The sequence below is a fragment of the Streptomyces luteolifulvus genome, from assembly GCF_008806595.1.
Lineage (GTDB): Bacteria > Actinomycetota > Actinomycetes > Streptomycetales > Streptomycetaceae > Streptomyces > Streptomyces luteolifulvus.
Map to the genome: position 1 here is coordinate 1 of NZ_VZRB01000047.1, position 42,089 is coordinate 42,089.

General features: G+C 69.3%; 29 protein-coding genes and 2 pseudogenes. 16 read left to right on the forward strand and 15 right to left on the reverse strand.

Features of this window, described 5'->3' with window-relative positions; all coding sequences use genetic code 11:
* Positions 1 to 798: 798 nt before the first annotated feature.
* The 3 genes from F7R91_RS37430 (at position 799) to F7R91_RS37440 (ending at position 5,152) form a co-directional block, all read left to right on the forward strand.
* Positions 799 to 2,946, forward strand: a complete 2,148-nt coding sequence (locus F7R91_RS37430) for a M4 family metallopeptidase (protein WP_150957702.1) — start codon at positions 799 to 801, stop codon at positions 2,944 to 2,946.
* 183 nt (positions 2,947 to 3,129) lie between these two features.
* Positions 3,130 to 4,560 carry a sensor histidine kinase gene (locus tag F7R91_RS37435; RefSeq protein ID WP_191971813.1) on the forward strand — a complete coding sequence of 477 codons (1,431 nt, stop codon included), beginning with the start codon at positions 3,130 to 3,132 and terminating at the stop codon, positions 4,558 to 4,560.
* Positions 4,487 to 5,152, forward strand: coding sequence for a response regulator (locus tag F7R91_RS37440; protein ID WP_150957706.1), 666 nt, complete (start codon positions 4,487 to 4,489; stop codon positions 5,150 to 5,152). Before F7R91_RS37435 ends, F7R91_RS37440 begins: the two co-directional genes overlap by 74 nt.
* A 73-nt stretch (positions 5,153 to 5,225) precedes the next feature.
* Here the strand turns inward: F7R91_RS37440 and F7R91_RS37445 are convergent, their stop codons facing one another.
* The gene (locus tag F7R91_RS37445) at positions 5,226 to 6,023 is read right to left on the reverse strand and encodes a maleylpyruvate isomerase family mycothiol-dependent enzyme (protein ID WP_150957708.1); all 798 of its coding nucleotides are present in this window, start codon (positions 6,021 to 6,023) and stop codon (positions 5,226 to 5,228) included.
* A 454-nt stretch (positions 6,024 to 6,477) separates the two neighbouring features.
* Between F7R91_RS37445 and F7R91_RS37450 the strand changes: the two genes are divergently transcribed.
* Genes F7R91_RS37450 through F7R91_RS37470 form a run of 5 tightly spaced genes read left to right on the forward strand, consistent with a single transcriptional unit; the run spans position 6,478 to position 12,032 of the window.
* Positions 6,478 to 7,494 (forward strand): GlxA family transcriptional regulator, encoded by a 1,017-nt coding sequence (locus F7R91_RS37450; RefSeq protein ID WP_225321015.1) that lies wholly within the window; start codon positions 6,478 to 6,480, stop codon positions 7,492 to 7,494.
* Positions 7,491 to 9,302 carry a thiamine pyrophosphate-binding protein gene (locus tag F7R91_RS37455; protein WP_150957710.1) on the forward strand — a complete coding sequence of 604 codons (1,812 nt, stop codon included), beginning with the start codon at positions 7,491 to 7,493 and terminating at the stop codon, positions 9,300 to 9,302. The genes F7R91_RS37450 and F7R91_RS37455 overlap by 4 nt, the downstream gene beginning before the upstream one ends.
* Positions 9,274 to 9,927, forward strand: coding sequence for an SRPBCC family protein (locus F7R91_RS37460; protein ID WP_150957713.1), 654 nt, complete (start codon positions 9,274 to 9,276; stop codon positions 9,925 to 9,927). Before F7R91_RS37455 ends, F7R91_RS37460 begins: the two co-directional genes overlap by 29 nt.
* Positions 9,924 to 10,943 (forward strand): 3-oxoacyl-ACP synthase III family protein, encoded by a 1,020-nt coding sequence (locus F7R91_RS37465; protein WP_150957714.1) that lies wholly within the window; start codon positions 9,924 to 9,926, stop codon positions 10,941 to 10,943. Before F7R91_RS37460 ends, F7R91_RS37465 begins: the two co-directional genes overlap by 4 nt.
* 3 nt (positions 10,944 to 10,946) lie before the next feature.
* Positions 10,947 to 12,032 (forward strand): histidinol-phosphate transaminase, encoded by a 1,086-nt coding sequence (locus tag F7R91_RS37470; protein ID WP_150957716.1) that lies wholly within the window; start codon positions 10,947 to 10,949, stop codon positions 12,030 to 12,032.
* Positions 12,033 to 12,607: 575 nt separating this feature from the next.
* On the opposite strand, the gene F7R91_RS37475 is transcribed toward F7R91_RS37470, so the two are convergent.
* Positions 12,608 to 13,270, reverse strand: a complete 663-nt coding sequence (locus F7R91_RS37475) for a response regulator (RefSeq protein WP_150957718.1) — start codon at positions 13,268 to 13,270, stop codon at positions 12,608 to 12,610.
* The gene (locus F7R91_RS37480) at positions 13,245 to 14,417 is read right to left on the reverse strand and encodes a sensor histidine kinase (RefSeq protein WP_150957720.1); all 1,173 of its coding nucleotides are present in this window, start codon (positions 14,415 to 14,417) and stop codon (positions 13,245 to 13,247) included. The genes F7R91_RS37475 and F7R91_RS37480 overlap by 26 nt, the downstream gene beginning before the upstream one ends.
* A gap of 175 nt (positions 14,418 to 14,592) precedes the next feature.
* Between F7R91_RS37480 and F7R91_RS37485 the strand changes: the two genes are divergently transcribed.
* Positions 14,593 to 16,863 (forward strand): MMPL family transporter, encoded by a 2,271-nt coding sequence (locus tag F7R91_RS37485; protein WP_150957722.1) that lies wholly within the window; start codon positions 14,593 to 14,595, stop codon positions 16,861 to 16,863.
* Between the two features lie 67 nt (positions 16,864 to 16,930).
* Here the strand turns inward: F7R91_RS37485 and F7R91_RS37490 are convergent.
* A pseudogene (locus F7R91_RS37490) lies at positions 16,931 to 17,476 on the reverse strand (IS5 family transposase); the annotation flags it as partial.
* Between the two features lie 272 nt (positions 17,477 to 17,748).
* Here F7R91_RS37490 and F7R91_RS43340 point away from each other — a divergent pair.
* Both F7R91_RS43340 and F7R91_RS37500 read left to right on the forward strand, forming a co-directional pair.
* On the forward strand, positions 17,749 to 18,159 hold the full coding sequence (locus tag F7R91_RS43340) for an LppP/LprE family lipoprotein (RefSeq protein ID WP_225321016.1): 411 nt from the start codon (positions 17,749 to 17,751) through the stop codon (positions 18,157 to 18,159).
* Between the two features lie 190 nt (positions 18,160 to 18,349).
* Positions 18,350 to 18,871 (forward strand): protein kinase domain-containing protein, encoded by a 522-nt coding sequence (locus F7R91_RS37500; protein WP_150957726.1) that lies wholly within the window; start codon positions 18,350 to 18,352, stop codon positions 18,869 to 18,871.
* Here F7R91_RS37500 and F7R91_RS37505 read toward each other — a convergent pair.
* From F7R91_RS37505 to F7R91_RS37520, 4 genes are all read right to left on the reverse strand, one after another.
* Positions 18,831 to 19,658: a class I SAM-dependent methyltransferase gene (locus F7R91_RS37505; RefSeq protein WP_150957728.1), complete on the reverse strand. Its 828-nt coding sequence runs from the start codon at positions 19,656 to 19,658 to the stop codon at positions 18,831 to 18,833. The genes F7R91_RS37500 and F7R91_RS37505 overlap by 41 nt on opposite strands.
* 309 nt (positions 19,659 to 19,967) lie before the next feature.
* Complete coding sequence (locus F7R91_RS37510; protein WP_150957730.1) at positions 19,968 to 20,507, reverse strand: hypothetical protein; 540 nt, start codon at positions 20,505 to 20,507, stop codon at positions 19,968 to 19,970.
* Between the two features lie 26 nt (positions 20,508 to 20,533).
* Entirely contained in the window at positions 20,534 to 21,502 is a 969-nt protein-coding gene (locus tag F7R91_RS37515; protein ID WP_191971814.1) for a hypothetical protein, read from the reverse strand.
* Between the two features lie 282 nt (positions 21,503 to 21,784).
* A complete protein-coding gene (locus F7R91_RS37520; RefSeq protein ID WP_150957734.1) occupies positions 21,785 to 22,393 on the reverse strand; it encodes a TetR/AcrR family transcriptional regulator in 609 nt (202 codons plus the stop codon).
* A 103-nt stretch (positions 22,394 to 22,496) separates the two neighbouring features.
* Between F7R91_RS37520 and F7R91_RS37525 the strand changes: the two genes are divergently transcribed.
* A complete protein-coding gene (locus tag F7R91_RS37525; RefSeq protein ID WP_150957736.1) occupies positions 22,497 to 25,292 on the forward strand; it encodes an AAA family ATPase in 2,796 nt (931 codons plus the stop codon).
* 109 nt (positions 25,293 to 25,401) lie between these two features.
* Here the strand turns inward: F7R91_RS37525 and F7R91_RS37530 are convergent, their stop codons facing one another.
* Complete coding sequence (locus F7R91_RS37530; RefSeq protein WP_150957737.1) at positions 25,402 to 26,172, reverse strand: calcium-binding protein; 771 nt, start codon at positions 26,170 to 26,172, stop codon at positions 25,402 to 25,404.
* A gap of 64 nt (positions 26,173 to 26,236) precedes the next feature.
* Entirely contained in the window at positions 26,237 to 26,989 is a 753-nt protein-coding gene (locus F7R91_RS37535; RefSeq protein ID WP_191971815.1) for a calcium-binding protein, read from the reverse strand.
* 905 nt (positions 26,990 to 27,894) lie between these two features.
* Between F7R91_RS37535 and F7R91_RS37540 the strand changes: the two genes are divergently transcribed.
* Positions 27,895 to 29,076 carry a PP2C family protein-serine/threonine phosphatase gene (locus F7R91_RS37540; protein WP_150957741.1) on the forward strand — a complete coding sequence of 394 codons (1,182 nt, stop codon included), beginning with the start codon at positions 27,895 to 27,897 and terminating at the stop codon, positions 29,074 to 29,076.
* Between the two features lie 152 nt (positions 29,077 to 29,228).
* Here F7R91_RS37540 and F7R91_RS37545 read toward each other — a convergent pair whose 3' ends face one another.
* Positions 29,229 to 31,772 (reverse strand): SpoIIE family protein phosphatase, encoded by a 2,544-nt coding sequence (locus F7R91_RS37545; RefSeq protein WP_150957743.1) that lies wholly within the window; start codon positions 31,770 to 31,772, stop codon positions 29,229 to 29,231.
* Positions 31,773 to 32,069: 297 nt separating this feature from the next.
* Here F7R91_RS37545 and F7R91_RS37550 point away from each other — a divergent pair, with 297 nt between their 5' ends.
* Positions 32,070 to 34,184, forward strand: a complete 2,115-nt coding sequence (locus tag F7R91_RS37550) for a SpoIIE family protein phosphatase (RefSeq protein ID WP_150957745.1) — start codon at positions 32,070 to 32,072, stop codon at positions 34,182 to 34,184.
* A gap of 123 nt (positions 34,185 to 34,307) precedes the next feature.
* A complete protein-coding gene (gene phoU, locus F7R91_RS37555; RefSeq protein WP_150957756.1) occupies positions 34,308 to 34,976 on the forward strand; it encodes a phosphate signaling complex protein PhoU in 669 nt (222 codons plus the stop codon).
* A 202-nt stretch (positions 34,977 to 35,178) separates the two neighbouring features.
* On the opposite strand, the gene F7R91_RS37560 is transcribed toward phoU, so the two are convergent.
* Together F7R91_RS37560 and F7R91_RS37565 are read right to left on the reverse strand one after the other, a co-directional pair.
* Positions 35,179 to 35,745: a hypothetical protein gene (locus F7R91_RS37560; RefSeq protein WP_150957746.1), complete on the reverse strand. Its 567-nt coding sequence runs from the start codon at positions 35,743 to 35,745 to the stop codon at positions 35,179 to 35,181.
* Between the two features lie 206 nt (positions 35,746 to 35,951).
* Positions 35,952 to 37,877, reverse strand: a complete 1,926-nt coding sequence (locus tag F7R91_RS37565) for a trypsin-like serine peptidase (protein WP_191971816.1) — start codon at positions 37,875 to 37,877, stop codon at positions 35,952 to 35,954.
* A gap of 852 nt (positions 37,878 to 38,729) precedes the next feature.
* Between F7R91_RS37565 and F7R91_RS37570 the strand changes: the two genes are divergently transcribed.
* Positions 38,730 to 40,346: a phospholipase D family protein gene (locus F7R91_RS37570; RefSeq protein ID WP_150957750.1), complete on the forward strand. Its 1,617-nt coding sequence runs from the start codon at positions 38,730 to 38,732 to the stop codon at positions 40,344 to 40,346.
* Between the two features lie 69 nt (positions 40,347 to 40,415).
* On the opposite strand, the gene F7R91_RS37575 is transcribed toward F7R91_RS37570, so the two are convergent.
* Complete coding sequence (locus F7R91_RS37575; protein WP_150957752.1) at positions 40,416 to 41,744, reverse strand: cytochrome P450; 1,329 nt, start codon at positions 41,742 to 41,744, stop codon at positions 40,416 to 40,418.
* Between the two features lie 224 nt (positions 41,745 to 41,968).
* Positions 41,969 to 42,089: pseudogene (locus F7R91_RS37580) on the reverse strand (ectoine/hydroxyectoine ABC transporter ATP-binding protein EhuA); the annotation flags it as partial.

The following is a 42,089-nucleotide window of genomic DNA, read 5'->3' on the forward strand; positions in this document are numbered from 1 at the left end:
TTCCACTGCATCTCGTGCGGCCACCACGCGCACGCTGACACGGTAGGCGCTCTCAACGTTCTACGGGCCGGGCTGGTCCTTCGCGACGCCAACCCGGCGTAACGAGAAGCCCCCGGCTTCAGCCGGGAGAGGAGTCACCTCAACCGGACGAGCACAGTGGCCGTTTGCCGGGCACCCGGCGGTGCATCTCCCGGCGGAGCTTGGCCATCTCGGCTTTCTCGGCTCGGCGGTCAGCCGGTCCCGGCCGAAGTACCACCGGGCCTGCCCCTCCCCCAACGCTGCCAGGCCCGGGTAGGGGCACTCACCGCCGGAGGTGTCCGACGCAGTGTGCCGGGCCCGGCGGACGCCGTCCTCGTAGTGCAGGTGCAGATCCCGCTCGGCGATGTGCACTGCGACCATCCTTCTCTCGGGGAGTTGCCGACGAGCGCCGCAAGGGCCGCGGGCAGGTCAGAGCTGGGCGCAGGATTCGGTGAACTCCACCGTACGTCCGGTCCGTTCGGCCTGCAGTGACAGCGGCCCACAGTCGGCCGGTCGGTGCCCGTCCAGGCTGGAGGCTCTGGGGGTGCCGCACGGCCTCGGGCTGAGGCCGTCCCTGTCTTTCGGTTCCTCCTTCAGGCTGATCCCCGAGACGTTCGTCGGTCCTTGAATTCCTCACATCCGGCAGGGGGCCACCAGCGGTGGTGAAACGCCACCCGTTGTGGCTCCCCACTGCAGGCCACGCCGCTTTTGACGCAGCGGCAGATCGCGGTCATCACGACCAACCCCCGACCAACCCACCGATCAACCCGAGGACTTCACATGACCAGACGACGACGGCCTCCCCTGTTCGAGCGGCCGGCCTCTCTCATAGCGGCCGCAGGACTCGTGGGCTCCTGCATCACCGTCATAGCGTTCAACGCGTCGGCCAACCCGCCGGACGCGAGGGCAACGGACATCCGCACTCTGGCCTACGAAGCGCTCAAGAGTGATCCGGCCACGTCGCACTACGCGCGGGGCCAGACATTCCGTACGCGGGCAGTACAACAGGAGAAAAATGGAGACCGGCACATACGGATGGACCGGTACTACAAGGGTTTGCCGGTCATCGGCGGCGACCTGGTTCTCCATATGACCGGTGACGGCGGGCTCAAGGGCATCAGCCAGATGCTCACGTCGGCGCCCGACTTCGGCACTCGGCCTGCGCTCTCCGTCGAAGACGCGTGGACGAGCGCGTTCAAGCACGCCTCCTTCCGGGAGTCGGCGCCGGGCGGGAAGGGCAAGAAGGGAGTTGCCCGCTCGGGCAAGGATGCGGCCCGGGAGGCCCGGGCGGGATCACGGCTTGTCGTGTGGGCGGGGAAGAAGCAACCCCGGCTCGCCTACGAGAACGTGATCCGCGGCGTCCACGCCGACGGCACACCCGCCGAGGTGCACACCTACGTCGACGCGGAGAACGGGAAGGTCCTTGGTACCCGCGACCGGTACCTGCAGGAGCAGGGTGCAGGCAACACCCTCTACAGCGGGCAGGTGACGCTGGAGACGAATCCCAGCAGTCGGGGTGGGTTCGAGCTCACGGACTCCACCCGGGGCGGGATGACCACCCTCGACGCCAACAACCAGTGCGCACCGCAGGATCCGGACCCGAACTGCCGCAACGGTGGTGACGGCGGGCCAGGTGGTGACGGTGGCGGCGGACCCGCCGACCCTGGTGGTCCGCAGGACCCCCAGGGCGATGGGAGCGGTCCCGGGAACGGCGGGCAACGCAGCGGACCCGGCGAAGGCGCAGTCGCAGCCGCAGCCACAGCCACAGGGGACGGAACCGCCTTCGGGGTGGGGCCTCTTCCGGTGCTGCCAAGGGATGCCGAGGGATACTGCCTGAACCGAGTGCCGGTCTGTTACGGGGCGGGCCAGCAAGGCAGGCAGCCTGAGGAAATCCCCCCGCCGGGGGGCGACAACGGTCAGGACGGTGATCGCGGTCAGGACGCCAACGGGGGCAGCCAGAGCGCTGACGGCGGCCAGGACGGCAACGGAGGCGGTCAAGAGGGCAACGGGGGCGGTGACGGGGGCGGCAACGGCGGTGACGGCGGTGGCCAGGGCGGCGACAACGGCAACCCGCTGGGAGTGCCTGGAGCCGCGCCCGTGGTCAGCGAGGACAACACCTTCGGGACGGGAGACGCCGTCGATCGTGCAACGGTCGCGGCGGACGTGCACTTCGGAGCCTCCCAGGCGTGGGACTACTTCCAGGAGACGTTCGGTCGCAACGGCTTCGGCGGTGACGGGCGAGGCCCGACCCTTTACCCGCACTACGGCAGCGGGATCGTCAACGCCTTCGCCGACCCGCAGACCTTCACTGCGGTCTTCGGGGATGGGGACGGCCAGAACGTCAAGCCGCTCACCGAACTCGACGTCGTCGCCCACGAAATGGGCCACCTGGTGACTCTGTCGAACAACGCCTTGTCCGAACAGGGCGAGCCGGCGGCGCTCAACGAGTCCACGAGTGACATCTTCGGCGCGATGGCGGAGTTCTTCACCAACAACCCGAACGACCCGCCGGATTTCCTCCTCGGTGAGGATCTGGAGGGCAATGCCCAGCAGAAGCAGTTGCAGCGCTTCATGGACCGGCCCTCCAGGGACGGAAGGTCGCCCGACTGCTTCTCCCCCGATGTCGGCCGGCTTGACCCGCACGATGGAGGCGGAGTGTCGAACCACTTCTTCTTCCTCCTGGTCAACGGCAGCGGGGAGTCCGAGTTCGGCAACAGCCCCACGTGTGACAACTCCCAGGTGAGGGGCATCGGGACGGCGGCGGCCGAGCAGATCTGGTTCCGGGCTGTGACGACGTACTTCACCTCGAACACCGGTTTCCTCAATGCACGGGAGGGCACTTTGCAGGCTGCGACCGACCTGTTCGGCCAGGACAGCATCGAGGCACAGACCGTCGCCCAGGCATGGGACGCGGTGAACGTGAGGTAGCCGAGCCGGTGGGCTGCAGATCCCGTCGCGCAGGAGACCCGGGGCTTACCATTCGCCACATGCCACTGCCGGGTGGGGCGAGCGGGCCGCCAACCGGGAGGCCCAACCCTCGGGCTCCGGCGCGACGGGAAGTCGGCAGGGAGGACGGCGATGGCATTCGGTGTCAGGAGGATGCGAGGATCCGTGGAGCAGCGGGGCGAACCGCTGCTGGTGCGAGAGAAGCTGCCCGCGAGGCGCTCCAAGCACCGGCCGCACCGAAACCAGAAGCGGCTGACGATCAGTCGGGCCCTCGTGATCGATGCCGTGCTCGCGGTGGCCGCGCTCGCCTACGGCCTGCTGCAAGCCCTGGTGTTCCAGCCGCTCTGGCGTATGGAGTCCTCTCCCGGGAGCGGGACATCCTCCGGTGCCCTTTTCGTGGCGATCACCGTCGCGGAAATCCTCGCCGCTCTCTCCCTTCTGACCAGGCGTCGGCTGCCGTTGGTCCTGGCTGCGACCTCGCTCGCCGATCTATGGCTGGGAGGTTCCGGGATCACCTATCCCATTGCGCTCTACACCCTGGTCGTGCGGGGGCGTAATCGCTGGGCGGTGGCGGTCGCGCTTGCCGGGGCGGGGGTTCCCGTCCTGGACTTCCTGCTGTTCACCGGGGAACGTCCTCCAGTGCTGCTGTTCGTTCAGGACGCCGCGGTGGGTTATCTGGTGCCGATGCTCCTCGCCCCGGCGCTGGCAGCCACCACGGTTCGCACGCATCGGGCCCTTATTCGCAGCCTGCAGCACAGGGCGGAACAACTTCAGCGGGAACGAGACCTGGCCGCGCGGAACGCGCGGCTGGAGGAACGCGCACGGATCGCCCGGGACATCCACGACGTAGTCGCCCACTACGTGGGGCTCATCGTCATCCAGTCAGGAGCTCTGGAAATCAGTGAGCCCAAGGAGTCCCCTGCGCACCAAAGCGCCCGTCTCCTCGGCGATCTGGGACGACGTGCGATGGGCGAACTCCGCGACCTGCTCGACGCGTTGAGGTGCGAGGACGGGGACGGGGAGGGAGCGGCGTCTGCCGGTTCGCAGGTGGTCGGCGCCGCATCGTGGCAGCGGGACGTTCAGGCTTTGGTGAACGAAGTACGCCGCGTCGGCGTACTAGCTACGTGTCAGGTCAGCGGAGAGCCCCAGAAAGCCGGCGAAGCGGCGCAGCAGGCCGCGTACCGGGTGATCCAGGAGGGAATCGCGAACGCGGTCCGGCACGCCCCCGGAGCCGAGATCCGCGTGCTGGTGGCGGTGTCCGCAGAGAGCATGGACGTCTGCATCCGCAACGGACGTCCGCCGGAGCCGGTGACGGCGTCGACGCTCGGGGGCGGCCACGGACTCATCGGAATACGCGAGCGGGTGTCCGCGCTGGGGGGAACCATGCGGGCCTCTGCGACACCGCAAGGCGGGTTCACCCTCGTTGCCCGCATACCAGCCGATGCTGCCGCCGATTCCACCGCGGTCGGCACGCCGTGGGGTGCGCGGGAGTTCGCGGAGCCGTGTCCTCCTGGGGGCTTCGATGATCCGGGTACTGCTGGCGGACGACGAGGCACTGGTACGACAGGGCATCCGCCTCGTACTCGAATCGGATGACCAGATCACCGTGGTCGCCGAGGCCACCGACGGTGCGCAGGCCCTCGACTCTGCTCGTCGGCATCAACCGGACGTCGCCATCGTGGATGTCCGTATGCCCGTCATGGACGGACTCGCCGTGGCTCGCGAAATGGCGCTCCTTCCGCAGCCGCCACGCACGATCATGCTCACGTCCTATGCCCTGGATGAATACCTTTTCGCGGCCCTGAAAAGCGGGGCCGACGGCTTCCTGGTCAAGGACGTCTCGCCGTACGACCTGATGAACGCCGTCAAAGCGGTATCGAGCGGCGACGCCATCATCTCCCCGTCGATGACTCGCTCGCTCATCCAGAGGTTGACCCCTCCCGAGGTCTCACCGGTCTCCAGCGCGCAGGAGCGCCTGCGTGCCCTGCCGGAGGAGCAGCGCACGATCCTCGCCCTGATCGCCGAGGGCTTGTCCAACGCCGAGATCGCCACATGCCGCGGCCTGACGGAGTCTCAAGTAAAGGCACAAGTCAGCCGGATCCTGCGGATGCTCCGCCTGAGCAACCGGGTCCAGGCGGCGATCCTCGCCTACTCTGCCGGCCTCTCACATGACAGGTCGCGTACTTGATTCCGGGACCGGCAGGCGGACGCGTCGGGCTCGCGTCAGGTGGGAGGCCCGACTCGGATCCCATGTGCCGTATTCAGAAGGCGGAGTTGGCGAACCAGTGGGCCAGCAGGGCCTCGTCGCCCTCGTGCGCAAGGGCCGCCGCGTCATGGCGGAGGCGGCCGTAGACGAGCAGGAGCAAGTCGGCCGCAGATCCCCGGACAGTCGCATCGGCCGTGTCCCGGGAGGGGTGGGCGGTATCGACTCCGAAGCCGTCGGGCCGCAGGCGGACGAGCCAGTCGCCGTCGCCGTCAGTGGCTCGGAAGCGGATGGTCTTGTCGGGGCCGCGCAGGTTGGCGACCTTGGGGGCGAAGAAGGTGGCGAACGGCAGATTGACGAGGAACTCATCGACGCCGTCGACCGCGACCGGGCGGTCGATCGTGCGCCGGAGGCCGAGCGCCAACTCGGCGTCGGTGCGGTGCAGCAGGGTCTCGAACAGCATGCGGCGCGCCCAGAAGCGTGCGTGCTGGTCCACGCCCCACGCCCACATCGGCAGGTTCGGGTCGGTGGTTGCGAAAGCGTCCGCGGCCACGGTCGCGCTCTCGGCCAGCCAGTCGATGTAACCGTCCTCCTGGTCCGGGAGCCGCAGGTCCACATCGCGCTTCCGTGGAGGTTCCTGGATGCGCGCCCGCAACAGAACCGAGAACCAGCGCTGCACGCTGCCTGTGTGTTTGATCAAGTCGGCCAGCGTCCAGCCGGGGCAGCTGGGCACCGCTGTCGCCAGGTCGGCGCTCGTGACCGCCGCGACGAATCGGGCGGTCTCCGCCAGGACCGCCGTGCGGTGGTCGACCGCGGTCACAACGGACGCGTGGTCGCTGGGGTCGGAGGTCTTCACCGTGACATGCCTTTCGCCAGAAGCTGCGGGTTCAGCCGGTCGGTTGATTGAGGATGGCCGGAGTGCCGAAGTGGTCGATGGAGTCGGTGAACTACTTAAGAACCTCGAAGCTGGCCAACCTCAAGCAATGCGCCCGACTGTAGCCAGCAATATTTGAGATAGTCAAGTTTTCCGGAGAGGCCGCGCTCGGCAGATGGGCCCAGCGCCATCGGCTTGAGCAAGCGGACTCATCCGACAGCCACTTGGCCCACGGGCGCCACCCGACGCGACCGCGAGAACCAGCGGCCGCGCCCCCGCACCAACGCCCTGTGAGCTGCCTCACGCAGCACTGCTCGGTCGGACAGGCGAACTGCCTGGCCAGCACCCCTCTTCCCCGTCCACAGACCGCTTGTTGGCCGGATCCGTCAGTAATCTGTCATTGCAGCCAGTGCGACGGTCGATACAGGCTGTGACCGTGTTGGAGCGACGCGTTGTTGTGGTGGTGTACGCGGGTGCGATGGCCCTGGACATCACCGGACCGATTGAAGTGTTCGATACCGCCAACCGGCTCCTCGACCCCTCGGGCGTCCCTTATCGCATCGACTTCGTCTCCGCCGACGCACCGCTGGTGCGCATGAGTTCAGGAGTGGTGGTGGAAGCCTCACCCCTGGAGGCGGGGCACGGGCCGATCGACACGCTTCTCGTGCCGGGCGGCTGGAGTCTGCACGAGGCGCTCGGGGACCGGGAGCTGGTCTCCTGGATCGGCGGGGCAGCAGCCCGGTCGCGCAGAATCGCCTCCGTATGCGGCGGATCTTTTCTGCTGGCCGAGGCGGGCCTTCTCGACGGCAGACGCGCCACCACCCACTGGGCGTACAGCGAGGCCATGGCGTGCCGCTATCCGCATGTGACGGTGGACGCCGAGCCGATCTTCGTCTGGGACGGTCCCTATGTGACCTCCGCGGGCGTGTCGACGGGCATCGACATGGCGCTGGCCCTGGTGGAGGCCGATCACGGTGCGGCGCTCGCGCTGGAGACGGCACGGTTTCTGGTGCTGTTCCTCAAGCGGCACGGGGGACAGTCCCAGTACAGCGCTGTCCTCGACGCCCAGTTGGCCGACCATCCGCCGATCCGGGCAGCACAGGAGTGGATCCTGGGCAACCTGGACCACCCGCTTCCCGTGGCCGAGATCGCGCGGCAGGCGAATATGAGTCTGCGCAACTTTGCCCGGGTCTTCCGTCGCGAGGTGGGCACGACACCCGGCCAGTACGTGGAGCGGACGCGTATCGCCCGCGCACGCGAGCTGCTGGAAACCACCGACCTGACGATCAGCCAGATAGCCGGCCGTTGCGGATTCACCGCGACCGAGACGTTCTTCCGCTCGTTCGGGCGAACCCTGGGACTCACCCCCAAGGAATACCGGCACCGCTTTCAGATCATCTCGCCATCCGGCCTCATCGACCGGCACCACGAGGGGGAGAGGAGCCCCGCATGACCAGCACGACTCCGAACTTGCGCGAGGGTGAACGCGAGGGTGAAACGGTACGCCTGGTCGACCATCTGGTCACAGAACTCGCCAGGGCCGGCGTCAGTCACGTGTTCGGCGTCGGCGGCGCGAACATCGAGGACCTGTACGACGCCGTGCACCGCTGCAGTGCCGTACGCGGCATCGTCGCCAAGCACGAGTTCTCCGCCGTCACCATGGCCGACGGATACGCACGTACCACCCAGCGTCTCGGCGTGGTTGCCGCTACGTCGGGCGGTGGGGCGATGAATCTCTTACCGGGTCTGGCGGAAGCCCATGCCTCGCGGGTGCCCGTGCTGGCTCTGGTGGGCCAGCCGCCGACCGGCCAGGAAGGCCTCGGGGCGTTCCAGGACTCCAGCGGCAAGGCCGGCTCCTTCGATGCCCGGGAGGTTTTCGCGCCGGTCTCCCGGTTCTGCGCCCGGGTGGATGACGCGGACTCGCTCACGCAGTTGCTGCCCCGGGCCGTGGCAGCCGCCCAGGCCGATCCACCCGGGCCGGCCGTGTTGTTGCTGCCCAAGGACGTGCAGCAGGCACAGATCCAGGTGCCCGGCCGCGGCGCGGGCTCGACACCGTGCACGCCGACACCGACGCCCACGCACACGCCGACGGCACCGGCGGCGCGGCTCGACGAAGCCGCCCTCACCTCCGTGTCGGACAGCCTTCGCGCGGCTGGCCGCGTCCTCGTCATCGCCGGTGAAGGTCTCGCTGCCGCCGACGCGCGGACGGAGCTGGCCGAACTGGCCCGGCGCCTTGGGGCATGGGTGGCGGTCACTCCGGACGCCAAGGACGTCTTCGACAACCGTGATCCCCGATTCGCAGGCGTAGCCGGAGTGATGGGCCACGCCAACGTCGAAGACTGTCTGCGGCGAGCCGACGTATGCCTGCTGGTCGGTACCCGCCTGCCGCTCCTGGCACGCGGCGGCCTCGAGCGGGCCCTGGCCACCACTGACGTCGTCTGCCTCGGAACGGAACCGCCGTTCGTGGCAGCTACGGCGCTGGGCGGGAACCTGCGGGACACGCTGCGCGCGGTGACTGCCCGCCTGCCGCCCGGCCCTCGTCCCTGTCCGCCCCACTCCGGTCCCCTTCCCACCCGCATGCCGAGGCCGCCTTCTCAGTCCCGCGGGCAGAACATCCCGTATATCCAATATGTTCAGGCGGTCACCGCGGTGGAGGCGGCACTCCCCCAGGACGCACATGTTTTCGTGGACGCCGGTAACGCAGGGGCCAGCGCCGTCCATCTGCTCCCGGCACCGCGCCACGGCCGCTTCGTGGTGGCGGTCGGCATGGGCGGGATGGGCTACACCTTCGGTGCCGGCATCGGCGCCGCGCTCGCCACCGGTCGACGCACCTACGTCCTCGCCGGAGACGGGGCCTTCTTCATGCACGGGATGGAAGTGCACACCGCCGTGGAGTACGCCGCACCCGTCACCTTCGTGATCTTCAACAACAACGCCCACGCCATGTGCGCGCTGCGTGAGGAGTTCCTCCAGGGCGGGGTCCGCAACGACGACCTGTTCGCCCGGACCGACCTCGCCGCCGCGGTGGCCGCCGCCTTCCCGTCCCTCGACGCCACAGGGGCCCGTGACGCGTCGCAGCTACATACGGCATTGCTGCGCGGCAACACATCCGGCGGTCCGGCGTTCGTCGCGGTGAACTGCGACCCGCGGGAGATCCCGCCGTTCCTTCCCTTCCAATCCTTCACCGACACCACCGAGAGCACCAACGGCACCGAGAACAAGGAGGGTTCAGATGAACGAGGAATCGTCCACGTTGGCTGACATCCCCGGTCTGATGCGGATCGAGAACTCCGGCAAGGAGGAACTGACCGCCCACTGCATGGAGCTCACCCACGCCGTGTACCCCCACCATCAGGTCTACGGGCAGTACTGCACCATCCACGAGTACGTCGACTGCCCCCCTGAAGCGGCCTACGACTACCTGCGCCAGGGGCACCACCTGGAGGAGTGGACCTGCAGTCTGCGGGACTTCGCGCCCTCCGGCACACCGGGGCTGTGGATCGGCCACGACCGGCTCGAGGACGACACCAGGATCTACTGCAAGGTGGTCGCCAACCCGGAAGCCATGACCGTGGACTACCACTGCTCCTGGGACCAGGGCGAGAAGCTGTGGATGATCTACCTGATGCGCGTCGTCCCGGCCCCTCTGGTGCTCGACAGGCCGGGTTCAGTGATCACCTGGACCAACTGCCAGCACCCCTACTACGACGCCAACCCGCATCCCGAGAAGGCGCCCCGCCCGGACCGGCCCTGGGTCGGCGACTACTGGGACCTCTTCTACGCCGGACACACGGTGGAGATGAACAACCTCAAGGCGATCCTGGAACACCGCCACCGCAACGGCCTGCCGGTGAGCGTGGCTCCGGCGCGGGCGGTGGCGCGATGACAACGGTCAGCCTCACCGACGTCGCGAGCTACCTTCCCGGCGAGCCGGTCCCCGCGGAGTTCTACACCGAGTACCCCGGAGCCGAGGACAAGCTCCGCAACCACCCCATGTTCAAGGTCCCGCCGTCACGGCACCACGTGGCCGTGGACGAGACCAACGCGGACATGGTCGAACGCGCAGTGCAGCCTCTGATCGAACGGCACGGCAGGGAAGAGATCCGAGGCGTCGACGTGCTGTTGGTGCACAGCCAGTTGCCGGACCTGCCGTTCGTGGGCGCCGGCACCGAGGTGGCACGCCGACTGGGCCTCAACCCGGAGTGGCTCGTGGACGTGGCGAACGCGGGCTGCGCCTCCTTCGTGTACATGCTGAAGCTGGCCCGGCAGATCCTCACCACCACCGATGCGAAGACCGCCCTGATCTGCAACGCCCAAAGCGCCGCGGGTCAGTGCTTCACCCAGTCCGAGGTGCGCAGGCTCGCCCAGGCCGCGATCCCGGGCGACGGCTGCGGTGTGGGGTATGTGACGACGTCGTCCGACGCACCGGTCCTCGACGTGGAGACCCGGCACATCGGCGAGTACGCCGGGGACATGACCGTAGCCGTCGACGACGGCCGTAAGTACTGGGAACCGGGAGAGTCCCAGCTGCGGATCGGGTTCACCGACGCCAGCGTCGCCAAGGTCCTTGCCCGCGGGAACCGCCTCGTCCCCGAGGTGGTCGCGGACCTGTGCCGGCGGCTCGGCGTGGCGACCACCGACATCGACGTCCTCATCACCAACCAGCCCAACCGCACCTTTCTCCGGAACTGGCGGGAGGCGCTGCAGCTGCCGGCCGAACGGCACCTGAACACCTTTGACACGTGCGGGAATCTGTTCGGCGCGGCGATCCCGATCACCCTGGACCACGCGATCGGCTCCCGGCAGGTCGAGGACGGCAACCTGGTGGTGCTCGGAGGATTCGCCCACGCCGGCGACTTCGCCGGTGCCGTCGCGGTGCGCTGGCACGGTGGACGGTGCTGAGCGATGGACATCCCCGTACTGCACCGACTTGCCCTGAACGAGAGCCCGTATCCCCCACTGCCCTCGGTACGCGAGGCCATGCACCGGGCTGTCGCACAGGCCCACCGCTACCCGCCGTTCCATCCCGACGAACTCACCGAGCGGATCGCCGCATGGTGCCGGGTGACCTCCGACCGCGTCGTCGTCGGAAACGGATCGGTGGGCGTGGCCCTGCAGTTGCTCCAGGCAGTGGTCCACCCCGGCGACACGGTGGCCTACGGCTGGCGCACGTTCGACGCCTATCCCCTGCTGGCCACGATGGTCGGCGCGCATCCCCTCCCCGTGCCCCTGTCGCCGGACGGTCACCAGGACCTGGGCGCCCTGCTCGCGGCGCTCGACCGACGCACCGGCGTCGTGGTGCTGTGCAATCCCCACAACCCCACCGGAAGCCTCATCACCGCGGACGCACTGTCGGCATTCCTGCGGCAGGTGCCCCGACACATCTCCGTGCTGCTCGACGAGGCATACGTGGAGTTCGCCCGCCACACCGCCCTGCCGGACGCGCCTGCTCTGTTGGACACGTTTCCCAACCTGCTCGTCCTACGCACCTTCTCCAAGGCCTACGGCCTCGCCGCGCTCCGGGTCGGCTACGGACTCGGCGCCCCAGACCTGGTTGCGCGCATCCGCGGACAACAACTGCCCTTCGGGATCAACGCGGTGGCAACTGAAGCGGTCAAGGCCTCCCTACGGGCCGGCAGCGAGCTGCGCCGGCGCGTGGACACCGTCGTCGCCGAGCGCGAACGGCTGCGGCACGCACTCGCCGGCCTCGGCTGGCGCGTACGCCCGAGCCACGCCAACTCACTCTGGCTGCCCGCACCCGATCCGGTCGACGAGGGCGCCACCGCACTCACCGCGGCCGGGGTTCAGGTCCGCCACTACCCCGGCGAGGGACTCCGGATCACCATCGGCCCCCGCGAGGCCAACGACGCCGTGGTCGCCGCGCTGGCGGGAGTGGGACACCCCGAGGCCTCAGGCAGACATGCGCCGAACGCACCGGCGGACTGGGGCGGTCGCCACGTATCGCCGCGATCAGCAGCTGCAAGCACTTGAGTGACGTTCGCCAGGCATCTTGCGGCCCAGCCCGCGCGTCCCGGACGGCAGCCGGCCCCGCACCCGGCGGCGGACGTCCAGGTAGCGCTGACCGCGCTCAACACCGAGCATGCGCCGCTCTATTCCGCCAGCGTCCTGGCAGGCGCCTCAGGCGCAGGCGCCTTCCTGGGCTGAGCATGCCTCGAGTTGCAGCCGTCTGTGCGGGGCACGACTGACCGCGGCCCGCCTACGGACCAGCCCATGAACAGCCTTGCGATTCGGGGCCGCACGGTCGCCGACGGAACTCTCTGACGCACCAGGTGCTCGCATCGGCGGTGGCTTTCCTCTAGGGCGCGTATCGAGTCGTGATCATCGGGTGGTCCTGGTGAGGTCTTTGATCCAGATCATCGAGGCGTGCAGGTGGAGACTGGCGAGGTAGCTGTCGGGAGTCTTGTCGTATCGGGTGTCTCACCGTCCCGGTTCCGGCCTCCTGGTACGTCACGCTCTGGGGCGGGTGAGGCACGTGGAGCCGACGTGAGTCGACCGGTGCGCTGATGTCCGGGCGGGGACTCATGGGACATGGCCCGGCACCCGGCTCAGGTTCCGGGGAGGATACGGCGCGTTTCGTAGGCCCACATCGCGATCTCGACCCGGTTGCGGGCGCCGAGTTTGGCCATCAGGCTGGCCAGATGCGTCTTCACCGTGCTGAGGCTGATGTGCAGTGCATCGGCGATCTCGGTGTTGGTCAGCCCGCGAGCGACGGCGAGGAGCACCTGCTCCTCGCGGGCGGTGACGGGGGAGACCGGCTGGGCCACGGGCCGGCCGGCGGGCAGATCCGCGAATGCCTGGAGCAGACGGACGGTGACGCTGGGCGCGATGAGCGCCTCACCGTCGGACGCCGACCGTACGGCCTGCGCCAGAAGGTCCGGTCCCGTGTCCTTGAGGAGGAATCCGCGGGCGCCGGCTCGCAGTGAGCCGTAGACGTACTCGTCGAGGTCGAACGTGGTGATGACGACCACGGTCAGCGGGTCGGCGACGCCCGGGCCGGCGACCAGCCGGGTGGCCTCGAGCCCGTCGAGTACGGGCATGCGGATGTCGAACAGGCAGACGTCGGGGCGTAGTTCGCGGGCCAGACGTACCGCTTCCCGCCCGTCGGCGGCCTCGCCGACCACCTCGATGCCGGGCTGGGCGTTCAGTATGATCCGCAACCCGGTGCGGATGATCGTCTGGTCGTCAGCGACGAGGACGCGAATGGACACCGCTCTCGCTCCTCGCTCTCGGCAGTTCGGCTTCGACATGCCAGCCCCGGTCGGTACCCGGGCCGGCTCGTAGTGTGCCGCCGAGCAGGGTCGCGCGCTCGCGCAGTCCGGTAAGTCCGTATCCGTCGCGACCCCGGCCGGTGCGCCGGCCGTTGTCGCGCACGCTCACCCGTACCGTGTGCCGTTCCGCGGCGACCCGAACGACGAGCTCAGTCGCGTCGACCGCATGGCGCAGCGCGTTGGTCACCGACTCCTGCACGATCCGGTAGACGGCCGCGTCCACGGCCGGGGGCAGCGCGTCCAGTTCGTCGTCGAGCCCCAGATCGACCCTGAGGCGACCACCCGGGGTGCGCACCAGGCGCTCCAGATCCGCGACTCCGGCAGGGGGCGCCAGCTCGGCGCCGACCCCGCGGTCGCGCAGCGCGGCGACCATGGCGCGCATTTCCTCCAGCGTGCGCGCCCCTTCCTCCTCGACCCCCTCCAGCGCCTCGACGGCGGCGGACGGGTCGGTGCCCGCGAGCACCCGGCCCGCCTGGGCGATGATCACCATGGCCGACACGTGGTGGGCCACCGTGTCGTGCAGTTCCCGGGCGAGCTGCTCGCGCTCCCGGGAGCGCACCTGCTCCAACTGCCGCTCGCGAGCGGTCACCCGGAACCGCACGGCAGCCCCGACCACGCCGGGCAGCAGCAGGAAGACGAGGCCCACGACCTTTTCGACGACCGGGGTCTCGTCCGTGACGACACACAGCGCGCCGACCGCGAGGATCACCGCGCCGCCCAGCACGATCTCGCGTCCCGATCCCCACCGGGTCAGCGCGTACACCAGCACGAGCACGACCGCGCCGGTGTACAGGCCGACGGGCTCGCGCGGTGCGGCGACGAGCGAGGCCACCGGAAGCAGGGTCACCGAGCCGAACGCGAGCGTCACCATCGCCAGCGGGCGGGTCCGGCGCCACAGGGGCAGCAGGCACAGCCATACGGCGAACACCACCGCCACCGGCCGCCACACGACGTTCTCGCGCAGGGTGGCCTCCAGCGCCACACCGGCAAGGCCCGCGGCGAGCAGCGCCCAGTCCCGCCACACCCGGGCGGGCGCGTCGGGCGGCCGGGGTTCGGTCCACAGGGTTCGCAGGTCGTCTCGGAGCACGGTTCTCAGCCTAGTGAGCGCGGCGTGCCGCGCATCGGCCGAAAGGACGGGTCGTCACTCCGCCCCGGGGCCGACGGATCCGCGGCCCGCAGGCCGATGCCGCGGAGCGCCGTGGCGACGAGCCTCGGCATCGGCGGCCGTACAAGGACGGCCGACGAGGTGGTTGGAGGACCCGATGCTCTCGAAAGCCCTGTTGCGCCTGGGCGCAAGCGCCGCCCGCCATCCCTGGCGGGTGATCGCGGCATGGCTGATCACCGCCACGCTTGCCGTCCTCGCCGCCGTCGCCTTCGGCGGGCGGAATGCGGATTCGATGACCGCTCCGGGACTGGACTCCCAGCGGGCCGCGGAACTGATCGAGCGGGCCGGCACCGGCCAGGAGGGGATGACCGCCCAAGTGGTCGTCACCCCCCTCGACGACGGTGCGACGTTCTTCGACGACGACGGCGCGCGCACCGCTCTCACGCGGCTGCGGGCCGAGGTGAAGCGGCTGCCGCACGTGCTCGGCACGAGTGACCCGGCGGGGGCGCTCGACGCGGGCGGGGACACCGCCGTGCGCGGCGGCCTCGTCTCGGCCGACGGGCGGATCGCGGTCGTCCGGGTGCAGTACCCCGACCAGAGCCGGCTGTCGGCCGAAGACCTCGACGCCCTCGTCGATCTCGGCGACCGGCTGCGCGCCGAGCTGCCGCTGCGCATCGAGATGGGCGGGAACCTCTTCTACGCCTTCTCCGACCCCGACGGCGGCGTTAGCGAGTTGATCGGCCTCCTCGCCGCGGCCGCGATCCTGTTCCTGGCGTTCGGTTCCCTCGTCGCCGCCGCGCTGCCGATCGGCATGGCGGTCTTCGGACTGACTGTCGGGGTCGCCACGATGACGGTACTGGCGGGGGTGACGGACGTCCCGACCTTCGCGCCGGTCCTGGGCAGCATGGTCGGGCTCGGAGTGGGCATCGACTACGCGCTGTTCGTGCTCGCCAGGCACCGGGAGTACCTCGCTCGCGGGCTCGATCCGCACGAGGCGGCCGGACGAGCGGTGGCAACGGCGGGGCGGCCGGTGGTCTTCGCCGGCGGCACCGTCGTCGTGTCGATCCTCGGCCTGGCGGTCGCGAACGTGCCGTTCATGACGGTGGGCGGCCTTGCCGTCTCGATCGTCGTCCTGACGATGGTGCTCGCGTCGGTGACGCTGCTGCCGGCCTTCCTCGGCGCGGCGGGCCCGCGCCTGGCCCGGGCCGGCCGGATCGGCCGGGCTCTGCAGACCAGGAAGCTGGGCCGACTCGCACGGTGGCGGGACACGGCGGCAGGCGCCGCCCACGCCGCCGGGTGGCGGCGCTGGATCGGGCACGTCAGCCGGCACCCGGTGCCGTACGCGGTCGGCGCGGCGGGGCTGCTGCTGACGGCGACGCTGCCCGTGCTCGGCCTGCGCGTCGGCCTGCCCGACGACGGCTCACTGCCCCACAGCCGTACCGAGCGCCGGGCCTACGACCTCGTCGCCGAGGGGTTCGGCCCGGGCACCAACGGTCCCCTCGTCATCGCCGCGGACCCCACCGGTGATCCGGGAGTGCTGGACCGACTCGTCGGGGCGGTCGCGGCGGATCCGGGCATCGCATCCGTCGCGCCGACGCACATCGATCGGGCCACCGGCATCGCGACCCTCGTGGTGTTCCCGACCACCAGCCCTCAGGACAAGGCCACGGCCGACACCATCGCCCGGCTGCGCACCGACGTGCTGCCCACGGCGATCGGGCACGGCACGGCCAGGGCCCACATCGGCGGCGCCGCCGCGAGCCTGTCCGATGTGGGCCAACGCACCAGCCAACGCCTGCCGGTGTTCGTCGCCGCCGTGCTGGCGATGTCGTTCCTGCTGCTGATGCTGGTCTTCCGCTCGATACTCGTACCGCTCAAGGCGGTACTGCTGAATCTGCTGAGCATCGGCGCGGCCTACGGCATCATGGTCGCGGTCTTCCAGTGGGGCTGGGGAGGCGCACTCATCGGGCTGGAAGCGACGGTTCCGATCGTGTCGTTCATCCCGATGTTCCTCTTCGCCATCCTGTTCGGCCTGTCGATGGACTACGAGGTGTTCCTCCTCTCCCGCGTACGCGAGGAGTACCTGCGCACCGGCGACAACGGCACGGCGATCGTTGAGGGCGTCTCGCGCACCGCCCGGATCATCACCTCGGCCGCCCTCATCATGGTGGCGGTCTTCATGTCCTTCGCCGTCGCCGAGGACCCCTCCACCAAAATGTTCGGGCTCGGCCTGGCCACCGCGATCTTCATCGACGCCACGGTCGTACGCATGGTGCTGGTACCGGCGACCATGACACTCCTCGGCCGGACCAACTGGTGGCTGCCGAAGTGGCTGGACTGGATGCTTCCCCGCGGCCCGGTCGGCACCGACGACACCGACGCGGAATGCACGGGTGAGGCCCCGCGTCCACGGCTGGTTGACCGTTGACTCAACTCCTGCCCGCCCTTGGCGTCCGGCACCTCAGCGCGTCACCTAGGGGCATATCGAGTCGTGATCATCGGGTGGTCCTGGTGAGGTCCTTGATCCAGATCATCGAGGCGCGCAGGTGGAGACCGGCGGGGTAGCTGTCGGGAGTCTTGTCGTATCGGGTGGCGATGCCTCGCCATGCTTTGAGCTTGTTGATCAGGCGTTCGACGGTGTTCCGCTCCTTGAAGAGATCGGCGTCGTGGCTGACGGGTCGGCCACCTCTGGAGCCCTTCTTCTTCCGGTTGGCGGCCTGGTCCTTCTTCTCCGGGATGACCGCCTTAATACGGCGTTTGCGCAGGTAGGCGCGGTTTCCGCGGGACGAGTGCGCCTTGTCCCCGGCGACCGCGTCCGGCCGGATGCGGGGTCGGCCGACGGGCCCGCGTACCCGTACCTTCTTCAGGACGGGGATGAACTGCGGGCTGTCCGCTGCCTGGCCTGTGGTCAGGATGAACGCCAGCGGGCGGCACTTGCGGTCGGCGGCGAGGTGGACCTTGCTGGTCTGCCCGCCTCTGGAAGGTCCGAGGAGGGCGGCCTTCAGCCGGAGTTTCCGCCGGCGCCGGATGCGTCGTCGTTCTTCCAGCGCGGGATCCGTAGAAGCAGGGGGCGCCGGTGAATGCAGCACAGGTGCGGAGGGGGGCGCTGGTTGCGGTGGCCGGAGTCCTGGCGGTGGTTGTGGGAGCCGTCGGTTACCGGTGGCTCCACGACCGGGCGACACCACATGGCGAAGCCTCGCCCGTTCCTGGCGCCCTCGACCTGCGAGCCGTGGACTGGCCTTCTTCTACGATCCCAGGATCCCTGTGCCGCTCCCCCACACCCATACGCCTGCACGGCGGCACAGCCACCAACGTGCCGTCGGCATTCGACGGTCCGGAAGAGAACATGCCGCAGGATGTGGCGGCCTACACCGAGAAGATCACCTACGGCGACGTCACGGGCGACGGGAACGACGAAGCAGCACTCCCCGTCCTGTGCGCGAACCACGACTCAACAGCCGCCGGCCAAAGAGCCATGGGCATCATGCTGTTCGACGGCACCCACGGCCGCATGGAACTCCTCGGTACGCTGACCAGCCGTCAGCCCCGCGGCGGGGAACCTCCCAACTTCCTGGAAATCAAGCAGATGAGCCCAGGAAAGATCACCGTTGAGGACCGCTACTACCGTCAAGGGGACGCAAACTGCTGCCCATCCGGACACACCACACAGACCTGGACCTACCACAGCGGCAGGCTGACAGCCGATGCACCCGCGGCCGAATGACAACCGACGCGCCCCATAGCGCACCCCTGAAAGAAGCGGCACCCAAGGGCCCCTGAAGCCGCTCTATGGCGACGCCTGATGACGGGAGAGTCGTTCAGGAGCCTCCGCGCGGGCAGGCCCACATGGCACCGGCCCCTAGAATCATCCCTGCTTCGGCCGATGTGCGCCGTTGATCACCAGGAGAAGATGCGTGTCAAGCCGTGTTGAGCCGCTGCAGCAGGGCGATCCGCGCCGTATAGGGCCCTACCGCGTCGTGGGACGGCTCGGCTCGGGCGGGATGGGCGCGGTTTATGCCGCGCTCTCGGGCGCGGGGGAACGGATGGCGGTCAAGGTCGTCCACCCGGCGCAGGCTGCCGACGACGTGTTCCGCGCCCGTTTCCGACGGGAAGTGCAGCTCTCGCAGCGGGTAACCGGACCATGCCTGGTGCCGGTCCTGGACGCCGACACCGAGGGTGCGCTGCCGTGGCTGGCCACGCCCTACGTACCCGGCCTCACCCTCGACCGGCACGTGGCGGCCGACGGTCCCCTGGCCGGGTCGCACCTGTACGCGCTGGCGGCCGGAACCGCGGCCGCGCTCACCGCCATCCACGCCGCTGGGGTCATCCATCGGGACGTGAAGCCGCCCAACGTCATCCTGGCCCCATCCGGCCCGCAGGTGCAGTCGGGCTCGGTCAGCGGGGGGCCTCCTGGGGTTTCCATCCCCAGGCGGTGAGCATGCCGGCCGACAGCGCGGCGCACTCGTCCGAGCCCAGGTACCACACCGCCGCGTCGACGGCCGCGTCGTCGACCAGGCCGGTGGCGAGCATCGCCGCTCTGCTCCGCTCCCATGTGTCCGCCCAGAAGCGGCTGATGGGACTGCCGGGCAGCAGCGGTGGCACCTGGATCTCGGCGGCGACGGGCATGAGCCCCGTCCCGCGCAGCAGGTGGGGGTACGACGGCACCCAGGAGACATCGGTGCCGATGGTGGCCCGCAGCCCCTGCCACATCGCCCGCATCACCGACGTGTACGGCGTGCTGGGCGTCCGGTCGCTCGTCAGGTCGACCGCGTCGCTGAGCACCAGCACGCCGCCGGGCGCGACGAGTTCGGCCAGTGCTGTGATCAGGCGGTCACGCTCGGGCAGGTGCATCAGCACAAAGCGCGCGTGGACGAGCCGGAACCGGCCGGGGGCGAAGTCCGGGGCGGTGATGTCGGCCTCCAGCACTTCGAGCCCGGGCACGGGCCGCTCGGTGAGGAAACGTAGGTCGCGGTCCACGGCGAGCACGCTTGTCACCCCGGCCTCGTCCAGCAGCCGGCGGGAGACCGTGCCCGTTCCGGCGCCCACGTCGAGACAGTGCCACCCGGGTCCGACCCCGAGTGCCCGCAGACGCGCCATGGTGAAGTCGTCGTAGGCGAGGGCGCCGAAGTCGATGCGCTCACCCTCACCCGCCTGTTCGGGACGGAAGACGGCCTCGCCGTAGCGGCCGCTCCCCGGCGCGTCGCCGCGCGGAGCGCCGGTCATGTCGCCGTCGGCGTGACGCCGGGGGTGTCGTTCTTGATGAGTTCCAGCGCCCCGTCGGCGAGAGACCGGAACAGCGGGTCGTCGAACGGTTTCATGGCCGGACCTCTTCATGCTGTGGGGCGGTGCCGGCGGCCCGTCCCGAGACCGCCTCCCGCCGATTTTCCACCGGCGGCCGCCCGCACGGCCGAGGCTCGCCGTGCCTGAGCCGATTGGCTCTCGGGGCGCAGGACGCTGCACCGCGAGGGGGCAGGCGATGCCCCCGCGGGTGCTGTGGGCCGGCAGCCACGCCGGCCCACGGGCGGGTGCCGCTCAGCCCTGGCTGTTGAGGAACCCGATCGCCGCAGCCCCCCACCACCCGGCCTGGGACACCACGACGGAGATCGCTGCACGCACCAGCAGCCGTTTGTCCAGCTGTCCTCCCGTCTGCCCGGCGAGGGATCGGTGGAGAGCGTACGCGTGCACACCGTTGAGAGCGACCAGGAGGACCAGTCCGAGCTTCACCCGGGTTGCTGCCGACGCCGGGTCCAGGCCGAGGACGGCACCACTGATCACCATTCCTGCCAGGCCCGACCAGACGAGCACGTGCAACGGGCCGGTGAAGTCGAGCACTTGACGCAGACTGCGCCGCCCCAGCAGCCACAGCAGCCCGTAGTAGTCGATGGCCTGCACGGCACCGAGCCCGAGGATCAGCGCTGCCAGGTGCACGAAGAGTGCCACGGCGCGCAGCGCTGGAGCGGCCTGCAGGTGCAGTGCCACCCACACGCCGGCCGCCCACACCAGGCAGACCAGGGCGTCGGCGGCACCCGTCATCCAGCCGCGCACCGGTCCTCGAAGCGAGTCCCGGCTCATGGAATCACCTCCATGTGCGGCACTGATCAGTCCTCGGCCACCCAGCCGGCCATGATGCCCATGACCCCGTCGTGCGAGTGGGCGCTCTCGTACCTGCTGCTGATCTGCAGGACGTCACCCCGCTCGATGGTGCCGAGCGGGTCGCCGCTGCACGGCCGCATGTCCGAGATCTCCGTGTGGCCGTGGAGGTCGATGAATTCGGGACTTCCGCCCTCTTCCGCCATGATGTTGCACAGCAGCTTTCCCGTTGTGATGTTCTCGGTACGCACAGAGCGGCCCGCGTGGTGCACATGGCCGCGCATATGAACGAGCCTTCCGGAAATGGTGGAGCGCCATCGCCTGACCTTTTCGCTGACACCGTCCGGAGCGTCGTACGCACTGCCGAGACAGCCGCCGGCGTCCATCCAGATCGGTGTCACAGGCTTGAGCCGCGAGCCTGGGGCGGGCTCATGGGTGAAGGTGAAGGTGATGTAGACGCTCTTGCGCTCGGGCGCATGGTTCATGAGGTCGTACAGCATGTTCCAGCGCTCACCCCGGCGCACCTTGATGCCGTATCCCGAGGGCAGAACGCTCTCCACTCGCTCGTTGCCGGAGGCGAATTTACGCTGGGGGCCGCCGCAGACCACGTCGCTCTTCGCGTGGGTGCCCAGCACCGCGTGGTGAAGCATCGGACCGGTGTTGACGTTGGCGTTCGACCCGTCCGCGTAGACGAGGTTCGGCTTGAAGCCCGTGATGAAGCAGTTTTCGCACGGTTTCTCGATGTTGAACGCGAGGCGGTTGCCGGTTTCGCCGTGGTCGTCTCCTGACGCGGCGGGGAGGGTGAAGGGCCCGTAGCGGACGGTCGTCGTCGTCCTCGCGTCGGCGGTTCGGTGCAGCGCCGGCGCGGCCGGCTCCGCGGCGGGGACCGGGGCGGCGGCCGTGACGACCAGTGCCGCAGTGGTCCCTAATGCGGTGACGGCCAGAGGGCCGGTGAGGGACAGAATTCGATGGGACATGCCTCTCTCCCGTTGTGTGTCCAAAGGTGGTTGCCGGACGAGAAAAGGAACGATGCGGATATCGGTGCGGGACCGACAAAGCATCAAGAACCATCGTTGCTGCGGCTCACCGGTAGAGTGGCGTGCACCATTTGCGGTGTCAACGCACGTGGGGCGCAGAGAAATTCAAGAAACGCGCTCGGGTTGCTTTGACCAGTGCTTTTCGCCGGTTTCTTGGGCACACCGACCAGGGCAAGACCGGTGACTTCACCGATTCGCGTCCGCATCACCGCCGGTGCGGATTCATTCGGCAGGACCCAGCCCTGCGAACAGAACGTGCATCAGCGAGGTCCAGGCCATGTGGTCCGGGCTTTCCGCCCCCACGGCGGCGAGTACGTCCACTCCCAGGGACACACACAACACGAGGCGTGCGCAGGCCGCCGCATCGATCCGCGGGCCGAAGGAGCCGTCCTGCTGGGCGCGTTCAACCAGGTCCCGCAGCTTGGTCTCCACCCGGCTCAGCGCGGCGTGCACCCGGCGGGCGACCTCGGCGTCCCGCCGTGCGGCTGTGAGCGCTTCACTGACCAGGGGCGCCCAGGTCTGCCGGCGTGGATCGGAGAGTTCCGTGACGATCAGCGCGAGGACAGCGGCGGGTCGGGCACCGCTGCTCAGCGCCTGAGCGAGCTTGTGGGAGGCTGCCGCAAGGCCGTAGTCGACCGCCTCGGCGAGCAGTTCGGCCTTGTTGCGGAAGTTGCCGTAGATCGCCCCGGTGGAGAGGCCGGCTCGGCGGGCTATGTCCTGCACCCTTGCGCGGTCGTAGCCCTGCTCACCGAATTCCTGGACGGCGGCCTCGACCAGGCGGTCACGGATCACCGACCTGGACGGCCTCGAGAATGAATCGGGCTCTGCCACGCCCCCAGCGTAGCGCCGGCGTTCGGCGGCATCTCTTGCGCTCCCGGCGGCGAATAATCACTATTCTTGACCAGGATCCGGTCCCGTCCAGGAGGCGTACGTCATGACGTACGGCACCGAGCACAGCATCATCGGCAGACAGGCAGAACGCCGTCAGCTCGCGGCATGGATCGAGGCCTGCCGCAGCGCGAGGAAGGGTGGCGCACTGCTGCTGACGGGGGATCAGGGAATCGGCAAGACCACACTGATCCGGCACACGACGCACCTCGCGCAGGCCTTCCACACCGTACGCGTGGACGGGGTGCCGGCGGAACAGAGCCTGGACTACGCGGCGGTTCAGCGACTGGTCCGGCCCTTGGCCGTCGGCGTACGGCGTCTCCCGCCGCACTTGGCCGAGTTGCTGGAGCGATTACTGCTCGGTCTGCTGCCGCCACCCCGGGATCGGTCACTGACCGCCGTCGCGGTGCTGGCCCTGCTGGCACGGAGCTCCGTCAGGCGCCCGGTGCTGGTCAGCGTCGACGACCTGCAGTGGGTCGACGCCGAGTCACGTCAGGTCCTGGGCCTTGTGGCCCGTCGGATCAGCACCGAACGGGTCCTGGTCCTTGCTGCAGCAGACCATGAGGCAGCCAGGCTGATGCCGGGTGTGGCGGTACTTCACCTGACGGGCATGAGCGACCGCGACTGCCTGCGGCTGATCGCACAGCGCCACCCGTCGGCGGTGGCGCCCGCCGTAGGCGAAGTACTCGTCCATGCCGCGGGCGGCAATCCGCTGGTCCTTCTGGAGTTCCTACGGACGCTGAGTCCAAGTCAGCTGGCGGAGCTGCCACGGCTGCCTGACCCACTCCCGCTCGGGCCACGGCTGACCCGGCTCAGCCTCGCGCCGTTGCGCGGGCTTTCCGACGACTGCCGCCGGCTGCTCACACTGCTGGCCACGGAACCGCGCATGGACCCTCCCATGCTGCACCGAGTGGCCCACATGGCAGCGATCGACCCCGCGGCGTTGACAGGTGCCGAGGCTGCGGGGCTGGTCACCGTGTCGCGGACGAGCGTGTCCATTCGGGACGCCGCTCTCGCTCGTGCCATCCGCCACAGTCCGGATCTGACCGAACGGCATTGGGCACACGAACTGCTGGCGAGGGTGTTCGCTGCCCGTGCCGACGACCGGGGCGGTTGGCACGAGGCGGCTCTGTCGACGGAAGCAGACGCCGTGCTGGCCGACGAACTGGAGCGCCAGGCTGCCCGGGCGCGCCGTCACGGCCGGCCGTGCCATGCCGCCGTACTGATGGAGCGCTCCGCAGAGCTGACCGGCGAGGACGGTCAGCGGGCCGGCCGCCTCGTCGCCGCTGCCACCTGCAGCACCATGGCAGGGCGTCTGCGGCGCGCCGCCCATCTGCTGGAGCGTGCAGAGGCGCTGGACGGCGCGGACCACCCGTCCCTGCGGGGAGACATCGCCTTTCTGCGGGGCGTCCTCTCGCTTCACCAGGGCACACCGGACGACGCCTACCACGCGTTGCTGACCGCCGCGGACGTCCTTGCGGACGGCAACACTCCGCTCGCGGCCAAGGCCCTGGCCGCTGCGGGAGAGGCCGGTCTCTGCACGGGAAACGAGGAGTTACCGGTGCGGGCGGCCCTGCGGGCGCGGGCGTTGCTGGGCGGCTCCATGACCTTGGACGAGCCGGACGCGCAGCTCGCCACGGACTGCCTCCTCGGAGTCGCCGACTCGTTACGGGGGCTGCCGACTGCCACCGTCCGACTGCGCACGAGCGTCGCACAGGCCGCACAGGCGCAGGACCCGCTCGTGCTGACCTGGGCAGCCCATGGAGCCCTGTTCATCGCCGACGACGCCCACGCCCGCTCACTGGCAGCACGTGCGGTGGCACTGGCGCGCAGGGCGGGTGACACCCCGGCAGTCGCGCATGCGATGCAATACCTCGCCTACTCGGAATGCTGGCTGAGCGGACCGGACTCTGCACGGCTCGTCGCGACCGAGGCGCTTCGGCTGGCCCGCGGCACGGGCCAGATCGTGGGCGTACGCAACCTGATGGGGATGCTGATGCTCGCCGCGGGGCTCGCCGGTGACACCGAGACATGCGAGCAGTACGCGGATCGAGTGATCGACGAGGCGGCGGAACACGGGAACGGGCTGGCCTGCGCCCTCGGTCTGTGGGGCCTGGCCCAGGTGGATCTGGCTTCGGGACGCTGGGAGGAGGCGGCTGCGAAGCTGCGTCGGCTCACCCGTATGAAGCCGGGGCACCCCGGTGTCGCGCTCCAGGCGATGCCCGCTTATGTGGAGGCCGCAGTCCGCGCCGGACTCCGCCTTCGGGCGGAACGGGCCGCCGCGGCATTCGCGAGGTGGGCGGAGGGGGTCGGCCAGGGCTGGCCGACGGCACTGGTGGCGCAGTGCCGCGCTGTCCTGGCACACGGAGACCCCGAGGAGCACTTCCGGCTCGCCCTGCGCCTGCACGGGCCCCGTGACCGTGCACTGGAGCAGGCGCGCACCGCCCTCCTCTACGGCGAGTACCTCAAGCGCGAACGCCGACGGGCGGAGTCCCGTGTCCAGCTCCGGGAGGCGGCGGAGATCTTCCGCAGGCATCGGGCCCGACTGTGGCTCGACCGGGCCTGTGCCGAGCTGCGCGCCAGCGGTGACAACGCGACTGCTGGAACCGCGGACATCACCCTCCCGGCCGACTCGGCGCTGACGGGCGGTCTGACCGCCCGTCAGCGCGAGATCATCCGGCTGGTCGCCGCGGGTGCGACCAACAAGGAAGCGGCAGCCCGGCTCTGTCTGAGCCCGCGCACGGTCGACTACCACCTTCGCCGTGTCTTCCAGCAGTTGCACATCACTTCGCGCGCCGAACTCATCCGGCGGTTCTGCGCCGAGTCCGTCCGTAGCCGGTGACGGACGAGCAGGCCGGCCGTTCGGCGTCGCCCCGTGCCGTCGGGCCGCGCAGTTGCACGGCCCGACGCCTTTGCTCATTCACGGGATCGGTTCGGATGAAGTGCGGGTGTCAGGGACAGTTGATGGCCGTGTCCCCGGTGTCGCGGTTGCAGGTGTCGAAGCTGAGGCCGCCGTCGAGGCTGTCGTTGGCGAACACGTTGTCCACGGCGTTGAGGGTGTCGTTGCCCTCGCCGCCGATGTGCGTGTCGTTGCCGCTGCCCCCGGTGACGGTGTCGTTGCCCTGGTCACCCCTGAGGGTGTCGTTGCCGGAGTCACCGTTCAGGGTGTCGTTGCCTGCACTGCCGTTGATGGTGTCGTTGCCGCCCAGACCGGAGATGGTGTCGTTGCCGGGACCGCCGTTGATGGTGTCGTTGCCCGGTGTCGCCCGCAGTCCGGTGGCAGCCGGGTCGTCGCCGACCAGCCGGTCCGCCCGGGGGCCGCCGTTGAGGCGGTCGTCACCGTCACCGCCGATCACCGTCCCGGCGGCCTCCAGGTTCGGGGAGATGGCGACGTCGTCGTCGGCGTCCTTGGCATTGACCCGTATCGATGCGACAGGCAGCGGGCATTCTGCCGTGTGCGTCGCCGTCAGCTGACACGGGGCGACCGCGGACACGATGTCTCCCTCGTCCATCACCACAACAACGTTGCCCTGGCGCCGGATGGTGATGTCGTTCGCCACACCCTCGTCGGCCGTGACGGTCAGGGTGTCACCCACCTCCTGAACCACCGTGGTACCGGCAAGGACTCCACCGGGGGCCGCACCGGCGGCGGCTCCGGCCGACGGAGCACAGGCGAGTGCGGCGATCGCACCCAGGATGGTGCAGATGCTTCTTGCCCTCATCGGTGCCCGCCTTCGTGTCGTCTCGTCGTGGACCAGGCACTGCCGTGCTGCTCACTCGCGCCCATCAGGGGCACCCGCTCACGTTGTCACCCAAGTCGGCGCGGCAGTCGTCCACATCAGCGCCGCCTGCGACATAGTCGTTGCCGCTGACGTTGTCCACGGCGTCGATCGTGTCCCGGCCGCTGCCGCCCTCGGCGTAGTCGTTGCCGGAGCCGGCAACGATCTGCTCGTTGCCGCTGCCGCCGTAGATCACATCGTTGCCGGAACTGCCGTCGACGATGTCCGGGCCACCGCGTCCCTCGATGGAGTCATTGCCGGCGCCGCCGAAGATCCGGTCCGCCTCGGCTCCCCCGGTCAGCGTGTCGTTGCCCGCACCGCCGGAGAGAAAGTCGGATCCCTCCTCGCCTTCGAGGGTGTCGTTGGCAGACCCCCCGTAGAGGTTGTCGTTGCCGGCGCCGCCGATCAGGGTGACGCCGACTGTCGCCAGCGAGGAGGTGACCCCGTCGTCCTGGTCGCCGGCGTTGACCACGAGTTCACTGGTGTTGACGGCCGTACAGGCGACCTCGGTCGTGCTGATGGCGGCGCAGTCGCCGGACGGTGCGACCGTGTCTCCGGTGTCTCTGATCCTGATGCTGTTGCCGGCCTGCCAGACGGTGATCGTGTTGCCGCGTCCGACCCCGGCGGTGACCGTGATGGTGGAACCGGTCTTGTTCACCAGGGTCGTGGCGAAAATGTCTGAGGCCGGGGGGACGGAGGCCGCACCGGCCACGCCCGTGAGGCACAGATGGAAACCGCACACCGTGGCCAGAAGTGCCACGGTGCGATGAACTCTTCTCCTCATGAACTACCCCCTGACAATGGGAACTTTTAATTCGATCTCATGGCCGGGCGCATTGCTTTCCGGCCGTAACGGCCGGTGCTCGTTCAGGACCCGATTTCCGGCCGCCGCGGCATGGAAGAGACATACCGGGGTGGAAAGTTCTGGGCATATGGGGTGCGACCCGTCCCGGCCCGACGGCCGGATCCTTGGCGCGCTCTCAACAGTCCTCGACCAGGCCCTCCCCTCCGACCCATGACCGACGCCCGCTCGGCCCCGCGATCCGCCCCGGACGCCTGAGCACCCAGAGCATGCCGGGATCCGAAGCCGTACTGAAGCCGAATTACCGCCATTGCCGAATGCGCCATCTCCGCGCGTGGATCGCCGGCCCGCCCCCGGTTCAGGGATGCCCCACGCGCTCGTCGACCTTGGGATTTGCAACAGCCCGCGGCGTGTCAATGCGCGATTCAGCAGTACGGCATTGAATTAGTTACGGGCCGCTTCCGTCATCCCGGCCGCAAGCCGCTGCCGGACCGGCAAGTGCCGTGCGGGGCGCAGGCCGCGGGATGGGAACAGGGCCGACTTCCGGCAGCGGCGGCACGAGGCGCTGCCGGCAGAGCTGAACGCGGCGGCGACCGGACTGGCGGGGGCCACGAACCAGCGCCCGGCCGCATCCCGGCCCACTGCCACCGTGCTCGGCGTTGCCCCTCGGGCAGCGGGCGAGACCGGACGATGTCCAACGGATCGGCCACCTTGGCGGCCGGAACAGGACCCTCGTCGACCTGGATATCGCCTTCGAGCAGCTCGGCGGCGTGCCGCAGGAACCTGCTGCTGGGCGCGGATGCGAGGCCCGCCGCCGGTACCGGTAAGTGGAGCCGCGAGCTGCGGGAAGGCAGGCTTAGTGCATGCAGACGCTCTTGCGCTCACCCCGTCCGCCGGGAGCAGGCAGTCACAGCCGGGTCCTCCTCACGTTGATGCAGTGCGTGCCCTTCCTGATCGCGCTGGCCGTTCTGATCATCGAGCTCACGCCTGCCCACTTCATCTATACCGGTCCCCTGCTCACGGCGATGCCCGCGCTGGCGGCGGTGACGATGGGCCCCAGGGGCACCATGGCGGCGGCGGCTCTCGCGCTGGCCGTCAGTGTGACCACGGCGACCTACAACCAGGCATGGGGCACCCTGCAGGTCTATACGAATTTTCTGGCTCTGGCTCTGGTCTCCGTGGCCGGTTTCATCACGAGCAGCGCCATGCAGACGCGCAGGCAGAGAGAGCTGGACCAGGTCCGCCGGATCGCCGTGGCGGCACAGGAGGTGGTGCTGCGGCCCATACCCGCGCGACTGGGCCCGGTGCAGGCGGCCAGCCTGTGCCTCGCGGCCGGAACGGGGGCACAGGTGGGTGGTGATCTGTACGAGGCCGTGCAGACGCGGTACGGCGTCCGGATGATCGTGGGGGACGTCCGGGGCAAGGGGCTGTCCGCGGTGCGAGCCGTCGCGGTGACGCTGGGAGCGTTCCGGGAGGCGGCGCACTACGAGGAGGACCTGGTCGAGCTCATGAACCACTGCTCGGCTGCGTTGCGACGGGAAGCCGCCGTGCCGGGTGAGTACGGTCAGGACGTTCTGCTCGAAGGATTCGTCACGGCTCTCATCGCACAGGTGCCGGACGAACCGGTGGTACAGCTCGTCAACCGTGGGCATCCTCCTCCCTTGCTGGTGCACCACGGCAGAACCACGACACTGATGCCGACCTCGCCACTGCCGCCTCTCGGCCTGGAAGACCTCGCCACCGGCCCTCCCGCCAAAACTGAGAGCTATCCGTTCATCCCGGGTGACCGTCTGCTGCTGTACACCGACGGCGTGATCGAGGCACGCAATCGCGACGGCGACTTTTTCGCCCTGCCGGAGACCATGGAGCGGATGCGCGCCCGCACCACCCCGCGCGAGTTCCTGGATCAACTCCACCAGCAGTTGATCCACCACACCGGGGGCGACCTGGCGGACGATGTGGCGATGATCCTCGCCGACCGGCTCACCGGCGCCACTGGGTCCGACGGCGTGGGCCCGCCGGGACCCCAGCGCTCATTGCCGTGACGGAGCCGCAGGATGTGGCGGAGAACATCGTCGTGGATAAGCGGAGCATCGCTGGACGCGCTCGCCGGGCCGGGTGCCGATCAATGGGGACACCGAACAGATCACTGGGGACAATGAACAGTGGTCGTGCTGCTTGCCGGCCGTCGTGCCGGTCAGTGGACCGGGGCGGTCCTGCACGCCGCGGGCGATGAGCCGGTCGTCGGGACGCCGGGTGTATTCGATGGTGCCGGGGCGTCCGCCTCCGAACTGGGCAGGGGCAGTTCCGCCCAGATGATCTTTCCCTCTCCGGTGTAGCGGGTGCCCCAGCGCAGCGCGAACTGGGCCACGAGGAACAGCCCTCGGCCCCCTTCCTCGACGACATGGGCCCGTCGCATGCGCGGAGAGGTGCTGCTGTGATCGGAGACCGCACAGATCAGCCGGTTCCGGCCCCGGATCAGGCGGAGCGCGATGGGGCCCCGGGCGTGCCGGATCGCGTTGGTGACCAGCTCGCTGACGATCAGCTCCGTGGAGAACGCCAGCTCCTCCAGCTGCCACTGCGCAAGGCGGTCATTGGTCAGCGCCCGCGCCTGTCCCACGGCGGTCGGTTCGAACGGCAGGTTCCAGGAGGCGACGTTGTCGACGGACAGCGGGCGCGGGCGGGCCACGAGAAAGGCGACGTCGTCCCGGGGGCGGTCCTGCAACAGGATCCGCTCCATGCCGCCGCAGATTTCCTCCAGGGGGCGGTCCGGGTGAGCGAGCGCGAAGCTCAGCCGTTCCAGGCCGATGTCCGGATCGCCGTCGGAGGCCGTGATCAGGCCGTCGGTGTACAGGGCGAGGATGGAGCCTTCCGGAACTTCCACCTCGGCCGACTCGAACGGCAGCCCGCCGACGCCCAAGGGAGGACCCGCCGGGATGTCCGGAAACTCCACGGCCTTCTCGAGGTGGGCGAGGGCGGGTGGCGGATGGCCCGCACGAGCGAATGTGGCGCGGCACGTGACGGGATCGTAGACGCCGTACAGGCAGGTGGCACCGACCACGCCCTCGACGCCGAAGGGGTGCGCCGATTCAGCCTCTCCTGCCAGACGGTTGACGAGGTCGTCGAGGTGGGAGAGCAGTTCGTCGGGCGGCAGATCCAGGTCGGCCAGCGTGTGGACGGCGGTACGGAGCCGTCCCATCGTGGCTGCGGCTCGCAGGCCGTGGCCGATGACGTCCCCGACGACCAGCCCCACCCGGGCGCAGGCCAGAGGCAGGACATCGAACCAGTCACCGCCGACTCCTGCCTCGGCGTCAGCGGGGAGATATCGGTAGGCGGTCTCCACGTCCGTGTGGGTGGGCAGTTCGTGCGGCAGGAGGCTCCGCTGCAGAGTGAGCGCGGACTGGTGCTCGCGGGTGTACCGGCGCGCGTTGTCGATGCATACGGCGGCACGGGCGGCGAGTTCCTCGACAAGCAGCAGGTCTTCGGCGGCGAAGGCATCTGGGTTGCGCCAGCGCATGAGGGTGGCCACCCCCATGGTGATGCCCCGTGCCCGCAGCGGAACCACGAGGTGCGAATGGATGCCCAGCTTGCGCATGCGTGCGCTGCGCTCGTAATCCTGCAGCAGCCACGGGCTGGACAGGTCCAGGACGGCGTTCAGTATGGGACGCTCATCCGCCAGGCACAGCCACTGCGGGGAGCCCTCCGGATAGTGGACCGTCCGGCCGGGCGGGACGACGGCTTCGGGCAGGTCCTCCCGGACGGAGCGGTGGACGGCCCGGCGCACATCGCCTGGTCGACCCGCGGACCGAGCCCTGGGTTCCCGGCCGGCAAGTACGTCGCGGAGCAGGTCGACGGCGGTGAAGTCGGCGACCCCGGGCACCAGGACCTCGGCCAGTTCCTGGACCGTACGGCGGAGGTCGAGCGTGCTGCCGATCAGAACGCTGGCCTCGTTGAGCAGAGCGAGGCGCCGTTGCGCGCGGTGGAGGTCGGTGACATCCACCGACTCCTGGCACACTCCCAGCGGCCGGCCTGCTGCGTCCTGCAGCCGGTAGCAGGACAGGGACCACACATGTTCATGGTCCGGATCCGCAAGAGGGCGGCACCGGTAATGGAGGCCTTCGACGGTCTGCCCGGTCTCGAGAACCCTGCTCATGATCTGCGTTATCGAGGACGGGTACTGCGCAGACAGGACCTGGCCCCCGGGGTACAGCTCGTCTCCGCTGCGTCCCCTGTACAGGCCGAACGCGCCGGGGAGTTCCTGCCGGGCCGCCGAGTTCGCCCACACGACTCGCAGGTCGGGACCGTAGATCGTCAGTGCGACGGAGGACTGCGTGGCGACGGCGTGCAGCAACGCCTGTTGCATCTGCCACGATCCGAGGTCCTCGGCGTCCGTGAGCAGCAGGAGGAAGACCGGCCCGGCCACCGTCTCCGGGAGCCGGCGGCAGACTGCCGCCACCCGTAGCAAACGGCCAGAACGGTGACGGAGAGTGATGCCTTCGCCATGCTCAGGAGTCGAGTGGTGCATGAGGCGCCCCACGGCCCCTGCCCCGTCCGCCGGTGCCGCCACGGCGTCGACCGACCGTCCGAGCACCTCCTGCGCGCCGTAGCCGAGCAGCTGCTCGGCCTCCGGACTCCAGCCAGTCACCAACCCCCGGCCATCCAGCATCACAGTGGCAGCCCGCGTACCCCTCAGAGGGTCGCCGAGGGCAGCCGCTCCCGGTCCACTCGATGGTGTGGTCATCGCACGTCCGTCCTCACCAACCCCCTTGGCCGCCGGGCAGGCCTGTGTTCCTCCCCTCAAGGATCGACCTACAGAAGATCCGGCACAAACGCCCAGCACAGTCCGTCCCTAACTTTCCCCACGAAAGGTGCTGAGCCCCCCACGTAAGGTGCTGAGCCGACTGCTCGAGGCATGCCGACAGGGGTGTGTTGTCCCCGTGGTCTGGGGGACCCTGGAATTCGAAGCTCCTGCAAGCAGCCGGGCCGCGCTCCAGGCCAGCGGATGGCTCCTGTGCCGGCCGGCGGAAGGAGTGCCGTGATGAGCGACGCCGAATGGCCTCCCGCATACCTCGACTGGACGGGCACCCGCCGGGAGGATGAGCACTCGCAGCCGAGCGGGCTGATGGACCTTCTCGCTGTCGCGGCGGTGCTGCTGGACGCCGAGGGCCGGATCGTCCTGTGGAGCCCGCAGGCGGAGGCTCTGTACGGCTACGCCGCCAGGGAAGCGCTCGGGCAGTACGCAGCCCGGCTGCTCGTCCACGACGAGCACCTGGAATGGGTGATCAAGAAGTTCGCCGAGGTCATGGAGACCGGGCAGAGCTGGGGCGGCACGTTCCCCATCCGGTGCAAGGACGGCAGCACACGACCGGTGGAATTGCGCAACATGCGGCTTCTTGACGATCACGGCGAGTTCTATGCCCTCGGGCTCGGCACCGACTCACCCACACTGCACACACTGGAGCGGGATGTCGCTCTGTCCACCCGGCTGATCTCCCAGTCCCCCATCGGGATCGCGATCCTCGACACCGACCTGCGCTACGTGGCCGTCAACCCCGCCCTGGAGCGCATGCACGGCATCTCCGCGAAGGAGCACCTCGGCCGCCACTACCGCGAGATCATGGAGGAGACGAAGTTCGAGGTGCCCGAGGCCGCGATGCGGCAGGTCCTCCACACCGGGATCCCCCTGGTCGACCAGTCCACCGTCGTCGGCCGCACCCCGGCCGACCCGGAGCACATCCACGCCTGGTCGATCTCGCTGTACCGGCTCGAGGACACTCAAGGCCATGTGCTCGGGGTGGCCGACCTGGTCGTGGACGTCACCGACCGGTATCAGGCGGCCACGGCAGCCACCGAGACGCGGCGGCGCCTGGCCCTGATCGCCGACGGCTCCGTCCGCATCGGCACCACCCTGGACGTCGAGCAGACGGCCCAGGAGCTGGCCGATGTCACGGTTCCCGAGTTCGCCGACGTGGTGGCCGTCGATGTGCTCGACTCCGTCATCGACGAGCATCGCCCCGCCACCACAGGCGGCCCCACCCGCTTCCGCGCCCTGGCAGTGAAGGCCGCCTACTCCACCGATGCCCTCCAGGCCGCCGATCCACCCGGCCGTATCGCCTCCTACGACGCAGACCGCCTGGCCACCCGATGCGTGCGCACCGGCCGGCCGATCCTTGTTCCTCACGCCGACGGCAACGACCTGACGCGCATCGCCCGGGACGACCACGCCGCCACGCTGCTGGCACGCGCCGGAGTGCACTCCTACATGGCTGTCCCGCTCACCGCCCGCGGCACCATCCTGGGCTTCTACGGCCTGACCCGGGCCCGTGATCCACGGCCCTTCGACGAGGACGACCTCGCCATCGCCACCGAGCTGGCCTCCCGGGCCGCGGTGTGCATCGACAACGCCCGCACCCACCAGAGCGTGCGCAACGCCGCCGAGACGCTGCAGCGCAGCCTGCTGCCCAAGCACCCGCCTGACCTGCCCGGCCTGCGGGTCGCCTCCCGCTACCTGCCTGCGCAGGCCGCGTACGAGATCGGCGGTGACTGGTACGACGTCCTCCCCCTCGACGGGGACAAGACCGCACTGGTCGTGGGCGACGTGATGGGCAGCGGAATCGACGCTGCCGCGACCATGGGCCGTCTGCGCACCGCCACCGCGGCCTTCGCCGGCCTCGACCTCGGCCCCGCCCGGGTCCTCGAACAGCTCAATGCGATCACCTCCGGGCTGGACCCGTACATCGCCACCTGCCTCTACGCTGCCTACGACCCCCACAACGCGACGTGTCAGATCGCCAACGCCGGTCATCTGCCGCCCGTCCTCGTCCACAGCGGCAGCCATCCCCGACTGCTCGACCTGCCCACCGGCACACCCCTCGGCGCCGGAAACCTCCCCTTCGACACCACCACCCTCCCCCTCGCCCCCGGCGACCAACTGGTCCTCTACACCGACGGATTGGTCGAAACCCGCCACCATTCCATCGACGAACGCCTCGACACGCTCCTCCACCTTCTCGACTCACCCGACCGCAGTCTCGAGGAGACCTGCGACCGGCTTCTGCACGACCTGCGGCAGCCGGACGAGCGCGACGATGTCGCCCTGCTCATCGCCCGCGCACACCCCTGGACACCGGATCAGCAACGGCGTCGGTCCTGACCCCCGATGAAACAGGGCCTGATCCCGGGTCGGAGCTGAGGTCGCTCCTCTGGTGTCGTGGCGATGTATGCGAGGCTGAAGGGCGCCGGAGGACCGCACAGACAATTGGACGGTGAGAACGCGATGCGCGAGGCGTACCACGAGGAACTCGCTGCGATCAGTGATGGCCTGGTGGAGATGGCGAACCTGGTCGGCTCGGCCATCGGCCTGGCCACCACCGCACTTCTGGACGCCGACCTGAAGCTTGCCGAGAGCGTGATCTCCGCAGACGAGAAGGTCGACGACCTGCAGCGCGACCTGGAGGACCGGGCGATCGCGGTGCTGGCCCGGCAGCAGCCGGTGGCCACGGATCTGCGGGTCGTGGTCACCAGCTTGCGTATGAGCGCGGACCTGGAGCGCTGCGGTGCACTCGCGCAGCACGTGGCCAAGCTGGCCCGGATGCGGTATCCCCGACGGGCAGTGCCGCGCGATCTGCGGCGCACGATCCTGGAGATGGGCCAGCTCGCCCAGCGCCTGATGGCGCAGGCCGCCGAAGTGATCATCACCCAGGACGTCGATGCGGCACTCCAGTTGGAGAAGGACGACGACCGCATGGACGAACTGCACCGCATGGTCTTCCAGCACCTGCTGGACGACCGGTGGCAGCACGGCGTGGAGACGGCCGTGGACGTCACCCTGGTCGGCCGCTACTACGAGCGGTTCGCCGACCACGCCGTATCGGTGGCGCAGCGCCTGGTCTACCTGGTCACCGGCGAACACGCAGGCGACCTGCCCAAAGACGGGCTCGCATGATCTCCACGGCGCCGAACCGATCGGTCGGGTACAGGGCGTACATCATGCCGACCAGACACTGATGGGCGGTCATCCCGACCGTCTTCTCGAGCAGTTCTCGCCGCCGCCGGCCGGCCGCCGCAGCTGCCACGGAGATCCGTGGAGCGGCGGCGGCCGGCGTCGTGGCGGGTTGTGACGGACCAGAGCATCGGGCGGCGCGCTGTCAGTCCTCGCACCCCTTGATGTCGTCCTTGCATCCGTCCACGTCGTGGGCGGTCACGGTGTTGAGCCGCCACAATACGAGGCCGTCGGCGTGCTGTCCTGCCTGGGTGATCTTGGCGGTGAAGCGACCGCCGGCGGGGACGTTGAACTGGTCGGCCTCGCGGTCGCCGCAGGTCACCTCCCACTCGCTTTCTGCGTCGCCCCGTGCGAGGGTCAGCGTCAGCGAGCGGCGGTCGGGTGCCTGGCAGGCGACGTCGAAGGTGTAGGGGCGGTCTCCCTTGCCGGTGAAGGTCTTGTTCAGACCCCCCGCCAGGCTTTCCATGCCCTCGTCAACGCGTGAGGCACCATCGGACTGCACGGCGTCAAGGGCACGCGTGGCGCGCCGCATCGCATCTTCTTGGTCCTCCTTGCCGTCCCAGGAGGGGGTCGGGGTGCTGGTGGCTGGATTTGCCGAGGCCGTGCTTCCGGGTTCGGCCTCCGCTTCTCGATTCTTGTCATCCGCGCAGGCACCCGTCAGGGCCATGGCGGAGACGATGAGGGTGAGGGCGAGGCCCTGACGTGCGCGCATGGGGCTCCAGTCGGTGGGGGTGTGACGCCGCATCCCGGCCTTCGCGTTCGGGAAGCGGCGTTCACGTCGTACAGAGGTGGCTGAGCAGGTCGGGCTGAGTCCGCTACGGTTCCGCAGCGCCCTGAAGGGGCGCGGGGAACTGCGCGACCAGCCACGATGGCGCCGCAGACGGCCGACGACGCATCGCGGCACTTCCAGCGGAGCGCTTAGCGGGTGCCGCGACGGTACAACTCGGGGCCGCACACCCGGGCGCACGGGTCGTCGGAGCGCCGCACGCCCGCCACGAGTCCGGCGGGGGGCGGCGGGACGAGCATGTACTCGCGACCGAGGGCGTCGGCCTGCGTGTTGCCGTAGATCGTCACCTCGCCGTCCGACCAGCGTACGAACAAGTCGTCCTCCCAGTCGTTCGCGCCGAACTCTCCTGCGGCGACGACACGGGCGTGAGTCCAGGTGCTGTTGGCGGCCTTCAGTTTGGACTCGCCGCCCAGGCCACGGGTGCCGACGTCCTGATAGACGGTCAGTTCACCGTCGGACCATTTCACGAACAGGTCGTAGTTGGCGTCCGTCGTGGAGCCGTCGAAGTCGCCCCCGGTGATGAGGTCGGCGTGCTCGGCCCACAGCTTGTTCTTCGCGAGCAGCTGTGTCTCCGCGTGGAAACCGCCACCGTCGACGTTGACGTACTTGGTGACCTCGCCGTCGACCCAGCGGACGACAAGGTCGTCGGGCCACTTGTTGCCGCCGAACTTGCCGGTCGCAATGCCCTTGGCGTGCTTCCAGACCGATCCGGCAGCAGCGATCTTGATCTCGTTGGCCGGGTGCTGGTCCGACGACGTCGGCAGCTTCGTGTGTTCGTCGATGTCCTTGTAGATCGTCACTTCGCCGTCGACCCACTTCACCAGGAGGTCATAGGCGTTGGAACCGGTGTAGTCACCGGCGGTGATCACATCGGCGTACTTGCTCCACAGGTCGTTGGGCTTCGCCAACTGCACCTCGCACGGCTCGCCGGGCTTGCAACCGGTGTAGAAACCCTGGTTCTGGTCGCCCGGATAGAGGGTCACCTCTCCGTCGCTCCACTTCACGAGCAGGTCGGAGTCGCCGAATTTCTGCGAGTCGGTGTGGAAAGTGCCGGAGGTGGCCGCGACGGCGTGCCGCCACAGTTTGGCGTCCCCCATGCCGTCGATGCCCTTGGGGGTGTCCGGCGCGTAGTCGTTGACCGCCTGGGTGTACAGGCGCCTCACGTCGGCGTCGAATTGGGAGGAGTACGAGATGTCGTCCCTGGTACCGCCCGTCTTGTAACCGCCGATGACACCGATGATGTCGCCGCGCTTTCCATCGAAGTTGCGCAGGAAGGGGCCGCCGGACACGCCAGGTGCGAAACCGTCGCAGGCAATTTCGAGGAATCGGCCGTCGAAGGCCTTGGTGCTGGTCGAAGGACAGACCAGGGGTGCCTTCGCGCCACCGGGGAACCCTATGAGGGTGACGTTGCGCTGAGCGAGCTGTGCGGAGTGAAGCGTGGTGAGCTCATTGCCCATGCCCGTTGCGTTCTCCAGGAACTGGCCCTTGGAATTCGGCCCGGATCGCAGGATCGCGAAGTCCAGGTCGTCGGCCTTCGCGGGCCCCTGGGCCAGATAGCGGCCGTCGATCCATACCTTCCCCTTCTTGATGGGGAAGATCCCGTACGGGGCGATTCCGCGGCCCCGGTGATCCGGATCGGGCTTCCAACCGGGCGCGAAAGCGAGGGACTTGAACCGGTCGTTGTCGTTCAGACAGTGGGCCGCCGTGATGACGAGCGATTTGGTCGGCGAGGCCACCGAGGAAGCCGAGCAGAACTGGTCGCGCTTCCCCGGATCCGACTGCGGGTCATCGTCATCGTTGATGAGGAAGACACCCGCCGTCGCCACGCCGCGATTGTCGAAGGAAGATGACGCCCGCATCATCTTGCCCAGCGTCGGTGCGTTCTTTGCAGCACCGCCGTCGACTCCCGATTCGTCCTTGCTGAGTTCGACGGGAACGGCGTTGGCGATGCGCTGAGGCGTCCAGTACGCCTCCGCGGCCTTGGCTTCCGCGATTTCCTCCGGTGTCGCCTCCAGTGGTTCCCCCGGCGGCGTCGGCAGGTTCGTCGGCTCGGTCACCGAAGCCGGGGCCGATGTCCGGGGTGGGGAAGCCGGTGGCCGACTGGTTCCGGTCCGCGCCGGTGACGGTGTGGGGGTACGTTTCCCACTCTGTCCCGTCTGTCCCGGTGACGGCGTGGGATCAGTTTTGCCACTCGGTACCGGTAACGGCGTGGGGGTACCGGCACCGCTCTGCGCCGGGGACGGGGACGGGGAGGTCATGGGCGCGGCCGACACAGCAGGTGCGGCCAGCAGAAGCGCGGCTGTGGCCAGCCCCAGTGCGCCGGATCTCCATCTCGTGCGTGTTGCATGCGTGCTCAATGTTCCTACTACCTTTCACGGTTGGTCAGGCCGCCAGGCACCAACTATTCGCATAGTTGTACGTATTGCTTGCGCTGAACCGTATGCGAAACCCCCAGGCCGGAACGATCTTCGGCGCCGCCCCTCCCTCGGAGGCGACGAGATCACGCCAGGGAGGAACTGACCGTTCCGCTCCGGTGGGCGGATGGCGGCTCGCACTGCAGGCCGAGGCAGCGAGACCCCGCTGGCCTTTCAACTGACGTCTGCTCGCAAGGGATCGCGACGCGAACCGAAGACGATCTCTTGCTCGGCCGGCGTCATCGACGCGACTGTCGAGGCCAATCCGCGCGTCTGCGGCAACATGCGAAAAATTGGCGACTATTCACCCTCATCGAGGGTTGATCGGCCCCCAGCAGCTGCTGGCGGGAGTTGCGTCAGCCATGCGGTGGAATTTGCGGCCTGCGGCCTCGCCCGGTTCGCCGCCCCCTCAGCCCTCACGGTCCGGCTCCCAACGCTCCAGGATGAGGGGCCGCGAAGGGGGTACCCGTGTGTCGTGTCTGGAGGACCTGGGCTGTGGAGCTCACCGACTGGCTGCTGACCTCGGGCGAACGCGGCAACAGCGCGACAGGTCTGGACAGCCGCCGATCGGACCGAGCGGCTTGGTCGGACGGAAACCTGGTGCGGCCCCTCGTCCATGGCGCGACGTACTTCCCGGAACTCCTCAGTGCGATCCGGGCGCAGCACAAAGGCGACCTGCTTCTGTTCACCGACTGGCGGGGCGACCCCGACGAGCGCCTCGATGGTCCCGGGAGCGAAATCGGCGCCGTCCTGGGTGAGGCGGCCGAGCGCGGTGTGATCGTCAAAGGGCTGGTCTGGCGCTCCCACCTGGACCGCTTGCAGTTCAGTGAGGCCGAGAACCGCCATCTCGGCAAGGAGATCGAAGCGGCGGGCGGCGAGTGCCTGCTCGACATGCGGGTGCGCCCCGGCGGCTCGCACCACCAGAAGTTCGTCGTGCTCCGGCATGCCGGCCGCCCCGAGCTCGACATCGCGTTCGCCGGCGGAATCGACCTGTGCCACAACCGCCACGACGACGCGACGCACCGCGGCGACCCGCAGTCACTGCCCATCGCCGCCGCGTACGGACGGCACCCACCGTGGCACGACATCCAGCTCGCGATACGCGGACCGGCCGTCGGCGACATCGAGGCCGGCTTCCGCGAACGCTGGAACGACCCCGCGCCGCTCAGCCGCAGCCCGCTCGTCCGCCTGCGGGAGCTCGCTCACCGCGAGGACACCCACGCGGACCCGCTGCCGCCCCAGGCACCCGACCCCGCGCCCTGCGGTACACACACGGTTCAGGTCCTGCGCACCTACCCCAACCGGCTGCTGCGCGGCTACGACTTCGCCCCCGACGGCGAGCGGAGTATCGCGCGCGGCTACCGCAAGGCGCTGCGGCGGGCCAGGGTCCTGATCTACCTGGAGGACCAGTACCTGTGGTCTCCCCACGTGGTGGACTGTTTCGCCGAGGCGCTGACCGCCCACTCCGGCCTGCGTCTGATCGCGGTCATCCCCTCCTTCCCGGAACAGGACGGCCGGCTCACCCTGCCCATGAACCTGATCGGGCGGATCACGGCCCTGGACAGACTGCGCCGGGCCGGCGGTGGGCGCGTGGCGGTGTACGGGCTGGAGAACCACGCCGGGACACCGGTGTACGTGCACGCCAAGGCCTGCGTGATCGACGACGTGTGGGCATCGGTCGGATCCGACAACATCAACCTCCGTTCCTGGACCCATGACTCCGAACTCACCTGTGCCGTCATGGACGAGAGCAGGGACCCGCGGGAGCCGCATGACCCCGGCGGCCTCGGGGACGGCGCGCGCAGCTTCGCCAGGGATCTGCGCCTGGAGCTCTCGCGCGAGCACCTGGAAATGGATGCACCGCGGACCCTGGACGCGCCCGACCCGCTCTGCGATCCCGTGAGTGCCTTCGACGCCTTCATGGCCGGCGCCGCCGCACTGGACTCCTGGCACAACAACGGTCGCCGCGGCCCCAGGCCACCCGGGCGGCTGCGCACCTATGACCCGCCCAGACTTTCGCGTACGACCACGACGCTCTGCGCGCCCCTGCATCGCCTTGTCGTCGACCCGGACGGTCGGCCCCTGGGACTGCGGCGCCGTAACGAGTTCTGAATCACGCATACGTCGGGCGCCCGTACCGCCGCTCACACCGCGGCGATGCCCTCCATGCCGGACTGTCGATCACCCTGGGGTGAGCGGCGATTCCAAGGTTGCGGGGGTGGGGCCGTCGGGGCGGACGGTGATGCCGTACACCGCCTTCGCGGGGGTGGAGGAGAAGGCCGGGGTGTGGAGCGGCAGCAGGTGTTCGAGCAGGACAGTGGATTCGCGGAGCGCGAATTGCAGACCGAGGCAGGCGCGGGGACCGATGCCGAAGGGGAAGTAGGCGCCCGGGTGGGGAGGCCGGCCGCCCGGTGTGGTGAAGCGCCGGGGGTCGAAGTGCGCCGGGTCTGGCCACAGTTCGGGGTCGCGGTGTGTGAGGTAGGGGCAGACCAGGATGTCGGTGCCCGCCTTGACGCCGTAGCCGGCGAGGGTGTCGTCCTCGTTGGCCTGGCGGGGCAGGATCCAGGCGGACGGGTAGAGCCGGAGCGTCTCGTGGACCAGAGCCTGGATGGCCTGGCGTCGTTCCGCTGATCCTTCGCCGCCGGCGGCGAGGGCTTGTTCGCGGGCCGCGGGGTGCCGGTCGAGCAGCAGGTAGAGCCAGGTCAGGGTGGTGGCGGTGGTCTCGTGCCCGGCCACGAGCAAGGTGACCAGTTCATCGCGGATCAACTGGTCGGTGTACTCGGGGCGCTCGTCGGCAGCGTCGATCAGAACGTGCAGCAGCCCCGGGCCGTCGGGGCCTGCCGCCCCGCTGCGAGCGGCCTCGATGGCGTGCCGGGCGACCGCATCGATTCTGGCGAGATCGGCGGCAACGGCGTCCTGGGCATCGGTGACGTCAGCGGGCAGCGTCGGCAGGGCGGCCGCCACGGCGGCCACGGCGGCCAGTTCACGCTCGGTCCCGTCATCGAGGGGGTGCCCGGTGAGAGAGCGCCAGATGACGTCCACGGCGAAGCGGCGCATCTCCTGCCCGACATCGAGGTCCTGCCCGGCACGGGCGAATCCGTCCCAGCGCCCGGCGGTGGTTCGGGCAGCCTCGGTGATCCGCTGCTCGTAGCGGCGCATCCCGGTACCGGTGAACTGCGACTGCAGCAAGCGGCGTTGCCGCTTCCACGCCGCACCGGTGGCAGCGAGAACGCCGTCGCCGATCAGTACGCGGGCGCGGTGGGACCGCTTGACGTACCGCTCAGGGCGCCGGGCGAGCACGTGCTGGACCGCGTGCGGGTCGGTGACGAGTACGGTGGGGGCGGGCCCGAGCCGGAACGCGGCGATGCCGCCAAACCGCTCGCGCACCAGGGAGAGCAGCTCGATCAGTTCGCCTCCTGCCGAACTCCACTGTTGAACGACTGAAGGCTCGGCCTCGGGGATGGGCCGCCCCGTTCCGGGAAGGGAGCCAAGGCTGGCTTCGGTGTCCATGCTTCCTCTCCTGGTCAACCGCTGGGCTCGGCCGTAACGGAGCGACGCCACAACGGACTGTACGGGATCGGACACATCTGGTGACAGCCCGCCTCACAGGACGCCGTCCGGGCAGCGCTCGGGCGCATTCGAGTCCTGCGCAACGACGCGAGGGGCGGTACGGGTTGTCCGTACCGCCCCTGGGCCGTGTGGGTGTGTGGGTGTGTGGGTGTGTGGGTGTGTGGTCAGAGGACCTTGGAGAGGAAGGAGCGGGTGCGTTCGTGCTGGGGGTTTCCCAGCACGTCGCGGGGGTGGCCGGACTCGACGACGACGCCGTCGTCCATGAAGACCAGGGAGTCGCCGACC

What these genes read in the sequence shown, in the direction of transcription:
- F7R91_RS37440 (WP_150957706.1), top strand. Translation starts at nt 4,487, where the DNA reads ATGATCCGGGTACTGCTGGCGGACGACGAGGCACTGGTACGACAGGGC.
- F7R91_RS37460 (WP_150957713.1), top strand. Translation starts at nt 9,274, where the DNA reads ATGAACGAGGAATCGTCCACGTTGGCTGACATCCCCGGTCTGATGCGG.
- F7R91_RS37430 (WP_150957702.1), top strand. Translation starts at nt 799, where the DNA reads ATGACCAGACGACGACGGCCTCCCCTGTTCGAGCGGCCGGCCTCTCTC.
- F7R91_RS37510 (WP_150957730.1), bottom strand. Translation starts at nt 20,507, where the DNA reads ATGAGCCGGGACTCGCTTCGAGGACCGGTGCGCGGCTGGATGACGGGT.
- F7R91_RS37505 (WP_150957728.1), bottom strand. Translation starts at nt 19,658, where the DNA reads ATGACCGGCGCTCCGCGCGGCGACGCGCCGGGGAGCGGCCGCTACGGC.
- F7R91_RS37525 (WP_150957736.1), top strand. Translation starts at nt 22,497, where the DNA reads ATGACGTACGGCACCGAGCACAGCATCATCGGCAGACAGGCAGAACGC.
- F7R91_RS37455 (WP_150957710.1), top strand. Translation starts at nt 7,491, where the DNA reads ATGACCAGCACGACTCCGAACTTGCGCGAGGGTGAACGCGAGGGTGAA.
- phoU (WP_150957756.1), top strand. Translation starts at nt 34,308, where the DNA reads ATGCGCGAGGCGTACCACGAGGAACTCGCTGCGATCAGTGATGGCCTG.
- F7R91_RS37465 (WP_150957714.1), top strand. Translation starts at nt 9,924, where the DNA reads ATGACAACGGTCAGCCTCACCGACGTCGCGAGCTACCTTCCCGGCGAG.
- F7R91_RS37550 (WP_150957745.1), top strand. Translation starts at nt 32,070, where the DNA reads ATGAGCGACGCCGAATGGCCTCCCGCATACCTCGACTGGACGGGCACC.
- F7R91_RS37575 (WP_150957752.1), bottom strand. Translation starts at nt 41,744, where the DNA reads ATGGACACCGAAGCCAGCCTTGGCTCCCTTCCCGGAACGGGGCGGCCC.
- F7R91_RS37515 (WP_191971814.1), bottom strand. Translation starts at nt 21,502, where the DNA reads ATGTCCCATCGAATTCTGTCCCTCACCGGCCCTCTGGCCGTCACCGCA.
- F7R91_RS37540 (WP_150957741.1), top strand. Translation starts at nt 27,895, where the DNA reads ATGCAGACGCTCTTGCGCTCACCCCGTCCGCCGGGAGCAGGCAGTCAC.
- F7R91_RS37545 (WP_150957743.1), bottom strand. Translation starts at nt 31,772, where the DNA reads ATGACCACACCATCGAGTGGACCGGGAGCGGCTGCCCTCGGCGACCCT.
- F7R91_RS37530 (WP_150957737.1), bottom strand. Translation starts at nt 26,172, where the DNA reads ATGAGGGCAAGAAGCATCTGCACCATCCTGGGTGCGATCGCCGCACTC.
- F7R91_RS37485 (WP_150957722.1), top strand. Translation starts at nt 14,593, where the DNA reads ATGCTCTCGAAAGCCCTGTTGCGCCTGGGCGCAAGCGCCGCCCGCCAT.
- F7R91_RS37470 (WP_150957716.1), top strand. Translation starts at nt 10,947, where the DNA reads ATGGACATCCCCGTACTGCACCGACTTGCCCTGAACGAGAGCCCGTAT.
- F7R91_RS37560 (WP_150957746.1), bottom strand. Translation starts at nt 35,745, where the DNA reads ATGCGCGCACGTCAGGGCCTCGCCCTCACCCTCATCGTCTCCGCCATG.